We start from the raw sequence: 56,184 nt of genomic DNA on the forward strand, positions 1-56,184 counted from the left end.
TGTGCGCCCACGGCACCGTCGCGCCGTAGCGCGAGGAAGCCCACCTGCATTTCCTTCGCCGCGTCCGGACGCTTCCTGACGATGCGCCGGACCGCCTCCTCGCAGGCTTCCTGGGGGCTGCGCCCCTGGCGCATCAGCTCGACCACCAGGAAGCTGCCAGCATTGCGGATGACCTCTTCGCCCACGCCCGTGGACGTGGCGCCACCCACTTCGCCGTCCACGTAGAGACCCGCGCCGATGATCGGGCTGTCGCCGACACGGCCGAGCAGCTTCCACGCCATGCCGCTGGTGGTGCATGCGCCGGCCAGGTGTCCGTGCGCGTCCACGGCGAGCATGCCGATGGTGTCGTGGTTGTCGTGCCCGCCAGGCAGGCTGCGGCGGTAGTCGAGGTTCTCGCTGTTGGCCACCGGCCGGTATTTCGCGGTCTTCAGCCACTCGCGCCAGGCCTTCTCGGCCTCGGGCGTCAGCAGGTTTTCCTCATGGAAGCCTTGCTCCCGGGCGAACTGCAGCGCGCCGTCGCCGACCAGCAGCACGTGCGGCGTGGCCTCCATCACCCGCCGCGCCACGCGGATCGGGTGAGCAATGCGTTCCAGGCACGCGACCGCGCCACATCGGCCGTCGCCGTCCATGATGCTGGCGTCCAGGGTGACGTGGCCGTCCCGATCCGGATAGCCGCCCTTGCCGACGCTGTGGTTGGCCAGGTCCGACTCGGGCACCTGGGCGCCCTGCTCCACCGCGTCCAGCGCCTTGCCGCCGCGGGCGAGTACGGCCCAGGCCGCCCGGTTGGCGGGCACGCCGAAATCCCAGGTGGAGATCACGCGGGCGCCGTCGGTGCCCGGCAGCGCGCCGTTCGACGGCGCCGCTGTGGCGGTAGCGAAGCGAGGCGCGGCGAGCGCGCCGGCGGCCAGCATGGAAGTCTTCAGGAATTCGCGGCGAGAGGGCATGAAGGAGACTCCTCGAACAGAAGCTCCGCATGATGCGCGAATCGGGGTGGGCAGGCGAATTTCGAGTTCCTGCTACCCCATCCGCTTGTCCTGAAGACGGAAATGACCCCGCGGCCGGCTCCAGTCCCGGCCATCCCCGATAACGGGAACCGCCACGACAGGCGGATGTGGAAAGCCTCGCGAGAGCGCGGCTTACTGCTCGCCGCGCAGCCGCACGTCGCCCGGCTGCATATCCACGCGTTCCTCGCGCACCTGGCGCTGGGACTCGAAGAAACGCTGCACCTGCTGGCAGACCGCCATGGTGTTGTCGCGCGCGATCGCCGACACCAGGAACCACGGCTCCTTCCATTCGAGCCGGGCGACGATGTCCTCGGCGATCGCCTGGCGCTCGTCCTCCGGCAGCACGTCGGCCTTGTTGAGTACCAGCCAGCGCGGACGCTCCAGCAACTCGGGGTCGAACTTGGCCAGTTCCTCTTCGATCGCCCGCACCTGTTCCACCGGGTCGGTGCCATCGATCGGCGCGATGTCCACAAGATGCAACAGCAGGCGCGTGCGCGAGACGTGGCGCAGGAACTGGATGCCCAGCCCCGCACCCTCGGCGGCGCCCTCGATCAGGCCGGGAATGTCGGCGATCACGAAGCTCTGGTCGGTGCCCAGGCTGACCACGCCCAGGTTCGGATGCAGCGTGGTGAACGGGTAATCGGCCACCCGCGGCGTCGCCGCCGAGACAGCGCGGATGAAGGTCGACTTGCCGGCATTGGGGAAGCCCAGCAGACCCACGTCCGCCAGCAGCTTGAGCTCGAGCTTGAGCTCGCGCACCTCGCCCGGCGTGCCCGGCGTGGACTTGCGCGGCGCGCGGTTGACCGAGCTCTTGAAATGGATGTTGCCCAGTCCGCCCTTGCCGCCCTCGGCCACCAGCAGGCGCTGGCCGTGCTGGGTCAGGTCGCCGATCACCTCGTCGGTGTCGACATTGGTGACGACAGTGCCGACCGGCACGCGAATGGCGGTGTCGTCGCCGCCCTTGCCGTACATGTCCGAGCCCATGCCGTTCTCGCCGCGCTGGGCCTTGAAGCTCCGCTGGTGGCGGAAGTCGATCAGCGTGTTGAGGCCTTCGTCGGCCACCAGCCACACCGAACCGCCGTGGCCGCCGTCGCCGCCGTTGGGGCCGCCGAACGGGATGAACTTCTCGCGACGGAAGCTGACGCAGCCGTTGCCGCCGTCACCGGCCTGGACTTTGATGATCGCTTCGTCGACGAATTTCATGGCATGGGGACCGGAACTGGGGGGATAACTGGAAGGTGGAAGCGCAAGGTTAACCGGGAAGCTGCATGTTCCCCGTTCCCCGCTCGCCGATCCCAAGCTTCACAAAAAACAAAAGCCCCGCCGGAGCGGGGCTTTCGCTGCAGCGTCGGGAGCGATCAGCCCTTGACGACGCTGACGAACTTGCGGTTGTTCTCGCCGCGGGTCTTGAACTCGACCACGCCGTCCGTCAACGCGAACAGGGTGTGGTCGCGGCCCAGGCCCACGCCGGTGCCGGCATGGAACTTGGTGCCACGCTGGCGGACGATGATGTTGCCGGCCTCGATGGCCTGACCACCATAGATCTTCACGCCCAGGTACTTCGGGTTCGAGTCGCGACCGTTGCGGGACGAACCTACGCCTTTTTTATGTGCCATGACTTAAATCCTCCGGCTCTGTATCAGGCGTTGATGCCCGTGATCTCGACTTCGGTGAAATGCTGCCGGTGCCCCATCTGCTTCTTGTGGTGCTTGCGGCGGCGGAACTTGATGATGCGGATCTTGTCCGCACGACCGTGGCGGCGCACGGTTGCCGAAACGGTGGCGCCGGCAACGGTCGGCACGCCGACGTTGACCGCGTCGCCCGAGCCAACCAGCAGAACCTGGTCGAAGCTCACGTTGGCGCCTTCCTCGGCATCCAGCAGCTCCACGCGCAGCACGTCGCCCTGCTGGACGCGGTACTGCTTGCCGCCGGTCTTGATGACTGCATAACTCATGGGATTGTCCCTTCTGTCGTTATTCTCTTGGGTTTCACCGCGCGCGTACCGGCCGTGGTGAACGGCGAAGTATAACGATGCCGTCCGGGGCTGGTCAATCTTTGAGCAGGGGCCTCAGGGGCTCGCCGACGAAGTACCTGCGGCGGGCGCGACCAGCTTCGTCCCCGGCGCCGCTGCCGGCGCGGCCGGGCAGCGGCCCTGGGCGTCGATCCTGCCGCTTTTTTGCAGCTCGGCCAGCATCGCCTGAGCTCGCTGGCGGCCCCATTCCTGGCCCAGTTGCATGCCCTCGGCCATGGTCGCGGGCATTTCGGTGATCACCTTCTTGCCTAGTGGTGAGCGGTAGAACTTGAGCAGCCCCTGGATGTCGGCCGCGCTGAAATGGCGCTGGTAGATCGGCACCATGCGCTCGGTCAGCTCCCGAGCCCCCTTGGCGTCGATGAAGCCCTGCCAGTAATCGCTCGGCACGCAGGGCAACTGCTGCTGCATCATCGCCGCCATCTGGCTGTTCATCTGCCCCAGCATCCGGTCGACGCCGAACACGTCCATCAGCTGGCGCACCTGCGCCTCGCTGGGCGGTTTGGGGGTGGCTGCCAGCGCGGTGCCGGTCCCCAGCAGCAAGGCCATGCCCATCAGGCTCCACATGCGCATGTGCATCTCCTCATCCCGTCCCGAGCCGGGTATTTGGCCACAGCCGCCAGCCTTTGCGTAGACCGGCGAAGGCCGCCCCCCCCCCCCCGGCGGGTGTGCGAGAGCAGTGGGCTGAAGCCCACCCTACCGAGTCTCAATTTCTGACCTCGGCAGGTTGGTATAGTGGCCGGTCTCCCCCATATCCCAGCGCGCATGGAAACCATACGCATCCGCGGCGCCCGCACGCACAACCTCAAGAACATCGACCTGGACCTGCCGCGCGATCGCCTGATCGTGATCACCGGCCTGTCCGGCTCGGGCAAATCCTCGCTCGCCTTCGACACGATCTACGCCGAAGGCCAGCGCCGCTACGTCGAGTCGCTCTCGGCGTACGCGCGGCAGTTCCTGTCGATGATGGAAAAGCCCGACGTCGACCATATCGAGGGCCTGTCCCCGGCGATCTCGATCGAACAGAAGTCGACCTCGCACAACCCGCGCTCGACCGTCGGCACGATCACCGAGATCTACGACTACCTGCGCCTGCTCTACGCCCGCGTTGGCACGCCGCGCTGTCCGGACCATGCCATCCCGCTGGAGGCGCAGACCGTCAGCCAGATGGTCGACGCCACGCTGGCGCTCGATGCCGACAAGCGCTGGATGCTGCTCGCGCCGGTCGTCCGCGAGCGCAAGGGCGAGCACGTGCAGGTGTTCGACCAGCTGCGCGCGCAGGGCTTCGTGCGCGCCCGCGTCGACGGGGTGGTGTACGAACTCGACGCGGTGCCACCGCTGACCCTGCGCCAGAAGCACACCATCGAGGTGGTGATCGACCGCTTCCGCCCGCGCGAAGACCTCAAGCAGCGCCTGGCCGAATCGTTCGAAACCGCGCTGCGGCTCGGCGACGGCCTGGTGATCGTGGTCGACATGGACGACGACAGCGCGCCCGAGCAACTGTTGTCCTCGCGCTACTCGTGCCCCGTCTGCGACTACTCGCTGCCGGAGCTGGAACCGCGGCTGTTCTCCTTCAACTCGCCGATCGGCGCCTGCCCCAGCTGCGACGGCCTGGGCGTGACCCAGGTGTTCGATCCGGCGCGCGTGGTCGGCCATCCGGAGCTCCCGCTCTCCAACGGCGCGATCCGCGGCTGGGACCGGCGCAACCCGCACTACTTCCAGATGCTGCTCTCGCTGGCCGCGCACTACGGCTTCGAGGCCGATACGCGCTGGCGCGACCTGCCCCCGCACATCCAGCAGGCGATCCTCTACGGCAGCGGCAAGGAGAAGATCGCCTTCCGCTACCTCACCGAGCGCGGCGGCCGGGTGACCCGCGAGCATGCCTTCGAGGGCATCCTCCCCAACCTCGAGCGGCGCTACAAGGAAACCGAGTCGTCCGCGGTGCGCGAGGAACTGGCCAAGTACATCAGCGACCACCCCTGCCCCACCTGCGAGGGCCAGCGCCTGAACCGGTCGGCGCGCAACGTGTTCGTGTCCGACCAGCCACTGCCGGCGCTGACCAACCGGTCGATCGACGACGCGCTGGGGTTTTTCGACGAGCTGAAGCTCGCCGGCTGGCGCGGCGAGATCGCGGCCAAGATCGTCAAGGAAATCCGCGAGCGGCTGACCTTCCTCAACGACGTGGGCCTCAACTACCTCACGCTGGACCGCCAGGCTGACTCCCTGTCCGGCGGCGAAGCCCAGCGCATCCGCCTGGCCAGCCAGATCGGCGCCGGCCTGGTCGGCGTGATGTACGTGCTGGACGAGCCCTCGATCGGCCTGCACCAGCGCGACAACGAGCGCCTGCTCGGCACGCTCACCCGCCTGCGCGACCTGGGCAACACGGTGATCGTGGTCGAGCACGATGAGGACGCCATCCGCATGGCCGACCACGTGCTCGACATCGGCCCCGGCGCCGGCGTGCACGGTGGCGAGGTGGTGGCACAGGGCACGCTCAAGGACATCCTGGGCTCGGAGCGCTCGATCACCGGCCAGTACCTCTCGGGCACGCGTGCCATCGAGGTCCCCGCCGAGCGGCGCAAGCCGGTCGACGAGGACGCCTGGCTGCGCCTGAAGGGCGCGCGCGGCAACAACCTCAAGCACGTCGACCTGGCAATCCCGGCCAAGCTGTTCACCTGCGTCACTGGCGTGTCCGGCTCGGGCAAGTCCACGCTGGTCAACGACACGCTGTTCCGCCTGGCCGCCTCCGAGTTGAATGGCGCCAGCGGGCAGCCGGCGCCGTTCGAATCGGTCAGCGGCATGGACCTGTTCGACAAGGTGGTCGACATCGACCAGTCGCCGATCGGCCGCACGCCGCGCTCCAACCCGGCCACCTACACCGGCCTGTTCACGCCGCTGCGCGAGCTGTTCGCCCAGGTGCCCGAGGCGCGCGCCCGCGGCTACACGCCCGGCCGCTTCAGCTTCAACGTGCGCGGCGGCCGCTGCGAAGCGTGCGAAGGCGACGGCATGATCAAGGTGGAAATGCACTTCCTGCCGGATGTCTACGTGCCCTGCGACGTCTGCCACGGCAAGCGCTACAACCGCGAGACGCTGGAGATCCACTACAAGGGCAACACCATCGCCGACGTGCTGGACATGACGGTGGAGGACGCGCTGAAGCTGTTCGAGAACGTGCCGACCATCGCGCGCAAGCTCGATACGCTGCGAGCGGTGGGCCTGGACTACATCAAGCTCGGTCAGAGCGCGACCACGCTCTCCGGCGGCGAGGCGCAACGCGTCAAGCTCTCTAAGGAGCTGTCCAAGCGCGACACCGGCCGCACGCTCTACATCCTGGACGAGCCCACCACCGGCCTGCACTTCCACGACATCGAGCAGCTGCTCGACGTGCTGCACCAGCTGGTCGACCAGGGCAACACCGTGGTCGTGATCGAGCACAACCTCGACGTGATCAAGACCGCCGACTGGATCGTCGACCTCGGCCCCGAGGGCGGCGCCGGCGGCGGGCGGATCCTCATCGCCGGCACGCCGGAAGAGGTGGCCGCATCGCCCGAGTCGCACACCGGGCGCTTCCTGGTACCTCATCTCAAGGCGCCGCCACCCGCCAAGGAAAAGCCGGCGGCCAAGCGCACCAAGAACACGCTCAAGCACATCGCCTCGGCCGACAAGCACCGGCCCATGCCGCGCAAGAAGAAGGCCCCATGAGCCCGCGCAAGTCGACCAGGAAAGCCACGGTCGAAAGTCCTGCCGAGCAGGCGCCGCCGCCGACATCCGCGCCGCTGTTCACCGCGGCGCTGCCGGTTCGCTGGCGCGACCTGGACGCGTTCAACCACGTCAACAATTCCAACTACCTCACCTACCTGGAAGAGGCGCGGCTGCAGTGGCTCAGCCACGTGCCGGGCCCATGGTTCGACGAGAACGCGATGCCGGTGATGGCGGCCGTCCAGCTCAACTACCGACGGCCGATCGAATGGCCGGCGCAATTGAGCGTGGAGCTTTTCTGCGAGCGCCTGGGCACCAGCTCGATGACCATCGGCCATCGCATCCTCGATGTGGAGGACCCCGAGCGCCTGTACGGCGACGGCCACGTGGTGATGGTCTGGATGGACCCGGCCACTGGCAAGCCGGTGCCGTTGCCCGACGCGATCCGCCGGGCGGCCGCGCAGGACTGATCATGCGCGCCCGCGCCCCTGCTCCACGCACGGCCTTCCGGGTGCAGCGCAGCGAAGCGGGGGCGGTCGAAAGCATCGCCGGCGACCGGCATGCCTGGCGCTTCCGCCCTCATTTCCATGCCGGCGACGAGGTCGTACGGATGCTTGCCGGCCGCGCGCGGCTGTGGCTTCCAGCCGGCGCCTGCATGGTGAGGGCCGGCGACACGGTCACGGTGCCGGCCGGCACGGTTCATCGTTTCGAACCGGTCGACCGATACGGCTGGGCCTTCGCTTCGGAGTTCGTGCCGAACCCACGCGTTCCCCCGGCCACGGAGTCCGGCGACACGCTCGGTGCGCAAGCGCGGGCGCTGCTGGTCCGCCGTTCGTCACTGCATACCGATGTGGAAAGCGTGGCGCAGGCATGCGGGGTTTCGGCCGGCCATCTTGCGCGTGCGTTCCGCCGGGAGACCGGCACCGGCCTGCACAACTTCCACGTCCTGCTGGCCCTGCACCGTGCCAAGGCGTTGCTGCGCCGGCATGTGCCGGTTGCCGAGGTGGCGCTCGACGCCGGCTTCTATGACCAGGCGCACCTCAACCGGGAGTTCGTGAGGACTTTCGGCATGACGCCGGCCACCTTCCGTGCCGGCTGGGCGCTCGCCGGCTGACCCGCTCAATCCGTGCCGGGCGGGAGGTCGAGCGCCATGTACAGCGTGCCGGGCACGGGGTGCACGTAGTACGGCTCGACGGGCTGGAACCCGAGCGAGGCATAAAGCGCGCGCGCGGCATGCATCGAGGCGAGCGTATCCAGCAACACCCGGCGATAGCCCGTCTGGATCGCCCAGGCGATCGCCGCCTCGGCCAACAGCCGCCCCAGAGATCGACCTCGCGCCGCGGGCCGCACGTACAGGCGCTTGATCTCGCACTCGCCCTGCCCTGGCCACGGCCGCAGCGCGACGCAGCCCAAGGCGGCGCCCGCCGCGTCGCGGGCGAGCAGCACGACCCCTCCGGGCGACACGTACTTTCCCGGCAGGTGCGCAAGTTCCGCATCGATGTCCTGGAACGACAGATCGATATCCAGGCTGGCCACGTATTCCTCGAAAAGCCCGCGCACGAGTTCAAGGTCCCCGGGCAGGCGCGCGGGTGCGATGTCGATGGTCGATGGCGTGGGCATGGTCGGTCATCCGGAAGGAATGGAACCACCATAGCCGGGCAGCGCGCGCCGGGCTTGGACAGTCCTGACCCGGGCATGAGTCGGGCTGCGCGGCAGGGCCCACGCAAGCGGCAGGACGGTCGCTATGATGAGCGCTCCCCAAAACGGAAGGTGCCCCATGACGACACTCCCCCGTTCCGCGGCTCTAGCCTCTGCCTGCGCCGCCTTGATGGCGATGTCCACGGCGCAGGCGGCCGACGCCGGTACCGCGCTTACCCTTTACCGAAGCGACAGCGCCGCCCTGTTCGCTTCCTCCGGCGACGGCAGCGTGGGTGAGGGCCATGCGGTGGCGCGCGAGCAGCGCACGTTGCAGCTCAAGGCCGGCATGCAGGACGTCACCGTCGGCGACCTGCCGCTCTACCTCGATCCCGAAGCCATTGCGCTCTCCTTCGCCAACGACCAGGCCAGGCTGATTTCCCAGCGCCTGTTGCTTGGCCAGGGCAACGAGGCAGCGCTCGCCGGACTGGTCGGCCAGGAGATTACGGTCCTGGGCAACAACGGCGAATCGCTGGCGCAAGGCACCTTGTTGCGCGCCGGCAACGGCCTGCTCGTCAAGGGCACGATGGGCACGACGCTGGTACGCGACTACGCCGCGGTGCGCAGCTCCGGCGGGGACTTTCCCACCGGCGCCAGCCTGCGCCTTCGCGTGGACGCCGCCCGCGCCGGAAACGCAACTGCAACACTCAGCTATCCCACCGCCGGCCTGGGTTGGCGCGCCGCCTACGTCGCCACGCTGGTGCCGGGCGATGCCTGCCGCATGCAGTTCGAATCGCGCGCCAGCATCGCCAACCGCAGCGGACGCGACTGGCACGATGCCACGCTCAAGCTGGTCGCGGGCGAACCGCGCTTCGCCAAACCGGAAGCGCCGCGGCCCGTGGCGATGTCGATGACACGCGCCTACAAGGCCGAGGCAGCCGACATGCCGCAGCAGTCGTCCCTCGGCGATTACCGCCTCTACACCCTGCCCCAACCGGTCGACCTGCCCGACGGCAGTGTCAGCCAGGTGCCGCTCTACGCCACCCGGACGCTGACGTGCGAGCGCACCGCGCTGTACGAGAACGGCAACGCCTGGACGCCGCCGGAGCCCATGCTTGCCCCCGACTTCAACACCGGCGGTGGCAATACCATCGAAAGCACCCTGCGTTTCACCGCCTTCGACAGCCTGCCGGCCGGCTACCTGCGCGTACTGGGCGACGACAACCACGGCACGCCGCAATTCCTGGGCGAAGGCCGCATCGACGACACGCCCAAGGGCAGCGACGCCACCCTCACGCTCGGCACCGCCTTCGACCTGCGCGCCGAGCGCGAACGCACCTCGTTCAAGGTGGACAAGGCCGCGCGCGCGATGGATGAAGCGTTCCGCATCACGCTCACCAACGCCGGCGAGTCGGCGCGCGTGGTGACCGTGCGCGAACACCCGAGCCGCTGGCGGGAGTGGACGCTGGCCTCCTCGTCGGTCAAGCCGGACAAGCAGTCGCCCGACGTGCTCGAGTTCCAGGTGAAGGTGCCGGCCGGGGGCAAGGCGACGCTGGAATACGCGGTGCATTACCGCTGGGCCGCGGACGAGTAGCCACCACGCATCGCCGCAGGTGCGCACGTGTGCGACCGCCTCCGTCCGGTCATGCAACGTGCGCTCCCGCAGCAGCCGTTACGCAGCGTTCGACAAACAAGCCAAGGACCACGCCATGCTCGACATCCTCCCGCACGACGGCGACATCGCCGAGATCCGCCTGGCCCGCCCGCCGGTCAATGCGCTGAACATGGACCTGATCGCGGCGCTGCGCGATGCCCTCGCCCAGGCGCCGCGCGACGGCGCGCGCGGATTGGTGATCTCCGGCGCGCAAGGCCTGTTCTCCGCAGGCGTGGACGTGCCCGAGCTGCTGCAACGCGACCGCGCCGGCGTGCGGGCGTATTGGCGCGCGCTGTTCGACCTATGCGCGGACCTCGCCCATTTGCCGGTCCCGGCGGTGGCGGCGATCACCGGCCACAGCCCCGCGGGCGGCGCCGTGCTGGCGCTGTTCTGCGACTACCGCGTGATGGCGCAAGGTCCTTTCCGCATCGGCCTCAACGAGGTCCAGGTCGGCCTGATGGTGCCCGACTGCATCCAGCTCGCGCTGCGCCGCGTGGTCGGCACGTACCGCGCCGAGCGGCTGCTGGTCGCCGGCGCCATGATCGAGTCCGAGCAGGCGCTGGCCTGCGGCTTCGTGGACGAGCTGACTGGCGTGGACCAAGTGGTGACCCGCGCCGTGCACTGGCTGGCCGAACTGCTGGCGCTCCCGCGCCACGCGATGCTGGCCACCCGCGAGCTGGCTCGCGCCGACCTGCGCGCGGCATGGAAGGATGTCGATGCCCTGCCGCTGGACGCCTTCATGGACGCCTACTTCCACGCCGAAACACAGGCGACGCTGCAGGGACTGGTCGCACGGCTGAAGGCCAAGGGCGCCTGACCCGCCGCACTCCCTTACGCCATCAGTGCAGCAGCGATCGGCTCAGCCGGTGGCGATCGGTCGCGACGGATCGCTCACCCAGCCGCTCCACGAGGGCGCATAAAGGCGCGAACCCGTCAGCCCGGCATGCTCCATCGCCAGCAGGTTGTGGCAGGCGGTGACGCCCGAGCCGCACATGTGCACGACCTCCTGTGGCGGCGTGTCGCCCAGCACCGCGGCAAACTCTTCGCGCAGTCGTGCCGGCGGCTTGAACCGCCCGCTGGCGTCCAGGTTGTCGGCATAAGGACGGTTGAGCGCGCCGGGCACGTGGCCGGCGGCGCGATCCAGCGGCTCGGTATCGCCGCGATAACGCGCGGTCGCGCGCGCATCGAGCAATACCGGCGCGGGATCGGCGTGCAACGCTGCGTGGTCGGTGATCGCCTGGGTCGGGTCGAAGTGCACGTCGAGCTGGCTGGGCGTGCGCTCGACGTCGCCGCTTTCGACCGGCAACCCGGCCTCGCGCCAGGCGGCGAAGCCGCCATCGAGCACGGCAACCTCGCGCACGCCGGCCAGGCGCAGCAGCCACCAGAGCCGGGCCGCCGCAAGCGCACTGCTGCCGGCATCGTAGGCCACCACCTGCAGGCCCGGACGCCAGCCCCAGCGACCGAGCACGGCGGAAAACGCCTGCTCCAGCGGCAATGGGTGCCGGCCCAGGCCTTGGTCCTTGCGGCCGAGATCGGACAGATCGTGTTCCAGGCTGGCATGCACGGCGCCGGGAATATGGGCTTCGCGGTACTCGCGTTCGGGCTTGTCCGGATCGGCCGCACCAGCGCCGGCCGGGTCCGCCCGGCAATCGACGATCAGGACCTGGTCCGGCGGCATCGCCGCCAGCGTGGCCGCATCGATCAGCGTGGTATGCAGGCTCATGCGTCTTCCATCCTCTCCAGCAGGTTGAGCAGCATCGCGGCGGTCGCGCCCCAGATGCGGTGGCCGCCGTGGACGAATTCCGCCATCGCCCGCCGGTGCCCGCGGTAGTCCATCACATAGCGCCTGAGGTTGGCCGGTTCAAGGAAGAACGCGAACGGCACCTCGAACACCTCAGCCACTTCCGCCGGAGTCGGGTAAAGCACGGCGCGTTCGGCAATGCGCGCGACCACCGGCGTGACGCAGTAGCCGCTGATCGTCTCGAAGCAGTCGAGGAAGCCCAACGGTTGCACCAGCGCGCGATCGAGCCCGATCTCTTCCTCGCTTTCGCGCAGGGCGGTGTCGATCGCATTGAGGTCGCCCGGATCCTGCCGGCCTCCGGGAAAGGCCACCTGCCCCGCGTGCGACTGCAGGTGGGCGGTGCGCACGGTGAGGACCAGTCGCGGTTGCACGCCCTCGCGCACGCCAACCAGCACGGCCGCCGGGCGCCTTGGTGTGTCGCCGAGCAGGTCGGCCATCTGTGCGTGGTTCCAGCCCGGGGCCGCGGGTGGGTCGGAAAGTGGCCGCAGGATACGAGGCAGCGCGTCGAACACGCGCTCGTCCAGGCGGTCCGGCGCGCCGTCCATCACGCCCTCGCGCGCGAAGGCAGGATCTCGCGCATGTAACGCAGGCGCTCGGCGTCGTCCATGTTGCGCCAGCGTGCGATTTCCTCGCCGCTGCGCAGGCAGCCCTCGCACCAGCCGCGCGCATCCAGTCGACAGATGCCGATGCAGGGGGTCAAAGGGGCGACGGGGACGTGGGGTTCGTGCGGCATTCGCACGATTTTAGCCGATGCGCGGGAGCCTGACTGTGCCGATGGCCGCGGCAATGTTTCGGCTTCGCCCCGGGCGTGGGCCCAACGCGCCGGAGTCGAAGGATCCGGTCGCTACTTCGCGATATCCAGCAACTCGATCTCGAACACCAGCGCCTCGTTCGGCCCGATCCGCGGCAGTTGCCCGCGTTCGCCGTAGGCTAGTTGCGGCGGGATCACCACCTTCCACCGGTCGCCCACGTGCATTCGCGGGATCACGTCCTGCCAGCCGGGAATGACCTTGTCGACCTGGAAAGTGACCGGCGCACCGTGCGCCCAGGAACTGTCGAACTCGGTGCCGTCGACCAGCATGCCGCGGTAGTTGACCGTCACGGTGCTGGTGACTCTGGGCGTTTGCGTGCCCTCGCCCGAGGCGATCACCGCGTACTGGATGCCCGAGGGCAATTGCACCACGCCCGGTCGCTTGCGGTTCTGTGCCATGAATTGCGCGCTCTTGCGCGCGTTGGCCGCCGCGATGTGCTTGAACTCGTCCACCGCGTTGGCGTGCAGTTGCTGCTCCAGGCGCTCGAGCTGCGCGTGCATGTCCTGCATCGGGACGGCCGGATGGCGCCTGGCGTAGGCGTCGGCCATGGCCTTCTGCACGGTGGCCAGGTCCACATCGGGTTCACCGCCGGCGAACTGGCTGCCGATCTGGTAGCCGATCGCGTAGGACAGCTTGTGCTTGTCCAGCTTGACCTGCGACGCCGGCGCGGCGGTGCGGTCCTGCGCATGCGCGACGCTTCCCAGCAGCAGCATGCCAAGCGCCAGCCCACCCAGTCGTGTCATGCGTTGCCTCCACCGTCGACGGTACCGACATGCTAAGCGCAATGGCGACGCCATGCAGCGCCACAGCCGGCGTTGCTTCGAACCCGCGCGGCGGCAAAGGTTCCCGCGTTACCATGGTCGTTTCCCCTCCGCCGGAGCGCTTGTCATGGCCTATCGCAATCTGGAAATCGCCAACCGCGGCGCGGTGCGCGTCATCACTGTCAACCGCCCCGACAAGCTCAACGCTCTCAACCGCGACACGCTCAACGAGCTGACCCTCGCCTTCACCCAGGCGGCGCAGGACGATGCGGTGCGCGCGGTGGTGCTGACCGGCGCAGGCGAAAAAGCCTTCGTGGCCGGCGCCGACATTGCCGAGATGAACGGCTACACGCCGGTGCAGGCGCAGTCGTTCTCGCGCACCGGGCAGCGCCTGATGAGCACGATCGAGCGGCTGGGCAAGCCGGTGATCGCGCGCATCCAGGGTTTCGCGCTGGGTGGTGGAATGGAATTGGTGATGGCCTGCCACCTGCGCGTGGCCAGCGAGAAGGCGAAGTTCGGCCAGCCGGAAATCAACCTGGGCCTGATCCCCGGCTTTGGGGGCACCCAGCGCTTGGTACGGCTGGCCGGCCGCAGCGCAGCGCTCGAGCTGTGCCTGACCGGCGCACCGATCGGTGCGCAGCGGGCCTTTGAGCTTGGCATCGTCAACCGCGTGGTGGCGCCCGACGCGCTGGACGAAACCGTCGACGCGCTGGCCGACCAGCTGGCCGCCGCCGCGCCGCTGGCCGCCGCGGGCATCCTCGATGCGATCCTGCTGGGCGGCGAGACGGCGCTGGACCAGGGCCTGGAGTTCGAGACACAGGGCTTCGCGCTGGCCTTTGCCACCGAGGACATGCGCGAAGGTACGAACGCGTTTCTTGCCAAGCGCAAGCCGGAGTTCAAGGGTCGCTGAGACCTTCTGCAGGAGCGCCTTCGGGCGCTCCTGCAACAGCGGCGTCAGTGTCCGCCGCGATACTTCTTCTCACCGGCCGTCACGGCGACATCCAGCCGGTTCTCCGGTGGCGCCAGCGGACAGGTGGCGAAGGGCGTGAACGCGCAGGGCGGGTTGTAGGCCTTGTTGAAATCCAGCTCCACCTTGCCCGGCTGCGACAGGCCGCCCTTGGGCAACGTGGCGTAGAAGAAGCGCGCGGCGCCGTAGGTTTCCTTCCCGGACGTGCGGTCGGCGATCACGAAGAACAGCTCACCGCCCGGTTCTTCCTGGTAGGGCATCAGTTCGAAGGTCTGGCCGCTGCGCTGGAACACCGCCTTGCCGGGAACGTCGACCGCCTCGATGGTGCCGATCACCGAACCGATCTCCAGCTTGTGGCCGGGTGCGAACGGCACCCAGTCGGCCTCGATGCGCCAGGATGGATCGATCGGGAAATAGTCGATGCCCGCGAAGTGCGCGCGGGTGGGAGCCTCGGGATCCTTCACGCGTAGCGCCTTGCGTCCGTCGCGATCGATCACGTAGAAGCTCGCGCTGCCGAAGCGCACGAGGGTCGGACCAGCCGCGCCGGCGTGCATGTCGTCGACCAGCGTCGCCTCGGAGACGTTCTTGCCGTCGATGGTGGCTCCCGCGTCCTTGTCGAGCGCGATGCGCTGGCTGCCGTCCGCCGCGAGCGTGATCGTGCCCAGGTGGGCGGGACCGGCCGAAAGGACGATGTCGTTGTCGGCGCCGCTGCCGATGCGGTTGGCACCCTCGTGCAACCACTCGAGTCCGATCAGGCTCAGCCAGCCATCCGGCGCGGTCAGCCGCGCCACGCGGTCGGCGCGCCACTGTTCGACCTGGCGGGAATACGGATCGGTATCGGCGGCGTGCACGGCAACGGCTCCCAGGGTAATGGCGGCGAGGAACAGGCTGGCGCGAAGCATGGGGCTCTCCAGCGTGGGGTGGCGTTCGAGTATAGACGAGCTCGTATGCGTGCCCTGTGGATCGCGCCTGTGCGTTCCTACAGGATCAGCGACCGCGCAGGAACAGCCGATCAAGTTCGCCCAGCGACAGCTGCACCCACGTCGGCCGCCCGTGGTTGCACTGGCCGGAGCGCTCGGTCGCCTCCATCTCGCGCAGCAAGGCATTCATCTCCGGCAACGTCAGCCGCCGCCCCGCGCGCACCGAACCGTGGCAGGCCATCGTCGAGAGCAGTTCGTTCTCCAGCTCCTGCAGGCGACGCGAACTGCCGTGCTGGGCCAGCTCGGCCAGCACGTCGGTGGTGAGCTGGCCGACGTCGGCGCCCTCGAGCAGCGCGGGGATGCGGCGCACCACCACGGTCGACGGCCCGCTGCGCGAGAGCTCCAGGCCCCAGTCGGCCAGCGCTTCGGCGTGTTCCTCGGCGGCCGCGGCTTCCTTTGCGCTCACCGACAGGTTCAGCGGCACCAGCAGCATCTGCGAGCGCAGGTTGCTGCAGGCGCGACCGTTCTTGAGCTTTTCGTAAGTGATGCGCTCGTGCGCCGCATGCATGTCCACCAGCACCAGGCCGTGCGCATTCTCGGCGAGGATATAGATGCTCTTTAGCTGGGCGATGGCGAAGCCCAGCGGCGGCGCCTCGCGCTCGTCGGCCTCGGGCATCGACGCCGCCACGGCAGCGTCCACCCGCGCCGAAGACCCGCCCAGCAGCGTGGCGTACTCGGCCAGCGGCTCGTCACGCAGGCCGAGGTTGAGCCGGCTTTGCGCGAACTGCGACGGACGTCCAGCCGCCTGGCCACCGTAGGCATACGACGGTGTCGACGCCGTCTCCGGTTCGGGCGATGACGGCTGCGCTGCCAGCCCTGCCCGCGTTTGGGCCAGTGCCTCGTGCAGGCTGCGGAACAGAAAATCGTGCACCAGCCGCTGCTCGCGGAAACGCACCTCGTGCTTGGCCGGATGCACGTTGACGTCGACGCCGGCCGGATCGAGTTCCAGGTACAGCACGAAAGCCGGATGGCGACCGTGGAACAGCACGTCCGCATAGGCCTGGCGCACCGCGTGGGCGACCACGCGGTCGCGCACGAGCCGCCCGTTGACATAGAAGTACTGGCCATCGGCCTGCGCGCGCGAGGCGGTCGGCAGTCCGACCCAGCCCGAAAGCTGCATGCCGGCCGCGGCGTGGTCGATGTGCAGGCTCTGTGCCGGGAAACCCTCGCCGAGCACCTCGGCCACGCGCGCCAGCGCGGCCGACTGGTCCTGGCAGGCCCTGAACAGGCGCAGCGGCTTGCCGTTGTTGCTCAGGCGGAACTCCACCGATCGGCGGGCGAGCGAGAGGGACTTGAGCAGGTCGTCGATGTGCGCCAGTTCCGTGCGCTCGGCGCGCAGGAACTTCCGCCGCGCCGGCACGTTGAAGAACAAGTCCCGCACCTCGACGCTCGTGCCCACCGGATGCTGCGCCGGGCGCACCGGCTGCATGCGCCCACCGTCGACCTCCAGCCGGAACGCGCTGTCGGCATCGCGCAGGCGCGACGTCAGCGCAAAGCGTGCCACCGAGGCCACCGAGGCCAGCGCCTCGCCGCGGAAGCCCATGCTGGCGACATGCTCGAGGTCGTCGAAGCTGCCGATCTTGCTGGTGGCATGGGAAGCCACCGCCAAGGGCAGGTCGTCCGGCCCGATGCCGCCGCCGTCGTCGCGCACGCGGATCAGCCGCGCCCCGCCCTGCTCGATGTCTACTTCGATGCGGCTGGCGCCGGCATCGAGGCTGTTCTCGACCAGTTCCTTGACCACCGAGGATGGCCGCTCGATCACCTCGCCGGCGGCGATCTGGTTGATGAGGTCGGGCGGAAGCTGGCGGATAACGGGCATCGCGCAAGCTTAAAGGGTGGCGGTGGCATTGCCCATGCCAGGACGCCCTTCTGGAAGCAAAGAAAAAGCGGAGCTGATCAGCCGGCCGGAATGGCCAGCACCGCGCCTGTCTGCACCGTATCGCTGCTCATGCGATTGGCACTCTTGAGCGCATTCACGCTGACGCCGTACTGGCGCGCGATGCTGCCCAGGCTCTCCCCCCGCGAGACCCGGTGCAGGTCGCGCACGTTGGCGTCGGCGCGCGTGTCCGCCACCGCCACAGCGGGCTTGGCGGCGGAAGCCAGGGTGCCGTTGCGGCGCATGGCCTGCGCGGCGAACCAGGTGCCCTGCGGCGGGGTCGCCTCGAAGTAGTTGCGCACGCCGCCCATCACCGCCTCGGCCAGCTGGCGCTGATGCGCCGGATCGCGCAGCTTGCGCTCCTCGGCCGGATTGCTGATGAAGGCGGTCTCGACCAGGATCGATGGAACGTCCGGCGAGCGCAGCACCACGAAGTTGGCATGCTCGACGTGGCCACGATGGGTCGGCCCCAGGTTGGCCAGCGCCTTGAGCACGTTGCCGGCGATCGACTCGCTGGCCTGGATGGCGTAGCCCTGCTGCAGGTCCAGCAGTACCGCGGCCAGGCTGTCGTCCTTGTCGTCCAGCGAGACGCCGCCGATCAGGTCGGCGCGGTTCTCGCGGTCGGCCAGCCAGCGCGCGGCCTCGGACGTCTTGCCGCGCGGCGACAGCACCCACACCGACGAGCCCTTGGCGTCGCTGCTGGTGAAGGCATCGGCGTGGACCGAGACGAACATGTCCGCGTTCTGCTCGCGGGCGATCTGGTAGCGGCGCTTGAGCGGGATGAAATAGTCGCCGTCACGGGTCAGTACGGCCTTCATGCCGGGTTGGCGGTTGATCTCGGCGGCCAGGGCGCGCGCCACCGCCAGGGTGACGTCCTTCTCCTGCGTGCCGCTGGGTCCGTGCGAGCCGGGATCCTTGCCGCCGTGGCCGGCGTCGATCGCGACGATCACCTTGCGCTCGCCGCCGAGCAACGCGGCAGCCTGCCTGGCGCCCTTGCCCTCGCTGGAGGTCGGCTTGACGCTGGCCAGCACGCGCGGCGCACGGTCGTCCGCCGTATCCGCGATGGCCCCGTCCTCGCCAGGATAGAGGTCCAGCACCAGGCGGTAGCCATGCTCGCCGGCAGGCTTGAGCAGGAAGCTCTTCGGCCGGGATCCCCCGGCGGCATGGGCCACCAGATGCAACTCGCCACCCGAAGCGCGACTGTCCAGGCCCTTGTACAGGCCCTGCGCCACCGGCGCGTCGAAACCGCGCGCCAGGCCACCGCCGGGCAGCTCCAGCTCGACTGTGTTCCCGTCGCGGCGCAGCTTGTAATCCACCGGGCCGGACAGATCGAACACGATGCGGGTGTAATCCGGGCCCGCCCAGACGCGGGCGCCCTGCACATCGGCCGCCTGCGCCGGGCGCAACGGAAGCGCGGCGGCGAGAGCCACCAGAGCGAGACTTCCCAGGCGCGCAAACGTACGTGTCATGGCGTCGCATTGAAACGCAGCAAAAATGCGATTGCAAGGGTTTTTCCCTTGGATATCCATAACCTGCATCGCATTTGTCATGGCAACCCAAGGTATGGCCGCCAAGCCGCGCTTTCCCGGAGCAAAACCACCTAAAGCACTTTTTTCTTACGGAACCGTAACTTAGGACTCCCCCAAACGTCCCAGCAGGGCCCTGCCCCGGTCGCTGTGCGGGACCGCTTTGGCACACCGCCCGGGGTCCGCATGATCCAGCTCCAGGACGAGGTCCGGGGCGGGCAAGGCACCGGTGCCCCGCTCGGGCCACTCGACCAGCACCAGCGCGGCCGGATCGCCCAGGGCGTCCAGGCCCAGCCATTCCAGCTCGCCCGGATCGGCGATGCGGTAGAGGTCCAGATGCCAGGCGGTGAGCGCGCCCGCGCGATAAGACTCGACCAGGCTGTAGGTCGGGCTCTTGACCCGCTCACCCACGCCCAGCGCGGTGAGCAACGCACGGGCGAAGCTGGTCTTCCCGGCGCCCAGGTCGCCGTGCAGGTAGAACACCAGGCCGCCGTCGATCGCCGCGGCGAAGCGTTGTGCCAGCGCGGAGGTGGCGGTTTCGTCGGGGAGGGTCCAGTAGCTCATGCATCCAGTCCGTTCAGCAGGCGACGCAGCGGGAACAGCAGGTCGCTGGCGACAAGGCCTCGCTCGCCCGCGCGTGCCGCGTGGTCGCCGGCGCGCGCGTGCAGCCCTACGCCGAGGCGGGCCGCATTCCAGGCGGTACAACCCTGCGCCAGCAAGGCGGCGATGAGGCCGGTCAGCAGGTCGCCCATGCCGCCGGAGGCCATGCCCGGATTGCCCCATGGACAGACGTCCAGACGGCCATCCGGACCGGCGATCAGCGAACCCGCGCCCTTGAGCACGGCCACAGCGCCGAAGCGCTGCGCAAGCGCGCGGGCAGCGGCGAAGCGGTCACCCTCGACCTCGCCGACGGAGCAACCGAGCAACCGTGCGGCCTCGCCCGGATGCGGCGTGAGTACCGCGGGCCGGGCCGGATCGAAGCGCCGCGGCTCGGCCGCGAGCAGGTTGAGGCCATCGGCGTCCAGCACCAGCGGCAGCGGGCTGTCCAGGGCGGTCAGCCACAGCGCGTGGCCCCACGCGCCCTGTCCCAGGCCTGGGCCGACCGCCAGCACGGTGGCGCGATCGAGCAGCGGCTCCAATGCCTGGGGACCGTTGACCGCGTGCGCCATCAGCTCGGGGCGTGCGGCGTTGAGCGCGACCAGGTGTTCGTGGCGCGTGGCCACGCTGACCAGGCCCGCGCCGCCACGCAAGGCGGCCTCGCCGCAAAGACGGATCGCGCCAGCGGTGCCGTGGTCGCCGCCCATGGCGAGCACATGGCCGTTGCGCCCTTTGTGGTCGTCGCGCGGGCGAGGTCCCAATGTGCCCGCTTCGAGCAGGCGGGCATCGGGCGTCTCCTGCCACAGGCTGTCGGGAAGGCCCAATGTGGCCAGTTCCACGCGCCCCGTGTGCGCACTGGCCTGCCCGGTGTGCAGGCCGCGCTTGGCCGCAATGAAACTTACCGTGAGGCTGGCGCGGATCGCCGCGCCCGGGCAATGCCCGGTGTCGGCATTCAGGCCCGAGGGCACATCCAGCGCCAGGATCGGCTTGCCGCTGGCGTTGAGCCGTTCGATCAAGCCGGCCGCGGCCGGTTGCGGCGGCCGGTTCAGGCCGGTGCCATAGAGCGCATCGACATGGACGTCGGCGTCCGGCAACGATGATGTTCCATGCCAGCGATGCATCGGCACGCCCGCCTGCTCGCAGGCGGTCCGGGCGCTGGCGGCATCGCCCTCGCCCGGGGACTCCGCCAGCGCGAGCACGTCGGCGACCAGCCCGGCCTCATGCGCCAGCAGCGCGAGCAGGTAGCCGTCGCCACCGTTGTTCCCGGGCCCGCAGTACACCGCGATGCGCTGCGCCTGCGGCCAGTGGCGGCGCAGGCTGGCGAACGCCGCGGCGGCCGCGCGGCGCATGAGCTCATAACCGGGAATGCCCAGCTCCCCGATCGCGCGCCGGTCCAGTGCGCGCACCTGGGCGACGGTATAGAGGGCGTGGCGATGCGGCGCGGTCATCGGGCGATTATAGGTGCGGGCTCGCCCTTACAATGGCGTCATGTCCGTTGTTCCCTCCCACGACTACGCCGCGCTGGCCCATGACATCAAGCAGTGGGCGCGCGAGCTGGGATTTGCCCAGACCGCCATCAGCGGCGTCGAACTGGGCGAGGACGAGTCGCACCTCGAGCAGTGGCTGGGCGATGGCCTGCATGGCGAAATGGATTACATGGCCCGCCACGGCACCCGCCGCAGCCGCCCGGCGGAGCTGGAACCGGGCACCTTGCGGGTGATCTCGGTGCGCATGGACTACCTCGCGCCCGGCACGAGGCACGCCTGGGACGTGATCAACGACGGCGAGGCCGGCTACGTGGCGCGCTACGCGCTGGGCCGCGATTACCACAAGCTGATGCGCAACCGGCTGCAGAAGCTTGCCGAACGCATCCGCGAGGCCATCGGCGAGTTCGGCTATCGCGCCTATGTGGACTCGGCGCCGGTGCTGGAGAAGGCGCTCGCGCGCAACGCGGGCCTGGGCTGGATCGGCAAGCACACGGTACTGATCAACAAGGATGCCGGGTCGTATTTCTTTCTCGGCGAGCTCTACACCGACCTGCCGTTGCCGATCGATCCGCCCGCCACGGCCCACTGCGGCACCTGCTCGCGCTGCATCGACGTGTGCCCGACCCAGGCGATCCTGGGGCCCTACCGGCTCGACGCCCGTCGTTGCATTTCCTACCTCACGATCGAGCTCAAGGGCTCGATCCCCGAGGAATTGCGGGCGCCGATGGGCAACCGCATCTTCGGCTGCGACGACTGCCAGCTGGTGTGTCCCTGGAACAAGTTCGCGCAGGACGCCACCGAGCCGGACTTCGCGCCGCGGCACAGCCTGGACGGTGCGAAGCTGGCGGAGCTGTTCGCGTGGAGCGAAGAGGAGTTCCTGCGCCGCACCGAAGGCATGGCAATACGGCGCACCGGTTACGAGGGCTGGCTACGCAACATCGCGGTGGCGTTGGGCAATGCGCCACATACCTTCGAGGTGATTGCCGCTCTGCATACGCGAGCTGGCCATTCCTCCCCGGTCGTCCGCGAACACGTGGCCTGGGCGCTGGCCCGACACGGCGAGCAGCCTTTGTAGGGCGGGCTTCAGCCCACCGCCCCGATGGCACAAAGAACCGGTGGGCTGAAGCCCACCTCTGCTGCTACTTGCGGCGCTCGCGGATCGCTGCGATCAACTCGCAGGTTGCCGCATCCAGCGGGGGCACGTCCGACGCTTCGCCGCGCAGCGCCGGCAGGATCTGCCGCGCGATGCTCTTGCCCAACTCCACGCCCCACTGGTCGAACGCGTTGATGCCCCACAGGTGGCCCAGCAGGAACACCTTGTGCTCATACATCGCGATCAGCGCACCCAGGCTTTCGGGCGTGAGTGCATCGAGCAGGATCACCGAGCTCGGGCGGTCGCCCGGGAACGTCCGCTGTGCGGCCAGTTCGCGACCGCCGGCGGGATTCTCGGCCAGCGCCTCGTCCGCGGTCTTGCCCAGCGCGAGCGCAGCCGCCTGCGCGAGCAGGTTGGACAGCAGCGCATCGTGGTTGCCGTGCAGCGGGTGCGCGGGATTGACGACACCGATCAGGTCCAGCGGCACCACCTCGGTGCCCTGGTGCAGCGCCTGGAAATAGGCGTGCTGCGCGTTGGTGCCGACGCTGCCCCACACCACCGGCACGGTCGGCTGCCCCACCGGCGCGCCCTGTGGCGTGACCGACTTGCCCAGGCTTTCCATCTCCAGCTGCTGCAGGTAGCTCGGCAAGTCGCCGAGCAGGTCCGCATACGGCACCACCGCGCGCGTGGGGAACCCCAGCACGTCGCGGTTCCAGATTTCGGTCAAGGCCAGCAGCGCCGGCAGGTTTTCCTGCCAGGGCGCGCTGCGGAAGTGATCGTCCATCCGAGCGGCGCCGGCCAGCACGGCACGAAAGCCCTGCATGCCGATCGCCAGCGCCAGCGACAGCCCGACCGCCGACCACAGCGAGTAGCGCCCGCCGACGAAATCCCACATCGGGAAGATCTGCCTGAGCGGCACGCCCCAGCTGCCCGCCACCTCGGTGTTGGCGCTGACCGCCAGGAAATGGCGCGCCACCGCGCGCTCGTCACCGCCGCAGGCTTCCGAAATCCAGCCGCGCAGCACGTTGCCGTTGAGCAGCGTCTCCTGCGTGGTGAAGGTCTTGGAGACCATCACTACGAGCGTGGTCTTCGGATCCAGCCGGTTGGTCAGGTCGTAGGCCGCCTGGCCATCGACGTTGGTCAGGAAATGGCTGCGCACCTTCGGCGTGCGGAACGGAGCCAGCGCGGCCACCGCCAGGCGCGGGCCCAGGTCCGAGCCGCCTATGCCGATGTTGACGACGTCGGTGACCGTCCCGGGCAGGCCGAGCGCCTCCTGGCGACCGTCATGGATGGCATCGACCAGCTCGCCGATACGATCGAGCGTGGCCTCGATCTCGCTGCGTGCCTCGGCGGGCGCGGGCGAAGGCATGGATGAACCACCGGCACGCAGCGCCGTATGCAACACCGCGCGCCCCTCGGACGTGTTGATCGGCTCGCCGGCGAACATCGCGTCCCGGGCGGCCTGCCAGCCACCGGCTTCCAGCTGCGCGCCCAGCGCATCGAGCGCCGCCAGGTCCAGCTTCTGCCGGCTGAGGTCGAGCAGCAGCGGCCCCGCGCGATGACGCAGGCGCGCCCCGCGGCCGGGGTCGGCGATCAGCGTGCGCAGGTGGGTCTGCGAAAGGCGGCGGGCGTGGTCGGCGAACAGCGAGGCGTACGTCGGGACGTTGGCTGGCATGGGCAGACGCGCTGGCAAGGGAAGCCTTGCATCTTAAGCCGTGCACGCGTGAGGAACACGTAGGACCCACGCAGCACGGGCTTCAACCCACCGCGCCTTATCGCCCCTTGCGGGTGGGCTGATGCCCACCCTGCTGTCTGGCGCGGATCAGGCGACAGCCATCTGCTTGGGGATCGACCGATTGGTGTGGCTGATCCGGTTGCCGGCGCCCACGTACACCAGCGTCGGCTGGAACTTCTCCAGCTCCGCCTCGCTGAGCTGCACGAACGCGGCGATGATGATCAGGTCGCCGGCCTGCGCACTGCGTGCGGCGCTGCCGTTGACCGAGATGATCCCCGAGCCTTCCTCGGCGCGCAGCGCGTAGGTCACGAAGCGCTGCCCGCTGTTGATGTTCCACGCGTGGATCTGCTCGTACTCGCGGATGCCCGAGGCATCCAGCAACAGGCCGTCGATCGCGATCGAGCCCTCGTAGTGCAGCTCCGCGTGGGTCACCGTGGCGCGGTGGATCTTGGCCTTGAGCATGTTCAGGTGCATGACAGTTGTGTTTCCGGCAGGAACAGCCTGCGTCCCGCAATTATCGAACCCCTGACGCTGCGCTGCAACATCGAACCGCCGTGGCAGGAGCGCACCCCGTCCGCAACCACCCGCACCCGGGCCGCGCGCAGGGTGCGCTCCCACAGGGGCTTCCGCGCGTTCAGCCATCCAAACCGCGCATGCCATAATGCGCGATCCCGTCGCAATGCCACCCGCCATGACCCGCCGCCTGCTCGTCACCAACGCCCTGCCCTACGCCAACGGCCCGCTGCACATGGGCCACTTGCTGGGCTACATCCAGGCCGACATCTGGGTGCGCGCGCAGCGCATGGCTGGCAACGAGGTGGCGTACGTCTGCGCGGACGACGCGCACGGCACGCCGATCATGCTGGCGGCTCAGAAGGCGGGCATGACGCCGGAGTCCTTCATCGAGGGCATCCGCGCCGGGCACGAGGCCGACTTCGCCGACTTCGGCGTGGACTTCGACCACTACCACTCGACGCACTCGGAAGAGAACCGCGAACTGGCGACGCTGATCTACACGCGCCTGCGCGACGGCGGATCCATCGCGCGACGCAGCATCAAGCAGCTGTTCGATCCGGAGAAGGAAATGTTCCTGCCGGACCGCTACATCAAGGGAACCTGCCCACGCTGCGGCACGCCCGACCAGTACGGCGACAACTGCGAGAACTGCGGCGCCACCTACGCGCCGACCGACCTGCTCGAGCCCTACTCGGTGGTCTCCGGCGCCGCGCCGGTGCTGCGCGATTCGGAGCACTATTTCTTCGAGCTGTCCAAGTTCGAGGCGCTGTTGCGCGACTGGTTCGCCGGCCGCTACACCGACGCCAAGCCGGTGGCGAACGCGGGCGTCGCAGCCAAGCTGCGCGAGTGGCTGGACGGCGGGCTGAAGGACTGGGACATCTCGCGCGACGCCCCCTACTTCGGTTTCCCGATCCCCGATGCGCCGGGCAAGTTCTTCTACGTCTGGCTGGACGCGCCGGTCGGCTACCTGGCCAGCTTCAAGGCGCTGTGCGACAAGCGTGGCCTGAAGTTCGACGATTTCCTCGCCCCGTCCAGCCACGCCGAGATGCACCACTTCATCGGCAAGGACATCATCAACTTCCATGGCCTGTTCTGGCCGGCGATGCTGCACGGCGCCGGTTTCCGCACGCCGACCGCGCTACACGTCAACGGCTACCTCACCGTCAACGGCGCGAAGATGTCCAAGTCACGCGGCACCTTCATCCAGGCGCGCACCTATCTGGACGCCGGCCTCAACCCCGAGTTCCTGCGCTACTACTTCGCCAGCATGCTGGACGACGCGCCGGTGGACGTGGACCTGGACCTCAAGGCCTTCGAGGAACGCGTCAACTCGCACCTCGTCGGCAAGTGGGTGAACATCGCCAGCCGCACCGCGGGCTTCGTGCACAAGTTCTTCGACGGTCGCCTCGCCACGCGCCACGGCGCCGCCGAACAGGCGCTGTGGAACACGCTGCTGGAGCACTACGACGGCATCGACGCACTCTACGACGCGGGCGATTTCGCCGAAGTCACCCGCCGCTTCGTGCTGATGGCCGACCTGGTCAACGGCCACATCGCCGCTACCGCGCCCTGGACCATGGCCAAGGACGAATCGCGCCGCGTCGAGCTGCACCAGGTGTGTTCGTTCGCCTTGGCCGCCTTCCGGCTGCTGGCCGGATTGCTGAAGCCGATCCTCCCGGCCACCGTGGCGGCGGCCGAGGCCTTCCTCAACGCGCCCATCGTCGACTTCGACGAGGCCCGCGCGGAGTTGCACAACCATTCTATCGGCCCGTTCGAGCCGCTCCTCGGCCGCATCGATCCCAAGCGCATCGAGTCGATGGTCGATGCGTCCAGGGAATCGCTCACGCCCGCCCCGGCGGCCGCACCCAAGCCATCCAGAGAAAACCGCAAGCCCATGACCGAACCTGCCGCGCCCGCCGCAAACCCGCCCTCCGCCACGCCCGCCACCATTTCCATCGACGACTTCGCCAGGCTCGACCTGCGCATCGGCAAGGTCATCGCCTGCGAGTTCGTGGAAGGCTCGGACAAACTGCTCCGCTTCGAGCTGGACGCGGGCCCGCTGGGCACGCGCCAGATCTTCTCCGGCATCCGCGCCGCCTACCAGGAGCCGGAAAAGCTGGTGGGCCGCAACGTGGTGTTCATCGCGAACCTGGCGCCGCGGAAGATGCGATTCGGCCTGTCCGAGGGCATGATCCTGTCCGCCGGCGACGGCGGCGGCGACCTGTTCCTGCTGGACGCCGACCAGGGCGCCAAGCCCGGCGCCACCGTCCGCTAGGCAGGATGTCCTGCAGGAAAACTCAGCGCGCGTAGGTGACGAAGAAGCCCACCAGGTCGCCGTTCTCGTTGTACGCCGACAGGTCCACCACGTGGTAGCCGCGCGCGGCGTACTCGGCGTGCGACTCGGTCAACTTCTTCGCCATGTGGTTCTTGCGGAAGCCCAGCGTGGCGTCGACGAACACCGTGACGGCATCGCCCGACACGGTTTCCGCCCGAACCGGCGCGGCATGGGTGAGCAACAGCGTACCGGTCATGCCGATCGCTGCGGCGAGCAGCAGCGAGGCGACACGCACGGAGGGACGGAAAAAGGTCATGGGAAGCTCCTGCCGACTTGCGGGACAATAGAGCGCCGATTATGCCGATGCCCGTCCGGTAACGCGCCCGGAACACCATGAACGACGTCACCGATCTTGCCATCCGCATCGACGCCCTGCTGCCGCAGACCCAGTGCGAGCAGTGCGGCTTCCATGGCTGTCGCCCGTATGCCGAGGCGATGGCGCGCGGCGATGCGCCGATCAACCGCTGCCCGCCCGGCGGCGTGGCCGGCATTGCCAGGCTGGCGGCGCTGTTGGACACGCCCGTGCTGCCGCTCGATCCCGACCACGGCGTGGAGAAGCCGCGCATGCTCGCACGCGTGGTCGAAGCCGACTGCATCGGCTGCACAAAATGCATCCAGGCGTGTCCGGTCGATGCGATCGTCGGCGCGGCGAAGCTGATGCACACCGTGATGCCGGACCACTGCACCGGTTGCGAACTGTGCGTGCCGGCCTGTCCGGTCGACTGCATCGTGCTCGAGCCCATGCCGCTGGCGCAGGTCGAGGATCCGGCGCACGCGGAAGCTTCCCGCGCGCATTTCCTGCGCCGCGAGTCTCGCCTTGCCCGCGAACGCGCCGAGCGCGAGGCCGAACTGGCCGCGCGCAAGGCTGCGGTCGATGCGCCCACCACGCCGACAAACCCGGTGCTGGCCGCACTCGCCCGCGCCCGCGCCAAACAGGGCTCCGCATGAAGCGCGCCGATATCGTCGAACTGTTCACGCGCCTGCGCGAGCTCAATCCCCACCCGACCACCGAACTGGAATACCGCACGCCCTTCGAGCTGCTGGTGGCGGTGGTGCTCTCGGCGCAGGCCACCGACGTGGGTGTCAACAAGGCGACCCGCAAGCTCTACCCGAAGGCCAGCACGCCGCAGGCGATCCTGGCGCTGGGCGAGGAGGGCCTGAAGCGCTACATCAGCACGATCGGCCTGTTCAACGCCAAGGCGAAGAACGTGATCGCGCTGTGCCGCATCCTCATCGAGCAGCACGGCGGCGATGTGCCACGCACGCGCGAAGCGCTGGAAGCCCTGCCAGGGGTCGGCCGCAAGACCGCCAACGTGGTGCTCAATACCGCCTTCGGCGAGCCCACCATCGCGGTGGACACGCACATCTTCCGCGTCTCCAACCGCACCGGCCTCGCGCCGGGCAAGGACGTGCGTGCGGTCGAGGACAAGCTGGAAAAAGTGGTGCCGGCCGAGTTCAAGAAGGACGCCCACCACTGGCTGATCCTGCACGGCCGCTACGTGTGCAAGGCACGCAAGCCCGACTGCCCGATCTGCCCGATCCGCGACCTCTGCAAGTATCGGCACAAGACGCCGCCCGCGCCGTAGGCCATAGGGTGGGCTGCGAAAGCCTGCTCAGGCGACGTGCGTCAGCGAGCGGTAGAGCATGTAGATCGCCACGACCACGATCACGCCGGCGAAGACCACGTTGAGCGCACCGCGCGTGCCGGCCAGGCGCCGCGCGCCCAGGGCACCCAGCCAACCACCGATCACGCCACCGCCGATGAACTCGGCCGCGATGCGCCAGTCGACCAGGCCCGATGCCGCGTAGTTGCCCGCGGTGGTCGCTGCGAAGGTACCGACGGAGAACAACGAGGTGCCGATCGCGTTGATGATCTCCATCCCGCTGGCGAACATCAGCCCGGGCACGATCAGGAAGCCGCCGCCGATCCCGAAGAACCCGGCCAGGCCGCCAGCGCCGATGCCGACGGCGCCCAGCCGCGGCAGGGTATTGGGCAATGGATAGCGATCCGCCGCCCCGTCGCGCCGCCCGCGCAACATCAGGAACGCCACCACCAGCATCAGCAACGCGAACAACGCCAGCAGCCGATGGCCGTCCATCGCCTTGCCCACGCTCGATCCCAGCCAGGCGCCGAGCACGCCGGCCGCGGCGAACACGAATCCCGCGCGCCAGCGCACGTGGCCGGCGCGCGCGTGCGGCAGCAGGTTGGCGAAGGCGTTGGCCGACACGGCCACCGCGCTGGTGCCGATCGCCAGGTGCGGATCGCGCACGCCGACGACGTACAGCAGCAGCGGCGTGGCCAGGATCGACCCGCCGCCACCGATGAGGGCCAGCGAAAACCCCACGGCGGAGCCGCACAGCACCGCCAGCAGTTCGCCAATCCCGGGCACCAGGCTCACGGGGTCGCCCAACAGCGGGACACGTCGCCGGACCGCGTTGGATCAGGCATGCCGCATCGCCCGCAGCCGTGGCGCGAGGGCCGCGATGTCATAGCCTGCCTCGCCGGCCGCCTTCACGATCGCGTCGGCGTCGCCGGCGCGGGCGGCCTGTAGCGCCCACAACGTGGTCGAACGCGTGCCGGTGCGGCAGAAGGCCAGCACCGGCGCAGGCAGTTCCGCCACCGCCCGTGCCATGGCCTCGATGACGGCGGCTTCGTACTGCCCGGGCACGACCGGGATGTCGCGGTAGGCCAGTCCGCGCGCGGCGGCGGCCTGCGCCATCTCGGCACTGGACGGCTGGTCGTCCGCTTCCCCGTCCGGCCGGTTGTTGATCACGCTGCGAAACCCGGCGGCTTCGAGGTCGGCCATCTCGCCGGGCAGGATCTGCGGCGACACGCTGATCTGGTCGGTCAACTTGCGGATGTGCATGAAGCGCTCCTGTGGTCGACGGTGAGCGCAGGTCGCTTTTCGCAGGAGCCCATTCGTGTGCGACACCTGAGCTTCGATGGCGCATCAGGAAGAGAGCATCGCCACGAGCGGGCTCCTGCAAAGACAACCTCGCAACCCTCAAAAAAAATAACGGCGGGCTTGCGGCCCGCCGTTGTCCCTCCCTGGGTAGAACTCCCTTCCGATAACCACTCCTTGACACGCGGCTAATGATCCACGGGCCGCGTGAAGGTTTGTTCAAGAAGCGCCAAACGCAGCGCCCGCCTAGAACGCGACCTCGCCGAACACGCCGATTTCGTTCGTCTTGACGTTTTGTACATGCGGCGGCACCGGATCGGCGACCGAATGTTCGGCCTTTTCGTGCTTCCACACCGCGGCCAGTTTGAAGCCCTTGGTCACCTGGTACTGCAGGCCGAGGTTGTAGTAGACGTCCTTCGCGCCGTCGTCCAGGTCCTTGCTCAGCTTGGCGTTGTCGTAGCGGGCGAACAGCGCGACGTCATCGGTGAGCGCCACCGACCCCCACAGCGAGTAGCCGTCGGCCTTGTCCTCGACCGGGCTCAGCACCAGGTTGCCCCAGTTCTTGGCGGTGAAGTACTCGGCACCCACGCGCACTTTCTTGTCCTGGTAGGCGACCATCACATCGCCGCGCTGCGCGGTGTTCGGCGCATCGATGCTCTCGGTTTCCTTGCCCAGGTGACCGCTGTAGCCGCCGACGGCGACGATCATGCCTTCGAACGGAACGAAGCCCACGCGACCTTCGATGTCCACGCCCTTGCTGCGGCTGGGGTTCTTGTAGCCGCCGCCGTTGACGACCGACACCGCGTAGTTGGCGACCTTGTTCGCGCCGAGGTCACCGCCCAGGTGCAGGCCCCAGTCGGCCGAGTTGGCGTACTTCAGGCGGTCGGTCAGGGTGTTCTCGACGTAGCGGAAGCCGTAGTAGCTCTCCACGAACGGAATCCACGGCATGTCCGCCGAACCGATGCGCAGCACCGCCGCCTGGTCGAACTTGCCCTGCACGTAGGCCTTCTTCACGAACAGGTTCGTCTCGCCGTCGGCGCTGACATAGTTGAAGTCGGTGGTGAGGTTGGCCGACCAGATGTCGTTGAACTGGTGGTCCACGCCCAGGTAGAAGCGCTTGACGTCCAGGCCCGTGCCCGAGGCATCGGTCTTGCCGGTGTCGCTGTTCTTCTGGTCGATGTTCGAGAAGTCGAAGAACATCTTGCCGGAGAACTTGGTGTCGGCCAGCGCCTTGTCGAGCGACGAGGCCGAGCTGGCCTGCGACTTCTGCAGCGCCTCGATGTTCTGGCCCGTACTCACATTGATGTCGGACTGCGCATCGGTGCGCTGTTCCAGCTCGTCCATCTTGGCCTGCAGGGCGGCCAGCTGGGCCTTGAGCTGCTCGACCTCGGCGCTGCGCGCAGAGGACTGCGCATCCTGCGGGACCGGTGCCGCGTGCACGCCGGCGGCTGCCAGGCCCAGACCGGCGGCGACCGCCACCACGAGCATCTTCGAACGCATGTAATTCTCTCCACTGTTGGTAGGAACCACTCGACCGCCCCCTTCGATCCTGGATGGCCAAGCAGGGACAGGCGGCAGGATGCGGCGCGTCGTTTACGGTTCCGTGCCGGTTGCGTGACAGAACGAAGACAGTGCGCATCGTGCGCAGACGCGGACTTCGCGAGCGCGCCACCGGGCGCTGATATGCTTCGTCGATGGAATACGTAAGCAACAGCATGGCCGCCCGCATGTGCCAGCGGTTCCGCGGCTTCATGCCGGTGATCGTGGACGTGGAAACCGGCGGCTTCGATGCCGAGCACGACGCGCTGCTGGAAATCGCCGTGGTCACCCTGGCGATGGACGGCGAGGGGTACCTGCACCCGCGCGCCCCGGTGTTCACGCACGTCGAGCCGTTCCCCGGCGCCCGCATCGACCCGCGCTCGCTGGAGATCACCGGCATCGACCCGGACAATCCGCTTCGCGGCGCGTTGTCGGAGCGGCAGGCGCTGGACCACGTGTTCAATCCGGTCCGCCAGGCCATGCGCGAGAGCGAATGCCAGCGGGCCGTACTGGTCGGCCACAACGCGGCCTTCGATCTGGCCTTCCTCAACGCGGCCGTGCGCCGCTGCGGGCACAAGCGCAACCCGTTCCATCCTTTCAGCTGCTTCGACACCGCCACGCTGAGCGGCCTGGCCTACGGACAGACCGTGCTGAGCAAGGCGGTGCAGGCAGCGGGCCATGCATTCGACGGACGCGAGGCGCATTCGGCCATCTACGACGCCGAGCGCACGGCGGAACTGTTCTGCTCGATCGTCAACCGCTGGCGGCGGCTGGAAACGCTCGAGCGCGACCAGGTCGGACTGACGCTGACCTGATCGCTTTCATGACAGCCGGATGCGGCGTGTCATCACGCTGCAACATTCATCTCATCTCATTGCAACACCGCTGACCTCAAATGCGTCCGCCGGGAATCCGCCCGCGACGCACCATCTTGAGAGGACTGACCGTGTTGAATGCAACCACCACCGTTTCCCGCCTCGGTACGGCTGCCGTACTGGCTGCCGCCTCGCTGCTGGGTGCCAACGGCGCCCAGGCGACCGACATCACCGGCGCCGGCTCGAGCTTCGTCTACCCCGTGCTGTCACGCTGGTCGGCGAACTATGCCGAGAAGACCGGCAACCACCTCAACTACCAGTCGGTCGGCTCCGGTGCCGGCATCGCGCAGATCAAGGAAGGCACGATCGACTTCGGCGCCTCCGATGCGCCGATGAAGGCCGAGGACCTCCAGAAGTTCGGCCTGGGCCAGTTCCCGGTGGTGGTCGGCGGCATCGTGCCGGTGGTCAACATCGCCGGCGTGCAGGCTGGCCAGATCAAGCTCGACGGCGCGACGCTGGCCGACATCTTCCTGGGCAAGATCAGGAACTGGAGCGATCCGAAGATCGCCGCGCTCAACGGCGGGCTCAAGTTGCCGGCCGGCAAGATCACCGTCGTGCACCGCTCCGACGGTTCGGGCACCTCGTTCAACTTCACCAATTACCTGTCCAAGGTGAGCCCCGAATGGGCCGGCCAGGTCAAGTTCGGCACCTCGGTCGACTGGCCGACAGGCGTGGGCGGCAAGGGCAACGAGGGCGTGTCGCAGTACGTCAAGCAGATCAAGGGTTCGATCGGCTATGTCGAATACGCCTACGCGGTGAAGAACAAGATCAGCTGGATCGACCTGAAGAACGCCGCCGGCAACGTCGTCGCTCCCAACGCCGACAGCTTCGCCGCCGCGGCCAGCACCGCCGACTGGGCCAGCGCGAAGGACTTCAACCTGATCATGACCAACGCCCCGGGCGCCAAGGCTTGGCCGATCACCGCGACCACCTGGGTGATCATGTACAAGCAGCCGAAGAATGCCGAGCACAGCAAGGTCGCCTTCGACTTCTTCAAGTGGGCGCTGGAGAACGGCCAGGACCAGGCCGCCGCGCTGGACTACGTGCCGCTGCCGCAGAGCCTGGTGCAGAAGATCGAGGCCTACTGGGCGTCGGAATACAAGCACTGAGCGACGACCGATGCCTTCCCCCGCGCCGCGGGGGAAGGCGCCGGCCGGGCCGATCGGGGGCGATCCTGGCGATACGCCCCATCGGTCTTCCGGCCCCACCGGGGGAAGCAACAGCATCCCTCGCCTTTGACCCGCACGGCTGATCCCTACTGATGTCCACTATCCCCGCTTCCGTCGCGCCCGAACAGCGGGCAAGCCACGACGCCCGCCACGATCGCCTGTTCGCCGGCCTGCTCAAGGCCTGCGCGATGATCGTCCTGGCGGCGCTGCTGGGTGCGGCGTTCGCCACACTGTGGGGTGGGCGCGAGGCGTTCAGCACGTTCGGCTGGCACTTCCTCACCAGTTCCGCGTGGGACCCCAGCAGCCAGGAATACGGCGCGCTGGTGCCGGTCTACGGCACGCTGGCCACCTCGTTCATCGCGCTGCTGATCGCGGTGCCGGTGAGCTTCGGCATCGCTCTGTATCTTTCGGAAGTCGCACCGCGCTGGCTGCGTACGCCGGTCGCCTCGGCGATCGAGCTGCTGGCGGGCATCCCTTCGATCATCTACGGCATGTGGGGCCTGTTCGTCTTCGCGCCCTTCTTTGCCGAACACATCAAGCCGTGGCTGACCAATTACCTGGGCAACAACCCCGATGACGGCAATCCTTCATGGATCGCCACGCACATTCCGTTCGTCGGCAAGATGTTCGCCAGCGACTATCCGTTCGGCGCCAGCATCCTGGTTGCCGGCATCGTGCTGGCGATCATGATCATCCCGTTCATTTCCTCGGTGATGCGCGAGGTGTTCCAGACCGTACCCACGCGCCTGAAGGAGTCGGCCTATGCGCTGGGCTCGAGCACCTGGGAAGTCTCCTGGGACATCGTGCTGCCGTACACGCGCTCGGCGGTGATCGGCGGCATCTTCCTGGGGCTGGGTCGCGCGCTGGGCGAGACGATGGCGGTGACCTTCGTGCTCGGCAACGCGATGGACCTGTCGGCCTCGCTGCTCGACCCGGGCGCCTCGATCGCCTCGACCATCGCCAACCAGTTCAGCGAGGCGGTAGGCCTGCAGAAATCGGCGCTGATGGCGCTGGCCTTCCTGCTGTTCGTGGTGACCTTCATCGTGCTGCTGATAGCGCGGCTGATGCTGCGCCGACTGGCCAGCCGGGAGGGCCGCTGATGGACATGCTGTACCTGCGCCGCCGCCTGACCAACGCGCTGGCGCTCATCCTGAGCACGCTCGCCACGCTGATCGGCCTGGCGTTCCTCGCCTGGATCCTGTGGGAGACCCTTCGCCAGGGGATCGCCGCGCTGGACCTCAAGCTGTTCACCAGGATCACCGCCTATGGCGACCAGGGCGGCCTGGCCAATGCGATGGTCGGCAGCCTGATCATCAACTTCGTGGGCATCGCCATCGCCACGCCGATCGGCGTGCTGGCGGGAACATGGCTGGCCGAGTACGCCAACCGCACGCGACTGGGCGAAACCGTCCGCTTCTTGAATGACATCCTGCTTTCCGCGCCCTCGATCGTGATGGGCCTGTTCGTCTACACCATCATCGTGTTGCCGAGCACCGCGCTGACCCACGGCAACACCACGTTCTCCGGTTTTGCCGGCGGCGTGGCGCTGGCGCTGATCGCGCTGCCGGTCATCGTGCGCACCACCGACGAGATGCTGCGACTGGTGCCTTCGACGCTGCGCGAGGCGGCGCTGTCGCTGGGCGTGCCGCAGTGGAAGCTCACCTCGCAGATCCTGCTGCGCGCGGCGCGTTCGGGCATCGTCACCGGCGTACTGCTGGCCCTGGCGCGCATCAGCGGCGAGACCGCGCCGCTGCTGTTCACCGCCTTTGGCAACAACTTCATGACGCTCAACCCGATGGACAAGATGTCCAGCCTGCCCCAGGTGATCTACCAGTACGCCAACGACCCGGGCGAGGCGATGCATGCACTGGCCTGGGCCGGCGCCTTCGTGGTCACGCTTTTCGTGCTTCTGCTCAGCCTCGCCTCCCGCCTGCTGTTTACCCGCAAGGTGTCACATGATTAATGCCGCTGCCCTCGCCCTGGCGCCGTCGATGGCGCCGCCCGTGACCGAGCCCAAGCTCAAGGTCCGCGACCTGAATTTCCACTACGACAGCTTCCATGCGCTGAAGAACATCGCCATGGACGTTCCCGAGAAGCAGGTCACCGCGATCATCGGCCCTTCCGGCTGCGGCAAGTCCACGCTGCTGCGCATCTTCAATCGCATCTACGCGATCTATCCGAAGTTGAAGGCGACCGGTTCGATCGAACTGGACGGCGAGAACATCCTCGACCCGCGCTATTCGCTCAACCGCCTGCGCAGCAAGGTCGGCATGGTGTTCCAGAAGCCGGTGCCGTTTCCGATGACGATCTTCGAGAACGTCGCCTATGGCATCCGCCATCACGAGCGGCTGTCCAAAGCCGACATGGAGGCGCGCGTGGAGCAGGCCCTGCGCGGCGCGGCGCTGTGGGACGAGGTGAAGGACAAGCTCAAGCAGAACGCGCTGGGCCTTTCCGGCGGCCAGCAGCAGCGACTGTGCATCGCGCGCGCGATCGCGTTGCGCCCCGAGGTGCTGCTGCTGGACGAACCCACCTCCGCGCTCGACCCGATCGCCACGGGTCGCATCGAGCAGTTGATCGAGGAGCTGAAGAGCCAGTTCACGATCGTGATCGTGACGCACAACATGCAGCAGGCCGCGCGCGTATCCGACCGCACCGCCTTCATGTACCTGGGCGAGCTGATCGAGTTCGACGAAACCGAGAAGATCTTCACCAAGCCCGGCAAGAAGCAGACCGAGGATTACATCACCGGCCGCTTCGGCTGATGCCTGGAACCTGCACCACGCCTTGACGTCCATCCCGCGCAGCGGGAATGACGCACGGACGATGCAAACAGCGCGACCACCATGAGGCTCCCATGAGCAGCAAAGACCACATCATCAAGAGCTACGACAGCGAGCTGGCGCGCCTGACCGGCGAAATCGTGCGCATGGGCGAACTGGCGGCCGCGCAGCTGGAGGCGGCAATCGACGTCGTCGAACGCCGCGACGACCGTGCGGCCCAGCGCGTCGTCGCCAACGACGATGCCATCGACGCGCTGGAACAGGAGATCAGCCACGACGTGGTGCGCCTGCTCGCCCTGCGCGCCCCGATGGCGGGCGACCTGCGCAATGTGTTCGCCGCGTTGCGCATCGCCTCCGACATCGAACGCATCGGCGACTACGCCGCCAACGTGGCCAAGCGTTCGATCCCGCTCTCGATGGTGGCGCCGGTGACGCCCACCAGCGGCCTGGGGCTGCTTGCCAAACTGGCCGCGGCCGAGGTGCGCGACGTACTGACCGCCTACGCGCGGCAGGACGCCGAGCAGGGCTACCAGGTGTGGAAGCGCGACGCCGGACTGGACGAGGCCTACACCGGCTACTTCCGCCAGTTGCTGACCTACATGATGGAAGATCCGCGCAACATCACGCCCTGCACGCACCTTCTGTTCATGGCCAAGAACATCGAGCGCATCGGCGACCACGCGACCAACATCGCCGAGAACCTCTGGTACCAGGTGTATGGCGAGCCGCTGGACAAGCAACGGGACAAGCGCGACCTGACGTCGAATCCGGAAATGCCCAAGCTGGGAGGCTGAGGCAAGGCCCATCTTCCCTTCGGAGCCCTTTCTCCACAAAAGGGGGCAGGAAACAACCCTGGCGTATTGCTTCCTTGCGCGCCCTCCCGTTTGCCCGGGAGGTGCCGACGGGGGCAACCCGCAGACTACAGGTCCGGCCCCGTCACCCTTGCCGCCCGCCGTTGTCGCGCGCTCCGCACGATGCCGAAGATGCCGATGGCCATCCACGCGATTTCCAGCGCAAACGCAGACACGTTGAAGCTGCCGAACAGCAACGACAGCGTCACTCCCAACGCGCCGAAGACGTTCATCAACTGATAGGTCAGCCCGTTGCCGTGCAGCTTGTGGGCCTGCAGCAAGAGGAACGCCAGCAGCACCAGCACCACTCCGACAAAGCCCGCCCAGTCGTACCAGAACAGCGTACTCATCGCTTCGCTCCGCGCTGGCGCAGCGCCTCGAACAGCACCACGCCGGTGGCGACCGACACGTTGAGGCTCTCCATCACGCCAGGCATCGGGATCTTCGCCACGAAATCGCACAGCTCGCGCGTGAGCCGGCGCATGCCTTCACCCTCGCTCCCCAGCACCAGCGCCACGGGTCCACGGAAATCGACCTCATACACGGACGTCTCCGTGTCGCCGGCCAGTCCGGTGATCCAGACGCCGGCATCCTTGAGCTCGCGCAGGGTGCGGGCCAGGTTGGTGACCGCCACCAGCGGCACGCGGTCGGCGCCGCCGGCCGAGGCGCGGCGCACCACGGGCGTCAGGCCGACCGCGCGGTCCTTCGGCACGATGACCGCGGTCACCTTCGCCGCGGCCGCCGAACGCAGGCAGGCACCCAGGTTGTGCGGATCGGTGATGCCGTCGAGCACCAGTACCAGCGTTTCCATGCCGTCGCGTTCGATCAGTGCGGCCAGATCGTCCTCGTGGGTCATCGGCGGGGGTTCGTAGAGCGCGACGATGCCCTGGTGACGTGCCTCGCCGGCCAGCTTGTCCAGCTGCTCGCGCGGACGGTGGTGCACCGGGATGTGGTGGCTGCGCGCCTGGTCGATCAGTTCCTTGATGCGCGCGTTGCGCTGTGCAGTGGCGATATCGACCAGCAGTTCGCGCACGCGCGAGGCGTCGTTGGCGAGCGCGCCCTCGACCGGGTTGATACCGACGATCCAACTCTCGCTCATGCCTTGCCCTTCGGTTTGCCCCTGCGATCCGATCGCTTGGCGGCCGTGGAAGCAGCCTCCAGCGCCTTGCGTTTGCCGCCGCCGCTCTTGGCCGCGGCAGCCGGATTGCTCTTGCCACGATTGCCCTTGGCGCTCGCGGCCTGCTCGCCCTTGGCCTGGCGGCCCCTGCCTTGGCTACCCTCGCCCTGCCGCTTGGCCTCGGGCGGGAGGGCCGACCGGCCAAGCGCCTCGGATGCAAGCTTGGTCGCCTTGCTGCGTGTCTTCGGCGAGCCGCCCTCGGACGGAACCATCTGCCGCCCCATGGCTTCGGACGCCACCTTGGCGGCTTTGCCGCGAGGGGCGCGATTATCGCCCATCACCGGCGCGGGCGGCGCTGCCTCGACCGGTGCCGGTGCCGGCACGCCGCGCCCGAACGCCCGGCCCACTGCCCTGGCGGCGCGGCCGAACATCCCGGGCGGCTTGGCGGCCGGCGCAGCCGGCTTGGGCAGCGAGTAACGCTCGCCACTGGCGTTGTAGTCGTAGGCCTTGCGGGCAGGGGTCGCCGGCTTGGCCTGCTCTCGCCGCGGCGCGAGCCGGAAGTCGATCTTGCGATCCTCGATGCTCGCGCGCAGCACCTGTACCCGCACGTGGTCGCCCAGGCGGAACTGATCGCCGCTGCGCTCGCCCTTGAGCAGCTTCCTGATCGGGTCGAAGTGGTAGTAGTCGTTGGCCAGCTGGCTGATGTGCACCAGGCCCGATACGCGCGATTCCTCCAGCTCCACGAACAACCCGAAGGAAGTGACGCCGGTGATCACGCCGTCGAACTCGCTGCCGATGTGCTTGGACAGCCAGGCGGTCTTGAAGCGCTCATCGACGTCCCGCTCGGCCTCTTCGGCGCGGCGTTCGCGCTGCGAACAATGCACCGCCATGGAGGCCATGTCGCTGGGCGAATAGACGTAGTCGCTCGGCTTGCCGCCGGTCAATGCGTAGCGGATCGCACGGTGTACCAGCAAATCCGGGTAGCGGCGGATCGGCGAGGTGAAGTGCGCATAGGCATCCAGCGAGAGGCCGAAATGCCCGCGGTTCTCCGGCTGGTAGGCCGCCAGGCTCTGCGAGCGCAGCAGCACCGACTGGATCAGCTCGCGCTCGGGGCGGTCGTGCACCATGCGCAGGATGTCCGCGAAGTCGCCGGGGGTGACCTCCTCGACCGGCGGCATGCGCAGCTTGAACTCGCGCAGGAACTGCTGCAGGTCCTCGTACTTCTCGGCCGGCGGCGGCTCGTGCGCGCGGAACAGCGCGGGAATCTTCTTCTTCGACAGGAACGTGGCCGCCTGCACGTTGGCGGCGATCATGCATTCCTCGATCAGCTTGTGCGCGTCGTTGCGTTCGGTCGCGCCCATCGCCTCGACTTCGCCGCGCTGGTCGAGCCGGAACTTGACCTCCGGCGTCTCGAAGTCGATCGCACCGCGGCGCTTGCGCTGGGCGGCCATCGCCTTGTACAGCGTGTGCAGGTGTTCCAGTTGGGGCAGCACATCGGAAACCTGGTCGCGCGCCTCCGGATCGAGCAGCCCGACTGCCTGCCATACGATGTCGTAGGTCAGGCGCGCGTGCGAACGCATCACCGCGTCGTAGAACTTCGACTTCACGACCTCGCCATCGTCGGTGATCTGCATGTCGCAGACCATGCACAGCCGCTCGACCTTGGGATTGAGCGAGCAGATGCCGTTGGACAGCGTCTCCGGCAGCATCGGCACCACGAAGCCCGGGAAATAGGTCGACGTGCTGCGCTCGTAGGCCTCGCGGTCCAGTGCATTGCCGACCTTGACGTAGTGCGACACGTCGGCGATCGCCACGATCAGCCGCCAGCCGCCGCCACGGCGCGGCTCGGCGAAGACCGCATCATCGAAGTCGCGCGCGTCGGCGCCGTCGATGGTCACCAAAGGCAGTTTGCGAAGGTCGGTGCGGCCCTGTCGCTCGGCGGCCGTTACCTCGGGCTCGACCTGGGCGGCGTCGCGCAGCACTTCGGCCGGCCAGTCATGCGGCAGGTCATGGCTGGCGATGGCCATTTCCACCAGCAGCGAGGGCTGCAAACGTTCGCCGAGCACCGACACGATCCGGCCAAGCGGGCCGCGATGCGGCGTCGGCGGATCGGTGATCTCGGCAACCACGATCTGTCCGGCGTGGGCGCCCTGCTCCTGGCCCGGTGGAACCATCACGTCCTGGTGCAGGCGCCGGTCGTCCGGCGAGACCAGGGTCACGCCGTTCTCGACCACGACGCGCCCGACCAGCCGTGGCGAACGCCGTTGCAGTACTTCGGCGATCGCGCCCTGGCGCCGGCCGCGCCTGTCGATGCCGACCACGCTGGCGAGTACACGGTCGCCGTGCAGCACCATGCGCATCTGCTGCGGCGAAAGGTAAAGATCGTCACCGCCCTCGTCCGGACGCAGGAAACCGTAGCCTTCGGCGTTGGCCAGCACCACGCCGGGGATCAGGTCCAGCTTGCGCACCGGCGCGTAGTCGCCACGCCGGCCCTGCAGCAGCTGGCCGTCGCGCACCATCGCGCCGAGGCGCTTGCGCAGCGCGCTGATGTCGGTCTCGTCGCGGAGCTCCAGCGCCTCGGCGATGCGCGCTTCGCTCAGCATCTCGCCGCGGTCATCCAGCAGCGCCAGGATCGCCTCGCGGCTGGGGATCGGCCGCTCGTAGCGCTGCGCCTCGCGGTCGGCGAACGGATCGCGTCCGCCCTTCGCGTGCGGGGGCGCGCCGGCCGGCGGCGTGCGCCGCGAACCGCCTCGTGCGCCCGGCTTCGGATTGCGCGGGCCTGCACCCGTATCGCCGCCCTTGCCGGTGCGGGATGTCTTCTTTCTGGTCACAAAAGATCCTTGTGGTGGAGCGCCGCGCAGCATGCCGCACGGTGCAATGAATTTCCTATCAACGAAGTGTTGACAAGCTGGGGGGAGGTGCCTACTCTACGCGGCTCGCGCAGCCCGAACGGCTCGCGCGACACCTGCCCAGGTGGCGGAATTGGTAGACGCACTAGTTTCAGGTACTAGCGGGTAAAACCGTGGAGGTTCGAGTCCTCTCCTGGGCACCAATTGTAGATGAAGCCCGCCGCAAGGCGGGCTTTTTCGTTTTCTGCTTTCCGCAGCGCGCGAGCTTTTCGCTTTCGCGCCCGCCACCTCCGAAGGAAGAGGGCTCAGTCCGCGGCGGTCGGCGGGCCCTTCAACTCCACCACGTTCCCCTGCGGGTCGTAGCAATAGATCGACGGCCCTTCGCCCTGCGCGCCGTAGCGCGAGCCGATGTCGCCCACGCGCACGCCATGCGCTTTCAGGTGCGCCACGATGGCGGCCTCGTCGTAGCCCTCCACGCTCAGGCACAGGTGATCCATGTTGTGCCCCTGCGCGCCCGGCCCGGCGCCGCCAAGGCGGCCGAGCTTGCCGTCCACCGGCACCAGGTCGATCAGCGAATCGCCCGCACGCAATTGCACCAGGCCGATGGCGTCCTGGCGCCGTTCCTCCGTACAGCCGAGCACGCCGCAATAGAACGCCTGCATCGCGGCCAGGTCGTAGACGCGCAGTACGAGGTGGTCTATCCGCTGGAGTCGGAAGGGAGGCATGGGCGTTCCTGCCGGATGGGGAAATGCGATGGTACAGGGAGCGGCCGGGCACACGCCCACGCGCTCCTGTCGTTAAGCCGGATTCCGCGCGCGCGGATGGCCGGCCTGTATAATCGACCCTTCGCACGCGGCGGGAGAAGCGGGGAATAGCCCGCTGCCGAAGACGCAACGCCCGTAATCGCTCAGGCCCGATACCGCCGCGTGCAAAAACTCTGGAGAGAGCGGTTCGATCCGCCGCCGAAGGGGCACGAAGCGTTCCGCTTCCAAACTCTCAGGCAAAAGGACAGAGGGGCGCCCCGCGTGCGGCACGCACGCGTTGCCTTCGGACGCCCGTCATGAGCCACAACCCCACTCCCTCGCTGCGCGACCTGGAAAACCACGACGCCTTCATCGCGCGGCATATCGGCCCCAACGATGCCGAGATCGCGCAGATGCTGCGCACGATCGGCTACGACTCGCTCGAGGCGATGACCGACGCCATCGTCCCGGGCAAGATCAAGTCGCCCGCGCCGCTGGACCTGCCGATGGCGGTCAGCGAAGTCGAGGCGCTCGCCAAGATCCGCGCGATCGCCGACAAGAACAAGGTCTTCAGGAGCTTCATCGGCCAGGGCTACTACGGCACCCACACGCCCAACGTCATCCTGCGCAACATCCTGGAGAACCCGGCCTGGTACACGGCCTACACGCCCTACCAGGCGGAGATCTCGCAGGGCCGCATGGAAGCGCTGATCAACTTCCAGACGATGTGCGCCGACCTGACCGGCATGGAGATCGCCAACGCCTCGCTGCTGGACGAAGGCACCGCGGCGGCCGAGGCGATGACGCTGGCCAAGCGCTCGGGCAAGTCCAAGTCGAACGTGTTCTTCGTCTCCGACCGCGTGCACCCGCAGACGCTTGAGGTGCTCAAGACCCGCGCCGAGGCGATGGGCATCGACCTGCACGTAGGCCCGGATGCCGACGCAACGACCGTCGACAGCTACGGCGTGCTGCTGCAGTACCCCGATACCTTCGGCCACGTCGGCGACTACAAGGCGCTGGCCGACACCGTTCACGCGCGCGGCGGCATCGTCTGCGTGGCGACCGACCTGCTGGCGCTCACGCTGATCGCGGCGCCGGGCGACTGGGGTGCGGACATCGTGGTCGGCAATACCCAGCGCTTCGGCGTGCCCTACGGCTTCGGCGGCCCGCACGCGGCCTTTATGGCCTGCCGCGACGCCTACAAGCGCTCGATGCCGGGCCGCCTGATCGGCGTCTCGATCGACGCCGAAGGCAAGAAGGCTTACCGCCTGACGCTGCAGACGCGCGAGCAGCACATCCGCCGCGAGAAGGCCACTTCCAACATCTGCACCGCGCAGGTCTTGCTGGCGGTGATGGCGAGCATGTACGCCGTCTATCACGGCCCCGAAGGCCTGACCCGCATCGCCCGCCGCGTGCATCGCCTGGCGGTGATCCTGACGGTCGCGCTGCGCCGGGCCGGAGTGAAGGTCGGCAACGACTTCTTCGATACCCTGCACGTCACCGGCATCGATGCCGCATCCATCCATGCGAACGCCCGCGCCGCCGGCATCAACCTGCGCGAAGTGGACGCCGGCAGCCTGTGCATCAGCCTGGACGAGACCACCACCCGCGCCGACGTCGTCGCGCTGGCGGGCCTGTTCGGCGCCGAGGCCGACATCGACGCACTGGACGCCGCCGTGCACGACGCCCTGCCGCGCACGCTGCTGCGCCAGAGCGCGTTCCTCACCCATCCGGTGTTCAACACCCACCACAGCGAGCACGAGCTGCTGCGCTACATGCGCGCGCTGGCCGACAAGGACCTTGCGATGGATCGCACGATGATCCCGCTGGGCTCGTGCACCATGAAGCTCAACGCCACCGCGGAGATGATCCCGGTGACCTGGCCCGAATTCGGCCAGATCCACCCGCTGGCGCCGGCTTCGCAGACCCAGGGCTACCAGGAACTGATCGATGGCCTCGAGGCCATGCTGGTCGAATGCACCGGCTACGACGCGGTCAGCCTGCAGCCCAACTCCGGGGCGCAGGGCGAATACGCCGGCCTGCTCGCGATCCGCGCCTACCACCGCTCGCGCGGCGAAGGCCATCGCGACATCTGCCTGATCCCCGAGTCGGCCCACGGCACCAACCCCGCTTCCGCGCAGATGTGCGGCATGCAGGTGGTGGTAACCAAGTGCGACGCCAACGGCAACGTGGACCTCGAGGACATGCGCCGCAACGCGGAGAAGTATTCCGACCGTCTCGCCGCGCTGATGATCACCTATCCGTCCACGCACGGCGTGTTCGAGGAGGACATCGTCGCCATCTGCGACATCGTCCACCAGCACGGCGGCCAGGTGTACACCGACGGCGCCAACATGAACGCGCTGGTCGGCGTCGCCAAGCCGGGCAAGTGGGGTTCGGACGTCTCGCACCTCAACCTGCACAAGACCTTCTGCATCCCGCACGGCGGCGGCGGCCCGGGTGTGGGCCCGTGCGCGGTCAAGTCGCATCTCGCCCCGTTCCTGCCCCGGAAGCTCGGCGAGGACACGCCCGTGGGCATGGTCTCGGCCGCGAGCTTCGGCAGCGCGAGCATCCTGCCGATCAGCTGGATGTACATCACGCTGATGGGCAGCGAAGGCCTGCGCCGTGCCACCCAGGTCGCGCTGCTCAACGCCAACTACATCGCCAGGCGGCTGGCCGATCACTACGAGACGCTCTACACCGGCCGCAACGGGCTGGTGGCGCACGAGTGCATCCTCGATTTGCGCCCATTGAAGGATTCCACCGGCATCAGCGCCGAGGACGTGGCCAAGCGGCTGATCGACTTCGGCTTCCACGCGCCGACCCTGAGCTTCCCGGTGGCGGGCACGCTGATGGTCGAGCCGACCGAGTCCGAATCGCAGCAGGAGCTCGACCGCTTCATCGACGCGATGATCCAGATCCGCGACGAGATCCGCGCGATCGAGGACGGCCGCCTGGACCGCGAGGACAACCCGCTCAAGCACGCCCCGCACACGGCCACCCAGGTGTCGGCGACCGAGTGGACCCACGCCTACCCGCGCGAACTGGCCGCCTTCCCGCTGCCGAGCCTGAAGTTCCAGAAGTACTGGTCGCCGGTGGCCCGCGTGGACAACATCTACGGCGACAAGAACGTGTTCTGCAGCTGCGTGCCGATCAACGACTTCAAGGAAGAGATCGAGGCGTTCAGCGAACCGAACGTGTCCTGACACCGCGCCACGGGATCGCAACGAAAGAACGCCGCCGGCACCACCGGCGGCGTTTTTCGTTGGTGCCGGGACAGCCTGCGCTCACGGCCCCCGCGAGGGCCTCCGGGCGTAGCTCACCGTCAGCATTTCCCAGGCGTGCCCGTCCGGCTCGCTCCAGTACACGTTGCGGCCACCGCCCTGCCCGGTCCGGACCTGCATGTCGACTTCGCCCATCGGCGTACTGCGGTAGGCGATGCCCTTGGCCTGCAACCGGGCGAAGATCGCATCGAACTCGGCCTCGCTGACGCGGAAGCAGTAGTGCTGCATCGAGAACTCGCCGATCTGGCCGACGTCCAGGGTGAGCCCGTCGTTCACGTAGACCGGGGAGAACGGGCCCGCCGGAGTGTCCTCCGACCAGGGTACGTCCAGCAGGCTGCCGAGCAGCCTGGCTGCCGCCTTCCGGTCGCGCGAGGGAACGATGACGTGGTCGAGCTGGATCGGCATGGCGAACTCCTGTCCTGTAATCCGAGAGCGTCCGTCACCAACGGACCGTAAGCGTATCGAGCACCGGATGGCTCGGCACGCGCACCACCGCGGTCGAACTCCCCTGGTCCCACGTCCAGCCATCGACTTTCCGGCCGTCTACTTGGATGTCCGCAGGCCGGGCGCCGGCGTGAATGTGCAACTCATAGGCGCGCGCCTTCAGCTGCCCAGGGAAGCGGCCACGGGCGGGGCCGATCACCAGTTGCTGCCTGCCCTGCGTATCGGTGGCATGCGTGATCGGCGTCAGCGCGTACTCGCGTCTGGCGTAGCCGAGGGAGTGGCCATCATCCTCGTACAGCTCCATGTGCCCGTTGCCGCTGCCGTAGACGTTGACGATCAACGGATCGAGCGGCCTTGCGTCCGAATAGGCGCTGGGCGGCTGCTCGGGCACGATCGCGCCTTCGCGCACGAACACCGGTATCTCGTCCACCGCGTAGTGGGCAGTGAAGCTGCGCCCGCCCTCGTGGCGCTTGCCGGTGAAGAAGTCGATCCACCCCCCGGGCGGGAGCCAGACCGTGACGTCGCCGTCGGGCGCGAGCACCGGCGCCACCAGCATCGATTCGCCGAAGAGGTATTCGTGCGGATGGCGATACGCCTCGTCCCGCTCGGGCCACGCGAGGTAGAGCGGCCGCAGGATCGGCATCGCGTCGCGGTGCGCCAGCCAGGCCTGGGTATACAGATACGGGATCAGCTGCGTGCGCAGCCTGAAGTACTTGCGCATCAGCGCCACGCCCGTCTCGCCATACACCCACGGCATGCGCAGGTTGCCCTCGAGCGGGTTGGCGTGGGCGCTGTGCATGCGCAGGATCGGGCTGAAGGCGCCGAATTCGATCCAGCGCGCGTAGAGGTCGAAGTCGATCCTGCCGCCGTGGAAACCGCCTATGTCATGGCTCATGTACGCCACGCCCACGTTGCCGCCTCGCGCGGTGTACGCGACTTCATAAGCCAGTACGGGCCATTGCGACCAGGTGTCGCCGGTGAAGAAGCCCGGATAGCGCTGACTGCCCCAACCGCCGTAGCGACCCAGGATGAAAGCGCGCTCGCCCGTGGCGCGCTGCGTGTAGTCGTAGAACACCTTGTTGGTCCACAGCTGCGGATCGAGCCCCGGCATGGCGGCCGCCCCGCTGCCGCCATCGACCCACCACAGGTCCACGCCCTGGCGCATCAGCGGCAGGTGCAGGTCGCGCATGAAGACCTCCGCCTGCGCCTTGTCCGACAGGTCGAAGGCGATCCGCCCGGGCGGCGGTACATCGCGCAGCGCGACCGGTCCGCGCAGGATGCCCCCGGCACGCTTGCCGGGCTGCACGCGCAGGGCGATGAGATTGGCCTGGCCGGCCTTCGCATAGGGCGCGATGTCGGCGGTGGTAAGCCGTTGCGGCCACGGCACATGGCTGTGCGGCACCTCGGTGCCGTTGACGAACAGGCGGTACTCCTCCGCGACCTCACCCAGGTACAGATACAAATGCGCCGGCAGCCGTGCCGGCAACCGCACCGAGGTGCGATACCAGGCTGGCCCCTCGTAGGCCGGCCAGCCTTGTGCCTGCCAGGGGCGGTCGGTGCGCACAGGCGCCCAGTGGCCGTCGTCGAAGGCGGCCGAGGACCAGTGCCGATCAAGTCCCTGATCGCGCGGATCGGTGGCGAAGCGCCAGTGGCTGCCTATGTCCAGATCGAAGGCGGCCGCGGGAGGCAACCGTCGGCCAAGGTCCCTTAGCACCTGCGGTGCGTGGCTGTCGCCGAAGGAGAGGATGCTTTCCTCCGTGTTGGCATAGCCTGGATGATCGTTGAGGGAGAGCTTGATGCCTCGCGCGTGCAGCCAGTCGATGAACGACTGCGATTGCGGGATCAGCGGGCTCCAGTCGTAGCCGCCGTCCCAGCCGTAGTTGTGCCACGCGAAATCCAGTACCAGCGTGTCGAACGGTATGCCGCTGTCGCGCAGCCGCGAGACTTCCTGCTGCAGCGCCTGCTGGTCGTAGCGGCGAAACACCGGGCTGTCGGCCTGCGCGGTGCGCGGGAAGTACTCGAAGTTGAAGTCGGTGATCCAGGGCCCGAATACGTAGCGGGGCACCATCGGTATCGGGCCGCTCAATCGGGCGTAATCGCGCAGAACGCGTGCGTAGTCGTGCCCATAGGTGAACAGGTAGCCGTCCTGGCCGGTGGCATCCGGGCGCGGTTCGATCCATTGCGTCCGGGTATTCCACAGCGGCGTGCGACTGTCGTCGATCCAGGCCCAGCCGCTGCGGCTGAGCAAGCCGGGCGTGGCCGGCTGCAGGTGCACTTCGATGCCGGGGATGACGATGCCGACCGGGCTTTCGGTGCCATCGCCGTTCGCCGGCAGGTTCGATCCGCGCAGGTCGTCCAGGGAATACGTCAGCCCGCCCAGGTTGCGATGGTCCACGTCGCCCGGATGCCAGTCGCTTTTCCGCCCGTCCGGACCGCGCCAGGTGACCTCGAGGTTGCCGGGCGCGAAGGGGCCCGTGCCTGGCCGGTAGCGCAACGTCATCGCGCTGGACGCCAGGACCACCCAGCCGTCCTGCCGGGCACGCCGGATCGGCACCGCGGGCCAGTCGCGCTGCCGGATCACGGCGGTGGGCGCGTCGACGAACCGTCCCGAGGGCTCGTATTCCAGCCGCACCAGGGAAGGCGTCAGGAACTCGAAGCGCGCCTTGCCGACGACGACCGCGGACGCGGCGACGTCCTTTCCCTGCGCCATGGGAACCAGCGCGACGGCCAGCCACGCCACCATCAGACACGCGAAACGACGAACGCTCATGCGAAAAGCCTCCCGGGTTGCCTGCCATGAAGCAGGCGGGGTTGGCTCGTCGTGTCCCACGTTCGCGCGGGAGGGGAGCCAGGCGCCCGCATCCCCTGCAGCGGACGGCCTGACGAAGGTACAACACCCGGCATCCGCCAAGGTATCCGCCGACCTGCGGGCCTCGCGTCCGGAAAGGTCAGCTCGTTGCCATCGCCGCGGGCAGGCAGCGGCGTTCGAACTCCGCCGCCGGCATCGGCCGGGCCAGCAGATAGCCCTGTATCTGGTCACAACCCAGCGCGCGCAGTGCGGCGGCCTGCGCGGGCGTTTCGACGCCTTCGGCCACCACTTCCATGCCCAGGGTGTGCGCCAGTTCGATGATCGCGGCGATGATCGCGCGCGGTTCGTGTCCGCCCTGATCCAGCGCTTGCACGAAGAACTGGTCGATCTTCAGCTGGCGCACCTGGAACTTCTGCAGGTACGCCAGGCTGGAATAGCCGGTGCCGAAATCGTCGATGGCGAACTCGAAGCCGTGCGCGCGGAAATCCTGGAGGATCGCGGTGGTGCGCTCGGCGTCGCGCATGGCCATGGTCTCGGTCACTTCGAACATGATCTGCGACGTATCCAGCCCGGCCGCGCCGACGATGCCGGCCGCGGTCTGTACCAATCCGGGCTGCTGGATCTGCATGGGCGACAGGTTGATCGCGATGCGGACCGGCGCCAGGCCGCGGTCGTGCCAGTCGCGCAGTTGCCGGCACGCTTCGCGGATCACCCATTCGCCGAGCCGCGCGATCTGCCCGCTGCGTTCGGCGACGCCGATGAATTCCAGCGGCGGGACCGTACCGAGTTCGGGATGGCACCAGCGCAGCAGCGCCTCGGCGCCGACCAGGGCGCCGGTGTCGCCGTGGTGCTTGGGCTGGAAGTGCAGCGAGAGGCTGCCGTCATCCAGCGCCGTCTGCAGGCCGCGCTGGATCGCCAGCACGCGCATCGCGCGATCGCGCATGGAGCGGTCGTAGCAACGGTAGCCGTTGCGGCCGCCCTCCTTGGCTTCGTACATCGCCGCGTCGGCGTGCGCGACCAGTTCTTCCACGCTCTCGCCGTCGCGCGGGTAATAGGCCACCCCGATGCTCGGGGTGACCCGAAGCGCGGTGTCGCGCACGTCGAAGCTTTCCTGCATCAGCCCAATCAGTTGCTGGGCGATGCGCAGCGCCGAGTCCGGACTGCGCATGTGTTCCAGCACCACTACAAACTCGTCGCCACCCAGGCGCGCCAGGCTGTTGATGTGCAACACGCCGGCCAGCCGCCCGGCCACGGCGCGCAGCAGCTCGTCGCCGAAGCCGTGGCCCAGCGTATCGTTGATGGCCTTGAAGCCGTCCAGGTCGATGTACAGCACGGCCAGATGGCCGTGCCCGGCGCGGGCGCGCGCCAGCGCCTGCTCCATGCGCTCGGTCAGCAAGTGGCGGTTGGGCAGCCCGGTCAGTGCGTCATGCGTGGCCAGGTGATGCAGGCGGTTGTTGAGATGGTCCAGCGAACCGGAAAGCCGTTGGGCACGCACGTACAGCCTCGCGACGATCTCGGACAGGGCCAGCGTCGCTCCCATCGCCAGCACCGCGACCATGCTGACCACGCTGCCCAGCCACACCGTCCCCGAAGACGCCACCAGCGACAGCTCCGGCCGGTCGCCGTAGGACAGCCGCGTGGAGAGGTTCAGCAACACCACGATCAGCACGCCCATCAGAACCGACAGGTATGCCCGGCGACCGTACAGTGCGCGCATCGGACGCGGGCGGAACGCGTGCATCAGGCGCAGGCCACAGGCCACTCCGAAGGTGCACAGCAGCACCCAGTACAACCAGACCCGCGGCTGGTAGCTGATGCCACCGGCGACGTGCAGCGCGCCCTCGCTGAACATGTGGATGAGCGCCACGCCCACGCCAAGCGCAAGCGAACCGCCCAACCAGCGCAGCCGGCCCATGACCTGGCAGTCGGCCACCCACAACAGGCCCAGCCCGACGGCCAGTGCCGCGAACGCGGACGCCGTGCTCAATACCGGATCGAACGCGCCCACCGCCCGCGGCAGGCGCGCCAGCATGCCCACGAAATGCACCGACCACAGGCCGACGCCCAACATCCACGCGCCCACGCCGTACCAGATCAGGCGATGCGCGGCCGCGCGCGAGGCGGCGATGCGTCCTGTGGCATCGATCGCCTGATAGGCGACCAGGCCGCCGATGAGCAGGGAGAACAGCTCCAGACTGAGGCGAAAGCTACCGACCATGGCGTTCTCGAAGCCGACGAGCCGGCAATCTCCGGGTCTTAGCGGCCGCGCGGGGTATTTCTTTAGCTGCCCGCCCGCGGGTGCGACCGCGCATTCTGCCTCCGCGCGCGTGCGCTTGCTCAGTCGCCGCCGGCCTCGACCAGGCTCTTGACCCGCGCCACCAGCTGATCGATCACGAACGGCTTGGTCAGCACCTGCATCCCCGGCTCGAGCTGGCCGCTGCCGATCACGGTGGTTTCGGCAAAGCCGGTGATGAACAGCACCTTCAAGCGCGGCATCCGCTCGCGCACCGCGTCGGCGAGCTGACGCCCGTTGAGCCCGCCGGGAAGGCCGACGTCGGTGACCAGCAGGTCGATGCGCATACCCGCGCGCAACATTTCCAGTGCTGCGGCGCCGTCGCACGCCTCCAGCACGGTAAAGCCATGCTCGCCCAACACGTCGACCACCAGCATGCGGACGGTCGGTTCGTCATCGACCACCAATACCGTCCTGCCGCGCGGCAGGATCGAAACACCCGCCGACGCAGCCTGCTTTTCCTCCACCGGGAACTCGCCCAGGTGTCGCGGCAGCAGCAGGCTCACCCGCGTCCCTTCGCCCAGCCGCGACTGGATCTGTACGCGCCCACCCGACTGCTTGGCGAAGCCGTAGATCATGGACAGCCCCAGGCCGGTGCCGCGGCCCAGCGGCTTGGTGGTGAAGAAGGGCTCGAACGCGCGCGCGACCACCTCCTCCGGCATGCCGGTACCGGTGTCGCTCACGCTCAACTCCAGATAATCGCCCGGCACCAGGTCCAGCGCCCGGGCAGACGTCTCGTCGAGCCAGCGGTTGGCCGTACCGATGCGCAGTTGGCCACCTTCCGGCATCGCGTCGCGCGCGTTGATGCACAGGTTGAGCAGCGCGTTCTCGAGCTGGTGAGCATCGGCCAGGGTGACCCACAGTTCGTCGGCGTGATCGACCTCGAGCGTGACCGCCGGGCCGATGGTGCGCCGGATTAGTTCCTCCATCCCGCCGATCAGCCGGTTGGCATCCACCGGGTGCGGATCGAGCGTCTGCCGCCGCGAGAACGCCAGCAGACGGTGGGTCAGCGCGGCCGCGCGGCGCGATGCGTCCTGCGCGGCACCCAGATAGCGCTGCAAGTCTGCGGTGCGCCCCTGTTCGACGCGCACCTGCATCATGTCCAGGCTGCCGCTGATGCCCGCCAGCAGGTTGTTGAAATCGTGCGCGAGCCCGCCGGTGAGCTGGCCGACCGCCTCCATCTTCTGCGCCTGCAACAGTTGTTCCTGTGCCTGGCGCAGCGCCTCGGCCTGTTGCCGCTCGGCGGTGACGTCGCGCCCGTAGGCATAGACCAGTCCCCCCTCGGCCGAAGTGCTCCAGGAGATCCAGCGCGCCGTGCCGTCCTGGTGCCGGTAGCGATTCTGGAAGCCGGTCAGGCGCGGGCCGGCAGCCACCGCGTCGAGGGTCGCGGTCTGGTCCTCGGGCCAGACCCACTGCAGGAAGTGTTGCCCCACCAGGGACTCCGGGGCATAGCCGAGGATCGCGGTCCATGCCGGGTTGATGCGCAGGAACAGGCCGGCCGAGTCGACCACTGCCAGCAGGTCGCGCGAGTTCTCCCAGATCCGGTCGCGCTCGGCGGTGCGCTCCTCCACCTTGCGCTCGAGCGAAGCGGTGAGTTCGCGCACCTCCTGCTCGGCGCGGCGGCGTTCGATCACCGCCCGGGTGCGCTCGCCCACTTCGCGGATGAAGGCCAGTTCGTCGTCGGTCCATTCGCGCGCCGTGGCGTGGTTCAGGTACAGCAACGCCACGAAACAGCCGTCCTCGGTGATCGGCATGTTGACCACCGACTGCGCGCTGATCGCCTTGAGCGCCTCGGCGCGGGCGGCGGTGCGCGGGTCCTTCTCGGCGTCGGCGAACACCACCGTTTCGCCGCGGCGGAGGTTTTCGATGTAGCGGCCGTAGTCGCGGAAGTGCAACACGCCGGCCAGGCTGCGGATGCCCGGCGCGTTCCAGTCGCGCTCGATGGTGATGGTTTCCTCGGTGAGGTCGATCGTGCCGTAACCGGCACGGCTCACCCCCAGCGTCCGGCCGAGGATTTCCCCGGCCGCGTGCGAAAGCTCGGCCGGCGATTGCACGTCGCGCAGGCGGTCGCCCAGTTCGATCAGCAGCGCCTGGCGACGCGCGTGGGATTGCAGCGCTTCCTGTGACAGGTGGGCCTCGGTCACGTCGTGGCCTTCGACGAAGATACCGGTGACCTGGCCGGACTCGTCGACGGTCGGCGCGTACACGAAATCGAGGTAACGCTGGACCGCAGGCTGGCCGGGCGCCGGCGAGAGGCGGATGGGCACGTGCGAGGCGATGTATCGCTCGCCGCTCCGGTAGACCTCGTCCAGCAGTTCGTAGAAGCCCTGCCCCTCCACCTCGGGGAAGGCGTCGCGTACCGTGCTGCCGATCAATTCGCGCTGGCCGACGAGCCGGCAAAAGGCGTGGTTGACGAACTCGAACTCGTGTTGCGAACCCCGAAGGACCGCGATGAACCCGGGTGCCTGCTCGAACAGCTTGCGCTGCCGTTCGCGGGCGGCCGCCCGCTGGCGCTCCAGCAGCATCTTGCCGGTGGTTTCCATGGCCGAGGTGAGCAACCCGGCGACGGCGCCATTCTCGTCGCGCAACGGCGTGAAGGAAAAACTGAACCAGCGCAGGTCGTTGGTGGGCCCGCCGGCCAAGGCGAACGGCATGTCCTCCACCCATCGCGACCGCCCGGCGAACACCTCGGCGACCATCGGTTCGAGCGTTTCCCATATCTCGGCCCACAGCCGCGCCGCTGGCTGGCCCAGTCCCGCGGGGTGCTTGCTGCCGAGGATCGGCAGGTAGCCGTCGTTGTAGATGCAGGTACGCTGCGGGCCCCACATGATCAGCATCGGCTGGCACGCCTCCAGCACGATCCCGACCGTGGTCTTCAGGCCTTGCGGCCAGTTCGCGGGTGGACCCAGCGGGGTCGACGACCAGTCATGTCCGCGAACCAGCGCCGGCATCGACCGCCCGTCGGGCGCCATCTCGATCGCCTCGTCGGCTCCCAGGGAGGCAGTCGTAGGTTCGCTGTGCATGGCGTCGCAATGTCCGGAAATAACCAGCTTAGCGCCTGCACTCTACCGTGCGGTCCCCTGGCTGCCTCCCGCAGCCAGGCAGGGCCGCCGACCGGGCGTGGCACGCGAGGTCAATGCTCCAGCGCATCACCGCGCGGGACCAGGGGCCGCGCGACGGGACTGACGAACATCGGTGGCACTCCCCCACCTGGCGTGGTCGAACCCTTCGCCAACACGGGAGGCTTGATGCCGGTGGGAGCGCTGGCGCCACTCGTCGGCGGGCGGGAGCTGGGCAGGGACTCGTCGATGGGCATGACGGCGGGTTCCAGAGTTTCGGTCGCACCAGCTTGCCTGGCTGCCAGTGCAGCGGGCGTGTGGGTGGTGGCAAGGAATTGCCGACGCACCCGCACGCGTCGGGCCTCCGACCGCCGGAGAATGGGGGAAGGCCCGGCTTACGGTCCGGTCCGTCAGGCGCGACCGCCGCTGCTTGGCGCACCGGGCGGAGGATCGAGCCCGCCGTCGCCCTTGCCGCCGACGCCGTGGCCCTTGGTCGATCCCACGCCGCTCTCGCGGTGCTTGCGCTCCTGTATGTGCTGCGCGCGATCCTGCCCCATGCCGCCGGTCTGGTAGGTCGGACCGGTTTCGGGCATCGGCATGATCGCCTCCGGATCGACCGGCTCGCCCATCGCCTTCTGCCCAAGCGGGTCGCCGAAGCCGTGGTGCGGGCGCATCTGGCCGTTGCCGCTTTCCCCGCCGGTACCACCTGCCGGCTCGACCGCCTCGCCGGTTTCGCCCTGAACCTCTACCTGGTTCTGCCCGGCGCGCTTGCCAATGGCGTCCTGCAGGTTCTCGTTGGTGCGCCCGCGCGGATCGTCGATGCTGCCCATGGGGTTCTCCGGTTCCGGTTGCTGGAAGGGATCGTGCCCGAGCGAAGGTCAGCGGGGCGTGCAGCGACAATGGCCGGAGCGTTAGTCGATTCGTGCACATGTGCAGGGGCAAGCTTCCGCGATGCCATGCACAGGCCACCGACCATGCAGACCGAAGCCTTCCGGCTCGCTCGCCACGACTGGGTTCCCAACCATCCGCGCCTGCCCGTGCTGCTCTACCACCAGGCGCTCGATGATCCGGGGAACGATGCCGCGACCACCTTCGAGGCGCGCTTCGATGGCAACGGCTGGCCGCCGCAATGGCGCGCGGGCATCTACGACTTCCACCACTATCACTCCACCGCGCACGAGGTGCTCGGCGTGGCCAGGGGCACGGCACGGCTCGTGCTGGGCGGACCGGGCGGGCGCGAGGTCGAGGTAGGCGCAGGCGACGTGGTGTTGCTGCCTGCCGGCACCGGCCACTGCAGCGTCGGATCGAGCGACGGCTTCCTGGTGGTCGGCGCTTATCCGCCCGGGCAGAAGTGGGACATCCGCCGCGAGGCGCCCACGCAGGAGATGCTCGATCGCATCGCGCAATTGCCCTTCCCGGCGTGCGATCCGGTCAGCGGTGAACATGGGCCGATGCTCGCGTGCTGGAGCCCGCCGCCCGAGACGTGACTTCCCTCGTCGCGGTTATGCGGACCTGGGCCGGAGGCGGTCCAGGATGCCTGGTATCGGCCCGGGGATCTCACGCGCCAGGAAGCCCAGCGAACCGACCGAGGCTTCCAGCGCGAGCCCCGCCTGGGCATGCACGAACACGCCCCACAACGCCGCCTGCACGGCATCCCCGCAACGCGCGGCAAGGCCTGCGATCACGCCTGCCAGCACGTCGCCGGAACCGGAGGTGCCCAGCCCATGGCAGCCGCCGGCATGGATCCACAGGCGACCGTCCGGCGCGGCGATCCAGGTCGTGGCTCCCTTGAGCACCAGCACGCTGCGCGTGCGCCGCGCGAACGTGCACGCCAGCGCCTGCGGTTCCTGCTCGACCCGCGCCTTCTCCCGTCCGGACAGCTTGGCCATCTCGCCGGCATGCGGGGTGAGCACGTACGGCCGCCCCGGCGGCGCGCGCAAGTCCGCCGAGAGTGCCCCGGCATCGATGACCAGCGTGCCGCCGGCCTGCCGCAGCACCCGCTGCACCAGCGGGGCGCTGGCCGGCGCGGGATTCATTCCCGAACCGATCAGCGCTGCGTCGCAGCCCTCGATCGCCTCGTCCAGTGCCGCGTTGCCACGCACGATCTCCCCTTTGCCATTCACCGGAAGGCCGATGACCAGCGCCTCGGGCATGGCCACCGCGAGCGGCAATGCGACGTCATCGGCGGTCGCGACCTGCAGCTTGCCGGCACCGGCGCGCAGCGCGCCGGTGCCGGCAAGCAACACCGCGCCGGGCACGCGACTGGAACCGCCGACGACCAGCACGCGCCCGCGCCGTTCCTTGCCTCCGTCCGGATCGGGCAGCGGCATGCCGCGCAGCAGCCTCGCCGTGAGACGCTGCGGCTTGGCGCCTGTCGCGCTCACCGCGCTCCCTTGGGCCGGTCCGACTCGATCGTCACCGGCGAACCGGCTTCCACCAGCGGCGCCACGAAGTTGGTGCGCTGGAGCAGCAGGCCGCAACCGTCCGGGGCCTCGGCATATTCGGTGATGCCGCAATTGGGCACGTCCCCGTTGCGATCGATCGCGAGGATGGTGTCCTCGTCCATGCGCTCCAGCAGATAGCGAAAGCAGTTCACGATCACCTGGTGCGCAACGATCATCACACGCTCGCCCGCATGGTTGCGCTGCAGGTCGCCGAGCATGCTGCGCAGCCGTAGCACCACGTCGCACCAGCTCTCGCCGCCGGGTGGGCGGAAATAGAACTTGCCCACCAGCTGGCGCTGCTCGGCCAGTTCGGGAAATTTGCTGCGGATGCCGGCGCGGGTGTAACGGTCGAGCACGCCGAACTCTTTCTCGCGCAGGCGCTCGTCGACGACCACGTCCTCGCGCGCACGCCCCAGCGCCGCGGCGACCGCCACGGCGGTCTCTCTCGCGCGCTTGTAGGGCGAGGCCATGAAGGTCGTCGGCCGGTCGTCCTCCCGCAGCGCGCGCACCCAGGCGCC

At 68.4% G+C, this 56,184-nt stretch carries 48 protein-coding genes, 1 tRNA gene, 1 pseudogene and 1 riboswitch (2 of these 51 running past the window's edge); of the genes and pseudogenes, 19 read left to right on the plus strand and 31 right to left on the minus strand.

Features of this window, described 5'->3' with window-relative positions:
- From LQ772_RS10360 to LQ772_RS10380, 5 genes are all read right to left on the minus strand, one after another.
- On the minus strand, nt 1–944 hold the 5' portion of the coding sequence (locus LQ772_RS10360; RefSeq protein ID WP_231320668.1) for a glycosylasparaginase. The gene continues 97 nt to the left of window position 1, outside the view; the window shows 944 of its 1,041 coding nt (coding positions 1–944); the start codon lies at nt 942–944; its stop codon lies beyond the left edge, outside the window.
- 192 nt (nt 945–1,136) lie between these two features.
- Complete coding sequence (gene cgtA / locus LQ772_RS10365) at nt 1,137–2,207, minus strand: Obg family GTPase CgtA (protein ID WP_231320670.1); 1,071 nt, start codon at nt 2,205–2,207, stop codon at nt 1,137–1,139.
- A 155-nt stretch (nt 2,208–2,362) separates the two neighbouring features.
- On the minus strand, nt 2,363–2,620 hold the full coding sequence (gene rpmA, locus LQ772_RS10370; protein ID WP_091336927.1) for a 50S ribosomal protein L27: 258 nt from the start codon (nt 2,618–2,620) through the stop codon (nt 2,363–2,365).
- 23 nt (nt 2,621–2,643) lie between these two features.
- Entirely contained in the window at nt 2,644–2,958 is a 315-nt protein-coding gene (gene rplU / locus LQ772_RS10375) for a 50S ribosomal protein L21 (protein ID WP_231320672.1), read from the minus strand.
- Nucleotides 2,959–3,072: 114 nt separating this feature from the next.
- A complete protein-coding gene (locus LQ772_RS10380; protein ID WP_231320673.1) occupies nt 3,073–3,606 on the minus strand; it encodes a DUF2059 domain-containing protein in 534 nt (177 codons plus the stop codon).
- A 192-nt stretch (nt 3,607–3,798) separates the two neighbouring features.
- Between LQ772_RS10380 and uvrA the strand changes: the two genes are divergently transcribed.
- From uvrA to LQ772_RS10395, 3 genes are read left to right on the plus strand one after another with little or no spacing between them, the layout of a single operon-like run.
- The gene (gene uvrA, locus LQ772_RS10385) at nt 3,799–6,735 is read left to right on the plus strand and encodes an excinuclease ABC subunit UvrA (RefSeq protein WP_231320675.1); all 2,937 of its coding nucleotides are present in this window, start codon (nt 3,799–3,801) and stop codon (nt 6,733–6,735) included.
- Nucleotides 6,732–7,202 carry an acyl-CoA thioesterase gene (locus tag LQ772_RS10390; RefSeq protein ID WP_231320676.1) on the plus strand — a complete coding sequence of 157 codons (471 nt, stop codon included), beginning with the start codon at nt 6,732–6,734 and terminating at the stop codon, nt 7,200–7,202. Before uvrA ends, LQ772_RS10390 begins: the two co-directional genes overlap by 4 nt.
- 2 nt (nt 7,203–7,204) lie before the next feature.
- Nucleotides 7,205–7,846: an AraC family transcriptional regulator gene (locus LQ772_RS10395; protein ID WP_231320677.1), complete on the plus strand. Its 642-nt coding sequence runs from the start codon at nt 7,205–7,207 to the stop codon at nt 7,844–7,846.
- 5 nt (nt 7,847–7,851) lie between these two features.
- On the opposite strand, the gene LQ772_RS10400 is transcribed toward LQ772_RS10395, so the two are convergent.
- Nucleotides 7,852–8,352: a GNAT family N-acetyltransferase gene (locus tag LQ772_RS10400; protein WP_231320678.1), complete on the minus strand. Its 501-nt coding sequence runs from the start codon at nt 8,350–8,352 to the stop codon at nt 7,852–7,854.
- 157 nt (nt 8,353–8,509) lie between these two features.
- Here LQ772_RS10400 and LQ772_RS10405 point away from each other — a divergent pair, with 157 nt between their 5' ends.
- On the plus strand, nt 8,510–9,961 hold the full coding sequence (locus tag LQ772_RS10405) for a DUF4139 domain-containing protein (RefSeq protein ID WP_231320679.1): 1,452 nt from the start codon (nt 8,510–8,512) through the stop codon (nt 9,959–9,961).
- A gap of 115 nt (nt 9,962–10,076) precedes the next feature.
- Complete coding sequence (locus LQ772_RS10410; RefSeq protein WP_231320680.1) at nt 10,077–10,838, plus strand: enoyl-CoA hydratase/isomerase family protein; 762 nt, start codon at nt 10,077–10,079, stop codon at nt 10,836–10,838.
- Nucleotides 10,839–10,880: 42 nt separating this feature from the next.
- Here the strand turns inward: LQ772_RS10410 and LQ772_RS10415 are convergent, their stop codons facing one another.
- From LQ772_RS10415 to bamJ, 3 genes and pseudogenes are all read right to left on the minus strand, one after another.
- Nucleotides 10,881–11,744 carry a sulfurtransferase gene (locus LQ772_RS10415; protein WP_231320681.1) on the minus strand — a complete coding sequence of 288 codons (864 nt, stop codon included), beginning with the start codon at nt 11,742–11,744 and terminating at the stop codon, nt 10,881–10,883.
- Nucleotides 11,741–12,555 (minus strand): annotated as a pseudogene (locus LQ772_RS10420) (NUDIX hydrolase). Before LQ772_RS10420 ends, LQ772_RS10415 begins: the two are co-directional and overlap by 4 nt.
- Before the next feature lie 111 nt (nt 12,556–12,666).
- Nucleotides 12,667–13,377 (minus strand): BamJ family beta-barrel-assembly machinery protein, encoded by a 711-nt coding sequence (gene bamJ / locus LQ772_RS10430; protein WP_231320686.1) that lies wholly within the window; start codon nt 13,375–13,377, stop codon nt 12,667–12,669.
- A gap of 145 nt (nt 13,378–13,522) precedes the next feature.
- On the opposite strand from bamJ, the gene LQ772_RS10435 reads away from it, so the two are divergent.
- Nucleotides 13,523–14,305, plus strand: a complete 783-nt coding sequence (locus LQ772_RS10435) for an enoyl-CoA hydratase/isomerase family protein (RefSeq protein WP_231320687.1) — start codon at nt 13,523–13,525, stop codon at nt 14,303–14,305.
- A 44-nt stretch (nt 14,306–14,349) separates the two neighbouring features.
- Here the strand turns inward: LQ772_RS10435 and LQ772_RS10440 are convergent, their stop codons facing one another.
- From LQ772_RS10440 to LQ772_RS10460, 5 genes are all read right to left on the minus strand, one after another.
- Nucleotides 14,350–15,264 carry a DUF1684 domain-containing protein gene (locus tag LQ772_RS10440; RefSeq protein ID WP_231320688.1) on the minus strand — a complete coding sequence of 305 codons (915 nt, stop codon included), beginning with the start codon at nt 15,262–15,264 and terminating at the stop codon, nt 14,350–14,352.
- Nucleotides 15,265–15,349: 85 nt separating this feature from the next.
- Nucleotides 15,350–17,161, minus strand: coding sequence for a DNA mismatch repair endonuclease MutL (gene mutL / locus LQ772_RS10445; RefSeq protein ID WP_231320689.1), 1,812 nt, complete (start codon nt 17,159–17,161; stop codon nt 15,350–15,352).
- Nucleotides 17,162–17,238: 77 nt separating this feature from the next.
- Entirely contained in the window at nt 17,239–18,687 is a 1,449-nt protein-coding gene (locus LQ772_RS10450) for an N-acetylmuramoyl-L-alanine amidase (protein ID WP_231320690.1), read from the minus strand.
- A 162-nt stretch (nt 18,688–18,849) separates the two neighbouring features.
- A complete protein-coding gene (gene tsaE / locus LQ772_RS10455; RefSeq protein ID WP_231320691.1) occupies nt 18,850–19,308 on the minus strand; it encodes a tRNA (adenosine(37)-N6)-threonylcarbamoyltransferase complex ATPase subunit type 1 TsaE in 459 nt (152 codons plus the stop codon).
- Nucleotides 19,305–20,789 (minus strand): NAD(P)H-hydrate dehydratase, encoded by a 1,485-nt coding sequence (locus LQ772_RS10460; protein WP_231320692.1) that lies wholly within the window; start codon nt 20,787–20,789, stop codon nt 19,305–19,307. The genes tsaE and LQ772_RS10460 overlap by 4 nt, the downstream gene beginning before the upstream one ends.
- Nucleotides 20,790–20,829: 40 nt before the next feature.
- Between LQ772_RS10460 and queG the strand changes: the two genes are divergently transcribed.
- On the plus strand, nt 20,830–21,903 hold the full coding sequence (queG, locus tag LQ772_RS10465) for a tRNA epoxyqueuosine(34) reductase QueG (RefSeq protein ID WP_231320693.1): 1,074 nt from the start codon (nt 20,830–20,832) through the stop codon (nt 21,901–21,903).
- A 64-nt stretch (nt 21,904–21,967) separates the two neighbouring features.
- On the opposite strand, the gene pgi is transcribed toward queG, so the two are convergent.
- Nucleotides 21,968–23,596 (minus strand): glucose-6-phosphate isomerase, encoded by a 1,629-nt coding sequence (gene pgi, locus LQ772_RS10470; protein WP_231320695.1) that lies wholly within the window; start codon nt 23,594–23,596, stop codon nt 21,968–21,970.
- Nucleotides 23,597–23,743: 147 nt separating this feature from the next.
- A complete protein-coding gene (panD, locus tag LQ772_RS10475) occupies nt 23,744–24,130 on the minus strand; it encodes an aspartate 1-decarboxylase (protein WP_231320697.1) in 387 nt (128 codons plus the stop codon).
- 217 nt (nt 24,131–24,347) lie between these two features.
- On the opposite strand from panD, the gene metG reads away from it, so the two are divergent.
- Nucleotides 24,348–26,447: a methionine--tRNA ligase gene (gene metG, locus LQ772_RS10480; RefSeq protein ID WP_231326013.1), complete on the plus strand. Its 2,100-nt coding sequence runs from the start codon at nt 24,348–24,350 to the stop codon at nt 26,445–26,447.
- A 22-nt stretch (nt 26,448–26,469) separates the two neighbouring features.
- Here metG and LQ772_RS10485 read toward each other — a convergent pair whose 3' ends face one another.
- Entirely contained in the window at nt 26,470–26,763 is a 294-nt protein-coding gene (locus LQ772_RS10485; RefSeq protein ID WP_231320698.1) for a hypothetical protein, read from the minus strand.
- A 77-nt stretch (nt 26,764–26,840) separates the two neighbouring features.
- Here LQ772_RS10485 and LQ772_RS10490 point away from each other — a divergent pair, with 77 nt between their 5' ends.
- Entirely contained in the window at nt 26,841–27,455 is a 615-nt protein-coding gene (locus tag LQ772_RS10490; RefSeq protein WP_231320700.1) for an RnfABCDGE type electron transport complex subunit B, read from the plus strand.
- Nucleotides 27,452–28,093 (plus strand): endonuclease III, encoded by a 642-nt coding sequence (gene nth, locus LQ772_RS10495; protein WP_231320703.1) that lies wholly within the window; start codon nt 27,452–27,454, stop codon nt 28,091–28,093. The genes LQ772_RS10490 and nth overlap by 4 nt, the downstream gene beginning before the upstream one ends.
- 27 nt (nt 28,094–28,120) lie before the next feature.
- Here nth and LQ772_RS10500 read toward each other — a convergent pair whose 3' ends face one another.
- From LQ772_RS10500 to LQ772_RS10510, 3 genes are all read right to left on the minus strand, one after another.
- Entirely contained in the window at nt 28,121–28,897 is a 777-nt protein-coding gene (locus LQ772_RS10500; protein WP_231326016.1) for a sulfite exporter TauE/SafE family protein, read from the minus strand.
- A 51-nt stretch (nt 28,898–28,948) separates the two neighbouring features.
- Nucleotides 28,949–29,374: a protein tyrosine phosphatase family protein gene (locus LQ772_RS10505; RefSeq protein WP_231320705.1), complete on the minus strand. Its 426-nt coding sequence runs from the start codon at nt 29,372–29,374 to the stop codon at nt 28,949–28,951.
- A gap of 282 nt (nt 29,375–29,656) precedes the next feature.
- Entirely contained in the window at nt 29,657–30,910 is a 1,254-nt protein-coding gene (locus tag LQ772_RS10510) for a porin (protein WP_231320707.1), read from the minus strand.
- A gap of 194 nt (nt 30,911–31,104) precedes the next feature.
- Here LQ772_RS10510 and rnt point away from each other — a divergent pair, with 194 nt between their 5' ends.
- From rnt to phoU, 6 genes are all read left to right on the plus strand, one after another.
- Nucleotides 31,105–31,764: a ribonuclease T gene (gene rnt / locus LQ772_RS10515; RefSeq protein WP_231320708.1), complete on the plus strand. Its 660-nt coding sequence runs from the start codon at nt 31,105–31,107 to the stop codon at nt 31,762–31,764.
- An 80-nt stretch (nt 31,765–31,844) separates the two neighbouring features.
- Nucleotides 31,845–32,933 (plus strand): phosphate ABC transporter substrate-binding protein PstS, encoded by a 1,089-nt coding sequence (pstS, locus tag LQ772_RS10520; RefSeq protein WP_425600785.1) that lies wholly within the window; start codon nt 31,845–31,847, stop codon nt 32,931–32,933.
- Between the two features lie 152 nt (nt 32,934–33,085).
- Nucleotides 33,086–34,093: a phosphate ABC transporter permease subunit PstC gene (gene pstC / locus LQ772_RS10525; RefSeq protein ID WP_231320709.1), complete on the plus strand. Its 1,008-nt coding sequence runs from the start codon at nt 33,086–33,088 to the stop codon at nt 34,091–34,093.
- Nucleotides 34,093–34,956 (plus strand): phosphate ABC transporter permease PstA, encoded by an 864-nt coding sequence (pstA, locus tag LQ772_RS10530; protein WP_231320710.1) that lies wholly within the window; start codon nt 34,093–34,095, stop codon nt 34,954–34,956. Before pstC ends, pstA begins: the two co-directional genes overlap by 1 nt.
- Nucleotides 34,949–35,755, plus strand: coding sequence for a phosphate ABC transporter ATP-binding protein PstB (pstB, locus tag LQ772_RS10535; RefSeq protein WP_425600786.1), 807 nt, complete (start codon nt 34,949–34,951; stop codon nt 35,753–35,755). The genes pstA and pstB overlap by 8 nt, the downstream gene beginning before the upstream one ends.
- 92 nt (nt 35,756–35,847) lie before the next feature.
- Entirely contained in the window at nt 35,848–36,567 is a 720-nt protein-coding gene (phoU, locus tag LQ772_RS10540; RefSeq protein ID WP_231320711.1) for a phosphate signaling complex protein PhoU, read from the plus strand.
- Between the two features lie 125 nt (nt 36,568–36,692).
- On the opposite strand, the gene LQ772_RS10545 is transcribed toward phoU, so the two are convergent.
- The 3 genes from LQ772_RS10545 to rnr are packed head-to-tail and all read right to left on the minus strand — an operon-like array spanning nt 36,693 to nt 40,572.
- Nucleotides 36,693–36,974 (minus strand): CBU_0592 family membrane protein, encoded by a 282-nt coding sequence (locus LQ772_RS10545; protein WP_231320712.1) that lies wholly within the window; start codon nt 36,972–36,974, stop codon nt 36,693–36,695.
- Nucleotides 36,971–37,723, minus strand: coding sequence for a 23S rRNA (guanosine(2251)-2'-O)-methyltransferase RlmB (rlmB, locus tag LQ772_RS10550; RefSeq protein ID WP_231320713.1), 753 nt, complete (start codon nt 37,721–37,723; stop codon nt 36,971–36,973). Before rlmB ends, LQ772_RS10545 begins: the two co-directional genes overlap by 4 nt.
- Nucleotides 37,720–40,572, minus strand: coding sequence for a ribonuclease R (gene rnr / locus LQ772_RS10555; RefSeq protein WP_425600787.1), 2,853 nt, complete (start codon nt 40,570–40,572; stop codon nt 37,720–37,722). Before rnr ends, rlmB begins: the two co-directional genes overlap by 4 nt.
- A gap of 136 nt (nt 40,573–40,708) precedes the next feature.
- Between rnr and LQ772_RS10560 the strand changes: the two genes are divergently transcribed.
- Nucleotides 40,709–40,793: transfer RNA gene (locus tag LQ772_RS10560), tRNA-Leu, on the plus strand.
- A 102-nt stretch (nt 40,794–40,895) separates the two neighbouring features.
- Here the strand turns inward: LQ772_RS10560 and LQ772_RS10565 are convergent.
- The gene (locus LQ772_RS10565; RefSeq protein ID WP_231320714.1) at nt 40,896–41,315 is read right to left on the minus strand and encodes a VOC family protein; all 420 of its coding nucleotides are present in this window, start codon (nt 41,313–41,315) and stop codon (nt 40,896–40,898) included.
- Between the two features lie 202 nt (nt 41,316–41,517).
- Nucleotides 41,518–41,612, plus strand: a riboswitch (glycine riboswitch).
- Between the two features lie 38 nt (nt 41,613–41,650).
- Here LQ772_RS10565 and gcvP point away from each other — a divergent pair.
- A complete protein-coding gene (gene gcvP, locus LQ772_RS10570; RefSeq protein ID WP_231320715.1) occupies nt 41,651–44,539 on the plus strand; it encodes an aminomethyl-transferring glycine dehydrogenase in 2,889 nt (962 codons plus the stop codon).
- Nucleotides 44,540–44,620: 81 nt separating this feature from the next.
- On the opposite strand, the gene LQ772_RS10575 is transcribed toward gcvP, so the two are convergent.
- The 5 genes from LQ772_RS10575 to LQ772_RS10595 form a co-directional block, all read right to left on the minus strand.
- Complete coding sequence (locus LQ772_RS10575; protein WP_231320716.1) at nt 44,621–45,022, minus strand: VOC family protein; 402 nt, start codon at nt 45,020–45,022, stop codon at nt 44,621–44,623.
- Nucleotides 45,023–45,056: 34 nt separating this feature from the next.
- Nucleotides 45,057–47,831 carry a glycoside hydrolase family 31 protein gene (locus tag LQ772_RS10580; RefSeq protein ID WP_231320718.1) on the minus strand — a complete coding sequence of 925 codons (2,775 nt, stop codon included), beginning with the start codon at nt 47,829–47,831 and terminating at the stop codon, nt 45,057–45,059.
- A gap of 178 nt (nt 47,832–48,009) precedes the next feature.
- Nucleotides 48,010–50,088, minus strand: a complete 2,079-nt coding sequence (locus tag LQ772_RS10585; protein ID WP_231320720.1) for a putative bifunctional diguanylate cyclase/phosphodiesterase — start codon at nt 50,086–50,088, stop codon at nt 48,010–48,012.
- A gap of 119 nt (nt 50,089–50,207) precedes the next feature.
- Nucleotides 50,208–53,186: a PAS domain-containing protein gene (locus tag LQ772_RS10590; RefSeq protein ID WP_231320722.1), complete on the minus strand. Its 2,979-nt coding sequence runs from the start codon at nt 53,184–53,186 to the stop codon at nt 50,208–50,210.
- Nucleotides 53,187–53,632: 446 nt separating this feature from the next.
- Nucleotides 53,633–54,052: a hypothetical protein gene (locus LQ772_RS10595; RefSeq protein WP_231320723.1), complete on the minus strand. Its 420-nt coding sequence runs from the start codon at nt 54,050–54,052 to the stop codon at nt 53,633–53,635.
- 144 nt (nt 54,053–54,196) lie between these two features.
- Between LQ772_RS10595 and LQ772_RS10600 the strand changes: the two genes are divergently transcribed.
- Nucleotides 54,197–54,709, plus strand: a complete 513-nt coding sequence (locus LQ772_RS10600) for a cupin domain-containing protein (RefSeq protein WP_231320724.1) — start codon at nt 54,197–54,199, stop codon at nt 54,707–54,709.
- 15 nt (nt 54,710–54,724) lie between these two features.
- Here LQ772_RS10600 and LQ772_RS10605 read toward each other — a convergent pair whose 3' ends face one another.
- Together LQ772_RS10605 and LQ772_RS10610 are read right to left on the minus strand one after the other, a co-directional pair.
- Nucleotides 54,725–55,552, minus strand: a complete 828-nt coding sequence (locus tag LQ772_RS10605) for an NAD(P)H-hydrate dehydratase (RefSeq protein ID WP_231326022.1) — start codon at nt 55,550–55,552, stop codon at nt 54,725–54,727.
- A 50-nt stretch (nt 55,553–55,602) separates the two neighbouring features.
- Nucleotides 55,603–56,184: the 3' portion of a histidine phosphatase family protein gene (locus tag LQ772_RS10610; RefSeq protein ID WP_231320725.1), read on the minus strand. 174 nt of this gene lie beyond the right edge of the window; 582 of the gene's 756 nt are visible here — the last part of the coding sequence; its start codon lies off the right edge, out of view — the gene reads right to left on this strand; the stop codon is at nt 55,603–55,605.

It is taken from the genome of Frateuria edaphi, assembly GCF_021117405.1.
In the GTDB taxonomy this organism is placed as follows: Bacteria; Pseudomonadota; Gammaproteobacteria; order Xanthomonadales; family Rhodanobacteraceae; genus Frateuria_A; species Frateuria_A edaphi.

Coding starts and splice junctions, on each gene's coding strand:
- panD (WP_231320697.1), bottom strand. CDS start 24,130: ATGCACCTGAACATGCTCAAGGCCAAGATCCACCGCGCCACGGTGACC.
- LQ772_RS10400 (WP_231320678.1), bottom strand. CDS start 8,352: ATGCCCACGCCATCGACCATCGACATCGCACCCGCGCGCCTGCCCGGG.
- cgtA (WP_231320670.1), bottom strand. CDS start 2,207: ATGAAATTCGTCGACGAAGCGATCATCAAAGTCCAGGCCGGTGACGGC.
- gcvP (WP_231320715.1), top strand. CDS start 41,651: ATGAGCCACAACCCCACTCCCTCGCTGCGCGACCTGGAAAACCACGAC.
- pgi (WP_231320695.1), bottom strand. CDS start 23,596: ATGCCAGCCAACGTCCCGACGTACGCCTCGCTGTTCGCCGACCACGCC.
- rplU (WP_231320672.1), bottom strand. CDS start 2,958: ATGAGTTATGCAGTCATCAAGACCGGCGGCAAGCAGTACCGCGTCCAG.
- LQ772_RS10405 (WP_231320679.1), top strand. CDS start 8,510: ATGACGACACTCCCCCGTTCCGCGGCTCTAGCCTCTGCCTGCGCCGCC.
- LQ772_RS10580 (WP_231320718.1), bottom strand. CDS start 47,831: ATGAGCGTTCGTCGTTTCGCGTGTCTGATGGTGGCGTGGCTGGCCGTC.
- LQ772_RS10575 (WP_231320716.1), bottom strand. CDS start 45,022: ATGCCGATCCAGCTCGACCACGTCATCGTTCCCTCGCGCGACCGGAAG.
- LQ772_RS10600 (WP_231320724.1), top strand. CDS start 54,197: ATGCAGACCGAAGCCTTCCGGCTCGCTCGCCACGACTGGGTTCCCAAC.
- LQ772_RS10585 (WP_231320720.1), bottom strand. CDS start 50,088: ATGGTCGGTAGCTTTCGCCTCAGTCTGGAGCTGTTCTCCCTGCTCATC.
- LQ772_RS10590 (WP_231320722.1), bottom strand. CDS start 53,186: ATGCACAGCGAACCTACGACTGCCTCCCTGGGAGCCGACGAGGCGATC.
- rnt (WP_231320708.1), top strand. CDS start 31,105: ATGGAATACGTAAGCAACAGCATGGCCGCCCGCATGTGCCAGCGGTTC.
- mutL (WP_231320689.1), bottom strand. CDS start 17,161: ATGCCCGTTATCCGCCAGCTTCCGCCCGACCTCATCAACCAGATCGCC.
- nth (WP_231320703.1), top strand. CDS start 27,452: ATGAAGCGCGCCGATATCGTCGAACTGTTCACGCGCCTGCGCGAGCTC.
- LQ772_RS10505 (WP_231320705.1), bottom strand. CDS start 29,374: ATGCACATCCGCAAGTTGACCGACCAGATCAGCGTGTCGCCGCAGATC.
- LQ772_RS10380 (WP_231320673.1), bottom strand. CDS start 3,606: ATGCGCATGTGGAGCCTGATGGGCATGGCCTTGCTGCTGGGGACCGGC.
- LQ772_RS10545 (WP_231320712.1), bottom strand. CDS start 36,974: ATGAGTACGCTGTTCTGGTACGACTGGGCGGGCTTTGTCGGAGTGGTG.
- LQ772_RS10605 (WP_231326022.1), bottom strand. CDS start 55,552: ATGCCGCTGCCCGATCCGGACGGAGGCAAGGAACGGCGCGGGCGCGTG.
- queG (WP_231320693.1), top strand. CDS start 20,830: ATGTCCGTTGTTCCCTCCCACGACTACGCCGCGCTGGCCCATGACATC.
- LQ772_RS10440 (WP_231320688.1), bottom strand. CDS start 15,264: ATGCTTCGCGCCAGCCTGTTCCTCGCCGCCATTACCCTGGGAGCCGTT.
- LQ772_RS10460 (WP_231320692.1), bottom strand. CDS start 20,789: ATGACCGCGCCGCATCGCCACGCCCTCTATACCGTCGCCCAGGTGCGC.
- LQ772_RS10490 (WP_231320700.1), top strand. CDS start 26,841: ATGAACGACGTCACCGATCTTGCCATCCGCATCGACGCCCTGCTGCCG.
- metG (WP_231326013.1), top strand. CDS start 24,348: ATGACCCGCCGCCTGCTCGTCACCAACGCCCTGCCCTACGCCAACGGC.
- LQ772_RS10485 (WP_231320698.1), bottom strand. CDS start 26,763: ATGACCTTTTTCCGTCCCTCCGTGCGTGTCGCCTCGCTGCTGCTCGCC.
- pstS (WP_425600785.1), top strand. CDS start 31,845: ATGCGTCCGCCGGGAATCCGCCCGCGACGCACCATCTTGAGAGGACTG.
- LQ772_RS10450 (WP_231320690.1), bottom strand. CDS start 18,687: ATGACACGTACGTTTGCGCGCCTGGGAAGTCTCGCTCTGGTGGCTCTC.
- rlmB (WP_231320713.1), bottom strand. CDS start 37,723: ATGAGCGAGAGTTGGATCGTCGGTATCAACCCGGTCGAGGGCGCGCTC.
- LQ772_RS10565 (WP_231320714.1), bottom strand. CDS start 41,315: ATGCCTCCCTTCCGACTCCAGCGGATAGACCACCTCGTACTGCGCGTC.
- LQ772_RS10390 (WP_231320676.1), top strand. CDS start 6,732: ATGAGCCCGCGCAAGTCGACCAGGAAAGCCACGGTCGAAAGTCCTGCC.
- pstB (WP_425600786.1), top strand. CDS start 34,949: ATGATTAATGCCGCTGCCCTCGCCCTGGCGCCGTCGATGGCGCCGCCC.
- LQ772_RS10435 (WP_231320687.1), top strand. CDS start 13,523: ATGGCCTATCGCAATCTGGAAATCGCCAACCGCGGCGCGGTGCGCGTC.
- pstA (WP_231320710.1), top strand. CDS start 34,093: ATGGACATGCTGTACCTGCGCCGCCGCCTGACCAACGCGCTGGCGCTC.
- rpmA (WP_091336927.1), bottom strand. CDS start 2,620: ATGGCACATAAAAAAGGCGTAGGTTCGTCCCGCAACGGTCGCGACTCG.
- LQ772_RS10595 (WP_231320723.1), bottom strand. CDS start 54,052: ATGGGCAGCATCGACGATCCGCGCGGGCGCACCAACGAGAACCTGCAG.
- LQ772_RS10415 (WP_231320681.1), bottom strand. CDS start 11,744: ATGAGCCTGCATACCACGCTGATCGATGCGGCCACGCTGGCGGCGATG.
- tsaE (WP_231320691.1), bottom strand. CDS start 19,308: ATGAGCTACTGGACCCTCCCCGACGAAACCGCCACCTCCGCGCTGGCA.
- phoU (WP_231320711.1), top strand. CDS start 35,848: ATGAGCAGCAAAGACCACATCATCAAGAGCTACGACAGCGAGCTGGCG.
- uvrA (WP_231320675.1), top strand. CDS start 3,799: ATGGAAACCATACGCATCCGCGGCGCCCGCACGCACAACCTCAAGAAC.
- bamJ (WP_231320686.1), bottom strand. CDS start 13,377: ATGACACGACTGGGTGGGCTGGCGCTTGGCATGCTGCTGCTGGGAAGC.
- LQ772_RS10395 (WP_231320677.1), top strand. CDS start 7,205: ATGCGCGCCCGCGCCCCTGCTCCACGCACGGCCTTCCGGGTGCAGCGC.
- LQ772_RS10510 (WP_231320707.1), bottom strand. CDS start 30,910: ATGCGTTCGAAGATGCTCGTGGTGGCGGTCGCCGCCGGTCTGGGCCTG.
- pstC (WP_231320709.1), top strand. CDS start 33,086: ATGTCCACTATCCCCGCTTCCGTCGCGCCCGAACAGCGGGCAAGCCAC.
- LQ772_RS10410 (WP_231320680.1), top strand. CDS start 10,077: ATGCTCGACATCCTCCCGCACGACGGCGACATCGCCGAGATCCGCCTG.